The sequence below is a fragment of the Streptomyces sp. NPDC055962 genome, from assembly GCF_042270185.1.
Classification (GTDB): Bacteria; Actinomycetota; Actinomycetes; order Streptomycetales; family Streptomycetaceae; genus Streptomyces.
This window is the reverse complement of record NZ_JBHJYN010000001.1, coordinates 1-57,671: the sequence shown is the minus strand read 5'-3', so window position 1 is coordinate 57,671 and position 57,671 is coordinate 1. Positions and strand designations below refer to the sequence as shown.

The window sequence follows — 57,671 nt, the reverse complement described above, 5'->3', positions numbered from 1 at the left end:
CGTCGGCTTCCGTGAGACGGGCACGTTCATGAGCGTGCTGTTCTGACCCGGCGGTACGGCCAGTAGGGTTCCCCGCATGGCAGCAGCAACCCCCACGTCCCCCCGGGACTCCGGGACCCCCGACATCGTGGTCGGACCGCTCGACCTCGCCGCCCGTGTCGACGAGGCCCTCGCCGTGCAGGCCCTCGCCTTCGGCCTCACCCAGGACGAGATCGACGTACGCCGCCATATCGTGCTGCGGCACCTCGACCACCCGCAGGCACGCGCCCTCGGCGCCACCACCGCCGACGGGCGGCTCGTCGGGTTCGTCTACGGGCTGCCGAACGACCGGGTGCACTGGTGGTCCACCGTCGTCGAGCCCTACCTGCGCGCCACCGGCTCCGAGGGCTGGCTCGACGACTCGTTCGTGATCACCGAACTCCACGTCCACCCGGAGTTCCAGCAGCGCGGCGTCGGCCGCGGTCTGATCACCACCATCACGGACGCCGTCGACCTGCCCCGCTCCATCCTCTCGGCGATCGACACCGAGAGCCCCGCCCGCGGTCTCTACCGTGCCCTGGGCTACCAGGACCTGGCCCGGCAGGTGCTCTTCCCGAGCGCGCCCAAGCCCTACGCGGTCATGGGTGCGCCCCTCCCGCTGCGCCGCGGCTGACAATGGATTTCCGCCCGCGCGGGCCCCCCGGCTAACCTCGGGCTCACCACCCTTCCGAGCAGGAGTTCATCATGGCCCAGGTCCAGCGCATGTCCCGATTGATGATCAAGACACTGCGCGACGACCCGGCGGACGCCGAGACGCTCAACCACAAGCTCCTCGTCCGCGCCGGTTACGTACGCCGCACCGCGGCCGGCATCTGGTCGTGGCTGCCGCTCGGCAAGAAGGTCCTGGAGAACATCACCCGCGTCGTCCGCGAGGAGATGGACGCCATCGGCGGCCAGGAGGTCCTCCTCCCCGCGCTCCTGCCCAAGGAGGCGTACGAGGCGAGCGGCCGGTACGACGAGTACGGCGACCTGCTGTTCCGCCTCAAGGACCGCAAGGGTGCCGACTATCTTCTCGGTCCCACCCACGAGGAGATCTTCACCCAGGTCGTCAAGGACATGTGCTCGTCCTACAAGGACCTGCCCGTGATCCTCTATCAGATCCAGACCAAGTACCGCGACGAGGCCCGTCCCCGCGCCGGTGTGCTGCGCGGCCGCGAGTTCCAGATGAAGGACTCGTACTCCTTCGACACCACCGACGAGGGTCTGGCCGAGGCCTACCAGCTGCACCGCGCGGCGTACATCCGGATCTTCGACCGCCTCGGCCTCGACCACCGCGTGGTCTCCGCGGTCTCCGGTGCCATGGGCGGTTCCGCCTCGGAGGAGTTCCTCGCCCCGGCTCCCGCCGGTGAGGACACCTTCGTCGACTGCCCCAACTGCGACTACGCGGCCAACACCGAGGCCGTGACGTACAAGGTCACGACGGTTGCCGACGCCTCCGGGACCGCCGCGGTCGAGGAGCTGGACACCCCCGACACCCCGACGATCGAGACCCTCGCCGCCCACCTCGGCGTCCCGGCCTCCGCCACCCTGAAGAACCTCCTGGTCAAGGTCGACGGCGAGATCGTGGCCGTGGGTGTGCCCGGCGACCGTGAGGTCGACCTCGGCAAGCTCGGCGAGCACCTCGCCCCGGCCGTCGTCGAGCTCGTCACCGCCGAGGACTTCGTGGGCCGCCCCGACCTGGTGCGCGGCTACGTCGGCCCGCAGGGCCTGGAGAAGGTCCGCTACATCGCCGACCCCCGCGTCGCCCCGGGCACCGCCTGGATCACCGGCGCCAACAAGGAGGGCAAGCACGCGAGGAACGTCGTCGCGGGCCGTGACTTCGAGGTCGACGACCAGCTCGACGTGGTCGTCGTCGAGGCGGGCGACCCCTGCCCCAAGTGCGGCACCGGCCTCCAGGTGGACCGCGCCATCGAGATCGGCCACATCTTCCAGCTCGGCCGCAAGTACGCCGACATCTTCTCGCTCGACGTCCTCGGCCAGCAGGGCAAGCCGGTCCGCGTCACGATGGGCTCGTACGGCATCGGCGTCTCCCGCGCGGTGGCCGCGCTCGCCGAGCAGACCGCCGACGACAAGGGGCTGTGCTGGCCCCGCGAGATCGCCCCGGCCGACGTGCACGTCGTCGCCGCCGGCAAGGCGCTCCAGACCGAGCTGGCGCTCGACGTCTCCGAGAAGCTCGGCGCCGCCGGCCTGCGCGTCCTGGTCGACGACCGCGCCGGTGTCTCGCCGGGCGTCAAGTTCACCGACTCCGAGCTCATCGGCGTCCCGAAGATCCTCGTCGCCGGCCGCCGTTCGGCCGAGGGCGTCCTGGAGCTGAAGGACCGCCGCACGGGCGAGCGCGAGGAGCTCACCGTCGACGAGGCGATCGCCCGCCTGACCGACCAGGGCTGAGCGGCCGGACAGCAGAGAGGGCCCCGCGCACCGCGCGGGGCCCTCTCCGTGCGTCCGGCTACAGCCAGCCCGCGAACTCCAGCGACAGCTCGCCGTCCTGCCGGCGTCCCGCGGTCAGCGCACGCGTGCCGGACTCGACGGCCCGGAACAGCGTCCAGCCGCGCAGCCGTGCCTGGTCGACCTCCAGCGACTCGGCGAGCTTCTTGACCCGGCGCCGTGCCGTCGCGGCGCCGCCGGGCGAGGCGATCAGGTCCTCCACCCGGTCCCGCACCAGCCGGGCGAGGTCGTAGGCACGCTCGCCGGTCAGCGGCTCCGGGCCGACCGCGAGCCACGGGGCACGCTCGCCCGAAAGCACCTTGCTCTGCCGGAAGTTGCCGTGCAGCAGGACGTCCTCGGGGGAGTCCTGGAGCAGTTCCTCACGGGCCGCCAGGGCCGCCGGGACGAGCGGTTCGAGCGCGGGATCCAGTGCGGCGGCGGCCCGCATCGGCTCCACCTGGCGGGCGGTGCGTTCCGCGACGCTCTCGAATGAGTGGCCGGCCGGGGGGTCGACCCACAGCCGTCGTACGATGCCGGCGGCCTCCAGCAGGGCCTTGGCCTCGGGCAGGGAGCGCAGGGACACCTCGTGGTGCAGCCGCTCCAGCAGCAGCGCCTCCCCCGGAGCGGGGGCGTCCGGAGCGTCGACGAGCTCGACCGCCCCCCAGCCGTTCCAGTGCGCGAGCGCCGCCCGCTCGGGCTCGGGCCCGGCTGCGGAAGGCGCGAGCTTCAGCGCGGCCGGTGTGCCGTCCGCGCGGCGCACCAGGAGGACGAGGCTCGTCCGCCCGCCGGGGGCGCAGACCCGGTCAAGGGAGACCGAGTGCGCGGACAGCGCGTCGTCGGCGAGCGCGGGGAGCTGCCCGAGCCACTCGGCGGCGGCCGCGTCCCCGCACGTCTCACCGAGCGCTCGCACCAGACGCTGCGGCGGTTCGAAACCCATACCTGCCTTGTTCCCTTTCAGAGCGTGCTCAGCGCGTGACACCCGTGGCGCCGGCCTCCGCCGTGTTGTCGGCGGGGGTGGCCTTCTCGGCGAGCCCAGGAAAGGCTACGCCGGTGCCGCGCCAGCGCGCCGCGCGCACCGCGGCCTCCCGGAGCGCGCCCGCCGCGTCCTGGCGCAGCGGCCCGAGGGCGGCCCGTACGAGGTCGGAGTAGACGCCGGCGACCCGGTCCTCCAGCACGGCGGCGAGCCGCATCGCGGCTGCCGGGTCCCGTGCGGCGAAGGGCAGAGCGTACGCCGCGTGCGCGGCCACGGGCGCACCGCCCAGGTCGCGCACCGTGCGGGTCAGGGCATCGCGCCGGGACCGGTGCGCGTCGCAGGCCGCCGTGGCGTCGCTCCGGCGGCCGCCCTCCAGCCGGCCGCCGAGCACCCCGTATCCGTACACCGCGGCGTGCTCGGCGGCGAGCGCGGCCTGGGCGGCCCGCAGGGCCTCCTCGGTGTCGTCCGTGCCGTCCGTTCCGGCCGTCCGTGTCATGACGAGGTCTCCTTGGCCAGTTCGGTGAGCAGATAGGCGTGGGCCGCACCGGCCGCGGCGACCGAGGCCAGCAGTCTGGCCAGTTCCGGTTCGGCCGTCAGCAGGGCGGCTGCGCGGGCGTCGGACACCCGGCGCTCCTCCGCCGCCAGCTCCCTGAGCGCCGCGCGCGGGTCCGTGGGGGCGGCGTCCGGAGGGGCGGGGGCGGGTGAGCCGCCCGGGGCCTTCGCGGGCCCGCCCAGGGCGCCCAGGTGCTCGCGTACGGCGGCCTGGAGCGGCGCGAGACCCGCTTCCGTCACCGGGTGGGCGGCCGCGACCAGGTCGTAGCGGGAGAGCAGCGAGACACTGTCACGGGCGGCGGCCGCCCGGAGCGCCTTCGCCGCGCGGAGCGAGGCGGTTCGCGCGGCGGCCCCCGCGGGTGACCCCGGTGCCTCCTGGCCGCCCCCGCAGCCTGCCAGTACCGCACCCAGGGCGAAGGCTCCCGTAGCGGTGAGCGCACCCCTGCGCGTCGTCCCCGTGCGGTGCACTTGTCTCCTTCAGCCTGGTTTTTGACAGTTTCTGACGTGAAGTGATCACCGGAAGTGAGCGTACCCGCGGCAGGGCAGGAGGCGGACGGCAACACCCCTGCGGACCGGATACCCTTTGACCTGACACGCAACGATCCCCACAACAGCACACGCGGCCGAGGAGTCACCCGGATGAGCACCACCCAGAGCGACAGGCTGCGCGAACTGCTGGAGCCGCTCGTCAGCGCCAAGGAGCTGGATCTCGAGGAGATCGAGGTCTCCCGGGCCGGCCGCCGACGGGTGCTGAGGGTCATCGTGGATTCCGAGGACGGCGTGGAGCTCGACACCTGTGCGGAACTCAGCCGCGTCATCTCAGGGACGCTGGACGAGACCGACGCCATGGGTGAGGGCGAGTACGTCCTCGAGGTGAGCTCTCCGGGCGCCGACCGCCCGTTGACCGAGCACCGCCACTACGTACGCGCCACCGGCCGGCTGGTCGCACTCACCCTGGGCGAGGGCGGCGAGCTCGTGGCCCGCATCCTCGGGGTGGACGACGAGGGGCTCGATCTGGAAGTGCCGGGCGTCAAGGGCCGCAAGCCCACGGCGCGCCGTGTCGCCTTCGACGAGATCACCAGGGCGCGCGTGGAGATCGAATTCAACCGCAAGGACAAGAAGGAAGAGGAGGCGTAGCCGTGGACATCGATGTGAAGCTTCTGAAGGGCTTGGCGCAGGACAAGGAGATCCCCTTCGACGTGCTCGTCGGGGCGATCGAGTCGGCCCTCCTCATCGCCTACCACCGCACCGACGGCAGCCACCGCCGTGCGCGCGTCGAGCTGGACGCCGGCGGCCACGTCACGGTGTGGGCCAAGGACGACCCGGCCGAGCTCGAGGAGGGCCAGGAGCCCAAGGAGTTCGACGACACGCCGTCCGGTTTCGGCCGTATCGCCGCCACCACCGCCAAGCAGGTCATCCTGCAGCGGCTGCGCGACGCCGAGGACGACCGGACGTTCGGCGAGTACGCGGGCCACGAGGGCGATGTGGTCACCGGCCTCGTCCAGCAGGGCAAGGACCCGAAGAACGTCCTGGTCGACATCGGCAAGCTGGAAGCCATCCTGCCCGTGCAGGAGCAGGTGCCGGGCGAGGAGTACACCCACGGCCTGCGGCTGCGCACCTACGTGGTGCGGGTGGCCAAGGGTGTGCGCGGTCCGTCCGTGACGCTCTCGCGCACCCACCCGAACCTCGTGAAGAAGCTCTTCGCGCTGGAGGTCCCGGAGATCGCGGACGGCTCGGTCGTCATCGAGGCCATCGCCCGCGAGGCCGGCCACCGCACCAAGATCGCCGTACGCTCCACCCGGGCCGGACTCAACCCCAAGGGCGCCTGCATCGGCCCGATGGGCAGCCGGGTGCGCAACGTCATGGCGGAGCTGCACGGCGAGAAGATCGACATCGTGGACTGGTCGGACGACCCCGCGGAGATGGTCGCCAACGCGCTGTCACCCGCACGGGTGAGCAAGGTCGAGGTCGTGGACCTCGGGACGCGCTCCGCCCGGGTGACCGTGCCCGACTACCAGCTGTCGCTCGCGATCGGCAAGGAGGGGCAGAACGCCCGCCTGGCCGCCCGCCTCACCGGCTGGCGCATCGACATCCGCCCGGACACCGAGACCGACGCCGAGCGCGACATCGCCGACCGCGAGCGCGCCGAGCGGGCCCGGGAGCGTTCCGAGCGCGGCTGAACGCGGACGGCGTCCGGCCCGCGCGTCGGGTCGTGGCCGCCTCCGATGGAATAGATCACAGCGCTCCGGCGCTGAGATCACGACAACATCCGTTCGATTTTTGCCCCAAAGGGGTGAGGTCGGTGCGGGGAGGTAGACTTAGTCGTGTCTGGCCGGACGCACGCCCGCGCTTGCCCCGAGCGAACCTGTGTGGGATGCCGGGAGCGAGCGGCCAAGAGCGAGCTGCTGCGCATCGTGGTGGACAAGGGTGAAGTTGTCCCTGATCCACGCGGTACGCTGCCCGGCCGGGGTGCGTATGTGCACCCCGCCTCTGTCTGTCTCGACCTGGCGGTCCGCCGCCGGGCATTCCTCCGGGCCTTCAAGGCCAAGGGGCCGTTCGATTCCGCGGCACTGCAGCGGTTCGTCGAGCGGGTGACACCGTAAGAAAGTGAACGGCACGGGTCCCCGTGCGGTCAGGTACCTCGCGAGTTGGAAGTAGGTCGAGATTGCGATGAGCACTCGATGAGTACGCGATGAGTACGCCCATGAAGTAGCGACGGTCCGGCGGTAACCCGGACCTAAAAGGAGCGAAGTGGCTAAGGTCCGGGTATACGAACTCGCCAAGGAGTTCGGCGTCGAGAGCAAGGTCGTCATGGCCAAGCTCCAAGAACTCGGTGAATTCGTCCGTTCGGCGTCCTCGACGATCGAGGCGCCGGTTGTACGCAAATTGACTGACGCACTGCAGGGGCCCGGCGGCAACGCCGGCAAGTCCGCTGCGAAGCCTGGCGCGCCTCGCAAGGCCGCCCCCGCAAAGCCCGCGGCGCCGTCTCCGGCCGCCGCGGCACGTCCTGCTGCCCCGAAGCCCGGCGCCCCGGCCCCCAAGCCGGCCGCCGCGGAGACCCCGGCGAGCAGCACCCCCGCGGCGCCCTCCGCGCCGGCGCAGTCCGGCGGACCCCGTCCGGGTCCCAAGCCCGCGCCGAAGCCCGCACCGGTCACCCCGGTGCCCGCCGCGGAGTTCTCGGCTCCGGCTCCGGCCCAGCAGCCGGCCGCGCCCCAGCAGGCCCCGCGTCCCACCGGCGCCACCCCCGGCCCCCGTCCCGCCCGTCCGGCTCCGGCCGGCGGTCAGCGTGACGGCGGTCAGCGTGACGGCGGCCAGCGCGGTGCCGAGCGCGGCGGAGACCGCCCCGCACGTCCCGCCGGCCAGGGCGCACCGCGCCCCGGCGGCGCACGTCCGGCCGGTCCCCGTCCGGGCAACAACCCCTTCACCTCCGGCGGTTCCACCGGCATGGCGCGCCCCCAGGCGCCCCGTCCCGGCGGCGCCCCGCGCCCCGGTGGCGGTCAGGAGCGCCCCGGCGCTCCGCGCCCGCAGGGTGGTCCCGGCGGCGCCCCGCGCCCGCAGGGTCAGGGTGGCGCACGTCCTTCCCCGGGCGGCATGCCCCGTCCGCAGGCTCCCCGTCCCGGCGGTGCCCCCTCGGGTAACCGTCCGAACCCGGGCATGATGCCGCAGCGTCCCGCTGCGGGCCCGCGTCCCGGCGGTGGTCCCGGTGGCGGTGGCCGTGGTCCCGGTGGCGGCGGTGCCCGTCCCGGTGGCGGCGGTCGTCCCGGTGGCGGCGGCTTCGCAGGCCGTCCGGCCGGTCCCGGCGGTGGCGGCGGCGGCTTCGCCGGCCGTCCCGGTGGTCCCGGCGGCGGTGGCGGCGCAGGCCGTCCCGGTGGTGGCGGCGGCTTCGGCGGTCGTCCCGGCTTCGGTGGACGTCCCGGCGGCCCGGGTGCCCGTGGTGGCACACAGGGTGCGTTCGGCCGTCCCGGTGGTCCCGCGCGCCGTGGCCGCAAGTCGAAGCGTCAGAGGCGCCAGGAGTACGAGGCCATGCAGGCCCCGTCGGTGGGCGGCGTCATGCTGCCCCGCGGCAACGGACAGGCCGTCCGCCTGTCGCGCGGTGCGTCCCTGACCGACTTCGCGGAGAAGATCAACGCCAACCCGGCGTCGCTCGTCGCCGTGATGATGAACCTCGGCGAGATGGTCACCGCCACGCAGTCCGTCTCCGACGAGACGCTGAAGCTCCTCGCGGACGAGATGAACTACGTCCTCGAGATCGTCAGCCCGGAGGAGGAGGACCGCGAGCTGCTCGAGTCCTTCGACATCGAGTTCGGCGAGGACGAGGGCGGCGAAGAGGCCCTGGTCTCCCGCCCCCCGGTCGTGACCGTCATGGGTCACGTCGACCACGGTAAGACCCGGCTTCTCGACGCGATCCGCAAGACGAACGTCGTCGCGGGCGAGGCCGGCGGCATCACGCAGCACATCGGTGCCTACCAGGTCTCCTCCGAGGTCAACGGCGAGGACCGGAAGATCACCTTCATCGACACCCCGGGTCACGAGGCGTTCACCGCCATGCGTGCACGTGGTGCGAAGTCCACCGACATCGCGATCCTCGTGGTGGCGGCGAACGACGGTGTGATGCCCCAGACGATCGAGGCGCTGAACCACGCCAAGGCGGCCGAGGTGCCGATCGTGGTCGCGGTCAACAAGATCGACGTCGAGGGTGCCGACCCGACCAAGGTGCGCGGTCAGCTCACCGAGTTCGGTCTGGTGGCCGAGGAGTACGGCGGCGACACGATGTTCGTCGACATCTCCGCCAAGCAGGGTCTCAACATCGAGTCCCTCCTGGAGGCCGTCGTCCTCACCGCCGACGCCTCGCTCGACCTGCGGGCCAACCCGGAGCAGGACGCGCAGGGTATTGCGATCGAGTCCCACCTCGACCGCGGCCGCGGTGCCGTCTCGACCGTCCTGGTCCAGCGCGGAACGCTGCGCATCGGCGACACGGTGGTCGTCGGCGACGCGTACGGCCGTGTGCGGGCCATGCTCGACGACAGTGGTCAGAACGTCCAGGAAGCGGGTCCCTCGACCCCCGTCCTGGTGCTCGGTCTCACCAACGTCCCGGGCGCCGGCGACAACCTCCTGGTGGTCGACGAGGACCGTACGGCCCGTCAGATCGCCGAGAAGCGTGCCGCCCGTGAGCGCAACGCCAACTTCGCCCGCAAGGGTGTCAGGTTCTCCCTGGAGAACCTGGACGAGGCGCTCAAGGCCGGTCTGGTCCAGGAGCTCAACCTCATCATCAAGGGCGACGCGTCCGGTTCGGTGGAGGCTCTCGAGTCCTCGCTGCTCCAGCTCGACGTCGGTGAAGAGGTCGACATCCGGATCCTGCACCGCGGTGTGGGTGCGGTCACCGAGTCGGACATCAACCTGGCGACCGGCTCCGACGCCATCGTGATCGGCTTCAACGTGCGCGCCGCAGGGCGTGCCGAGCAGATGGCCGAGCGCGAAGGCGTGGACGTCCGGTACTACTCGGTCATCTACCAGGCGATCGAAGAGATCGAAGCGGCTCTCAAGGGTCTGCTCAAGCCGGAGTACGAAGAGGTCGAGCTCGGCACGGCGGAGATCCGCGAGATCTTCCGCTCGTCCAAGCTGGGCAACATCGCCGGTGTGCTGGTCCGCTCCGGCGAGGTCAAGCGCAACACCAAGGCGCGCCTGCTGCGCGATGGCAAGGTCATCGCGGAGAACCTCAACATCTCCGGTCTGCGCCGCTTCAAGGACGACGTCACCGAGATCCGCGAAGGCTTCGAGGGCGGTATCAACCTCGGAAACTTCAACGACATCAAGATCGACGACGTCATCGCGACGTACGAGATGCGCGAGAAGCCGCGAGGCTGATCAAAGGGATTCCCGGGGGGAGACCCCCGGGCTCTCCTGCACGGTCGGGGCCGGTCGACGGGTCGTATTTCCGTCGATCGGCTCCGGCCGTTCCGGTACGGTTCGGATGTTCCCGCCGAGTGACGGCGGGGCGTGGCTGTGCCACCCCGGGGGGCGACCCCCGAGCCTCCGAACCCGAACCGGCGGGACATCCGGACATACATGTATGTGGGGACGCTGTCCTTCGATCTGCTCCTCGGCGACGTACGGTCGTTGAAGGAGAAACGCTCCATCGTCCGCCCGATCGTCGCCGAACTCCACCGCAAGTTCGCGGTGAGCGTCGCGGAGACGGGCGACCAGGACCTCTACCGCAGGGCCGAGATCGGTCTTGCCGTGGTCTCCGGGGACACCGGGCACCTCACAGACGTACTCGACCGGTGCGAACGCATGATCGCGGGCCGGCCGGAGGTGGAGCTGCTGTCCGTACGGCGGCGGCTGCACAACGACGAAGAAGATTGAGCACGTTCAAGAAGGAGACGGACCAGTGGCCGACAACGCGCGGGCGAAGAAGCTGGCAGACCTCATCCAGGTGGTGGTCGCCGAGAAACTGCAGCGCGGTATCAAGGACCCGCGTCTGGGCACGCACGTGACCATCACGGACACCCGTGTCACCGGAGACCTGCGGGAGGCCACGGTCTTCTACACGGTCTACGGCGACGACGAGGAGCGGGCCAGCGCGGCCGCCGGCCTGGAGAGCGCCAAGGGCATCCTGCGCTCGGCGGTCGGTGCTGCGGCGGGGACCAAGTTCACCCCCACCCTGGCCTTCGTGGCGGACGCCCTGCCGGACAACGCCAAGGCGATCGAGGACCTGCTCGACCGGGCACGCGCCTCGGACGCCAAGGTCCGCGAGGCGTCCTCGGGCGCCACGTACGCCGGCGGAGCGGACCCGTACCGCAAGCCGGAGGACGAGGACGAGAACGGCGAGGGCTCACCTTCCGCATGACGCAGAACAAAACGCCGGACGGCCTTGTCATCGTCGACAAGCCGTCCGGCTTCACTTCGCACGACGTCGTGGCCAAGATGCGCGGCATCGCCCGTACCCGGCGGGTCGGCCATGCCGGCACGCTGGACCCGATGGCGACGGGCGTCCTCGTCCTCGGCGTCGAGCGGGCGACCAAGCTGCTCGGCCATCTCGCACTGACCGAGAAGGAGTACCTGGGGACGATCCGGCTCGGCCAGGACACCGTCACCGACGACGCGGAGGGCGAGATCACCTCGTCCACCGACGCCTCGGGAGTGACCAGGGAGGGCATCGACGCCGGGGTCGCCGCCCTGACCGGCGCGATCATGCAGGTGCCGTCCAAGGTCAGTGCCATCAAGATCGACGGCAAGCGGTCCTACGCCCGGGTGCGTGGCGGCGAGGAGTTCGAGATCCCGGCCCGCCCGGTGACCATCTCGTCCTTCCGCGTCTACGACGTCCGCGAGGCGGTCGCCGAGGACGGCACCCCGGTCGTCGACCTCGTCGTCTCGGTCGTGTGCTCCTCGGGCACGTACATCCGCGCCCTGGCCCGCGACCTCGGTGCCGGCCTCGGTGTGGGCGGACACCTGACGGCTCTGCGGCGCACCCGCGTCGGTCCGTACGGCCTGGACGCGGCGCGCACGCTCGACCAGCACCAGCAGGAGCTGACCGTGATGCCGGTCGCCGAGGCTGCCGCGTCGGCCTTCCCCCGCTGGGACGTGGACGAGAAGCGCGCCAAGCTGCTGCTCAACGGCGTGCGGCTGGACATGCCGGCGTATCCGCCGGGGCCGGTCGGTGTCTTCGGACCCGACGGGGCCTTCCTGGTGCTCGTCGAGGAGCAGAAGGGCAAGGCCAGGAGCCTCGCCGTCTTCGCCTGACGAGGGTCTCAAGGGATCCACGAGGGCTGGGCCCATCGTGGAGCGGGCAGTCCCCCCGGTGCGTGCCCGCTCCACGATCCCCCTCCCGCGATCATTCCTGTCCACGGGGACCCGGCGATTCACCCCAATGGACGGGCGCTCGGAGTGACCGGGGGGTGTGAGGGGGGCGCTCACGCCCCTCGGGTTTCGTGTGCCGATCACCCTGGACCTACGGTCGGACCATGGGCAGCGGGGACCGGTCGACACTGGTGAGAATCTGCGATCAGGCCGGCCGGCCGCGGGGGACCGGATTCGTGGCGGACGACCGGGGCACGGTCGTCACCGGCCACCAGGCCGTCGCACGGTCCGAGCTCCTGACGCTGCACGGCGCGGACGGCCGGAGCTGCGCCGTCGGCCCCGACGACATCGTCGCCATGCCCGCCCTGGGGCTCGCCCTGCTGCGCACCGGCGGCCCCGGAACCCTGGGCGCGGAGCCGCTCCCCATCGCCGTACGCGAGGAGTTCGTGCCCGGCACCTACGTGCGGATCGCCGCCCACGGCTGGCGCGAGGCGCGGGTGCTCGGGACGACCCCGGCGACGTACACCGAGGGAGGGCGCGACCACCCGGTGGGCGACGCGCTGGAGCTCGCCCTCGGCACGGACGGACGCGACGCGCTGCGCTCCGGCGGGGCCGCCGTCGGAGGGCCCGTCACCGACCCGTGCACCGGAGCCGTCCTCGGGGTGCTCTCGACCGCGCTGAGCGCCGGACGGGAGACCGCCGGGCTGGCCCTCCCGCTGACCCCCGAGGACGCCCCGGAGCCGCTGGCAGAGGTGCTGCGGCGCAACGCGAACGGCGTACCGGGGTACGGCCGCGACCTCAACCTCGCGGGCGCGCTGCAGCTGACCGCCACCTCGCTCGGCCATGCCGACGGCCGCCCCGGTGGCACGGAGACCGCCGAACGCCCGCACATCAGTGCCGAGTTCACCGCCTTCGAGACCGGCACGGGGCCCGTCCTCGGCCTGGTCGGCGCGCCAGGGACCGGCCGCACCACGGAGCTCGCCGCGCTGGCCGCCCGCCGCACGCGCGGACCCGTGCCCGCCCTCACGCTCTGGCTGCGCGGAGCGGACCTGCTGGCCGACGACACCTCGGTCGCCGACGCGATGACCCGGGCGCTGCGGCGCTCCGGGAGGATCATCAGCGCCGCCGGGGCCCTGGGGGACATGGAGGCGGCCGGCGCGGAGCGCGTGGCCGCCCTCGCCGCCGGCACCGGGAACCCGCTGCTCGTCGTCGTCGACGGCCCGGAGGAGATGCCGCCCCTGCTGGCCCACCGGTTCGCCGCCTGGGCGGGCGCGACGGCCGAATGGCTCCTCGCCCACGAGGTCCGCATGGTCGTCGCCTGCCGACCCGAGCACTGGGAGACCGCCGGCGCGCTCTACCCGCCGGGCGCCCTGCACCGGCCGGAACGGTCCGCCGGAGGGCTGCCCCCCGCCGTCAGGCTCGGCGACCTCACGCCGGAGCAGGCCGAGCGGGCACGGGACCGGTACGGCATCCCACCCGGCATGCTCGCGCCGGGCGACGACCGGCATCCCCTCACCCTGCGGCTGCTCGCCGAGGTGCGGGAGGCACTGCCTCCCGACGTCCCGGGCAGGCCCGGCACGGAGGAGGTCTTCGCGGCCCGTCTGGACCTCGCCTGTCTCCGCATCGCCGTCCGTATCGGCGCCGAGGCCGAACCCCGGCTGCGGGGTGCGGCGGTCCGCAGACTGGCGGCGAAGGTGGCGGGCCAGGTCCACGAGGCCGCCAGACGCTGCCTCGGCCCGGGGCAGGGCGAGCTCGACCGGGTGGCGTTCGAGGAGATCTTCCCCTGGCGCACGGGCTGGGCGTCGGCGGTCCTCACCGAGGGGCTGCTGGTCCCGGCGGGCGCGGGATACCGCTTCGCCCACGAGGAGCTGGGCGACTGGGTGCAGGGCGCCCACCTCGACCTGGACTCCGCCCTGTACGCGCTGGTCCACCGCTGGCACACGGACGGGGCGGCTCCCGCGCCGCCCCCGCAGGGCGCCGGGGAACCCCGCAACCTCCCGGTGCCGCGCCACCGCATCGGCCCGGTGCTCCAGGCGATGCTCCTGCTGGAGCGGCGCCAGGGGCACGCCGCGCTCGCCCACCGCATGGCCGACCTGATCGAGGCCATGGACCGCCTGGCGCCCGCTCCCGCGCCCGGCACGCGGGAGCGGCTCCCCGACGCCGCCTGGTGGGCGGCCCACCTGCTCCGGGAGAGCCTGCTCAGGGTGCCCGACGCCCGGCCCTGCCTCGGGGTGCTGCGGGTGCTCGCCGGCCGAATCGCCCGGCGCTCCCTGTCCGGCGGCCGGGCCGCGCTCGGTCCGTACGCCGAGTTCGGGCCGTGGTTCTGGCGCCGCATCCGGCTCCCCGAGGACGCCCGGATCGACCTCCTGCGCCGTCTCCTGCCCGCCGACGGAACTCCTCGCACGGACGGTGGCGAACGGTATCTGGACGCCGTGGCCCGGCGGCTGGCAGCCCACCCCACGACCGTCCAGCCGCTGCTGTGCCGCTGGTTCGACGACGAGAGCCCGCTGTCGGCCGGGGACGGGCTGCCGATGCGGCTCACCGTGGCCTCCGCCGCGCAAGCCCTCCTCTACGCCCGCAGGGACCTCGCCGTCGACGACCTGACCGAGGCGCTCGTCGACACCGACCACCCGCGTGCCGCGGAACTCCTCGCCACCCTCGCCGAGGACGAACCGACCGCGCTGTGCCGGGCCGTCGACCGGTGGGCGCGCGACGAGGACCGGCCCGCCCGGCGAGCCGCCGCCGCGTTCCACGCCACGCTGGCCGCCGGTCCCGCCCGGACCGAGGCCGACCGGGCCCTGCTGCGCGGCGCGGCGCTCACCCTGCTGGCCAGGCCGGACGACACCGCCCTGCACGCCCAGGCGCTCACCGTCCTCGTCCGGGATCCGAGGACCGGGGGCCGCCACCTTCCGCAGGCCCTCCGGTTCTTTGCCGCGGGTGACCCCCGGCTGCCGCTCCCGCTGCTGACGGAGGTGTTCCCGAAGTACCCGGAGCCGGTCCTCGCCGCGCTCCGCGCCCGTCTGTCGCTGCCCGGGCAGGCCGCGGACGACGTCCTGCGGGAACTGGCCTCCCTGGACACCCCCGCCCTGGCGCTGCACGCCCCCGGGCTCGTACGCTGCTACATCGACAGCCGGTCCGCCGAGGAGGCCGCGGCGCAGGCCGCCGTCTACGTGGACCTCCGGCTGGAGCACAGCCCGGCGGCCCGGGCCCTGCTCCTGCCCATGATGACCGCGCTGCTGAGGGACCGGCCCGCCCCACCGCCTGTGCGTGCTGCGCTGGCCCGGGTGCTCGCCTCCCCCGGGACCGCCGACTCCCGGCCGCTGCGGGCCGAGCTGCTGGAGGTGCTGCTGGAGTTCGAGCAGGACACAGGGAGGGACCCCGAGGTCCTCGACGCCCTGCTCCGGGCGGCCGCGGCGGGTTCCGGCCGCCGCCCCGAGGCCCGCACCCGGGCCCTGGTGCACCGCACCGGGATGCTCCTCGTCCGCACACCCGAGGGCGCGGCCCGCTTCGACCGCGGGCTGGTCGAGATCGCCCGCGACGTACCCGGATTCGCGGCGCTCGTCGTCCGGTGGCTGACCGACGCCCCGCAGGAGTGGGCCGCCGTCGTGGGCCCCGGGGCCCGGCGGACGATGGAGTCGCTGGAGGGGGCGCGGTCCGGCATCCCGATGCCGATGCAGGCCGCGGGACGTGAGCATGGCAGTCTTAGACCTGCGTAATGGACATACACACGTACACGGGTTCGGGCGAGGAGCGGTCACAGTGCACTGCTGGCGTGGCTTGGAGGACATCCCTGAGGGCTGGGGACGCAGCGTCGTCACCATCGGCTCCTACGACGGGGTGCACCGCGGACACCAGCTGATCATCGGCCGTGCCGTGGAGCGGGCGCGGGAGCTGGGCATTCCCTCCGTCGTCGTCACCTTCGACCCTCACCCCAGCGAGGTCGTCCGCCCCGGCACGCACCCGCCGCTGCTCGCACCGCACCACCGGCGTGCCGAGCTCATGGCCGGACTGGGTGTGGACGCGGTGCTGATCCTGCCCTTCACCACCGAGTTCTCGCAGCTCTCACCGGCCGACTTCATCGTGAAGGTGCTCGTCGACAAGCTGCACGCCGAACTGGTCATCGAAGGTCCCAACTTCCGCTTCGGCCACCGGGCCGCGGGCAACGTCGCCTACCTCGCGGAGCTCGGTCCCACCCACGGCTACGGCGTCGAGGTCATCGACCTCTACGTGAGCGGTGACGCCGGCGGCGGCGAGCCGTTCTCCTCCACGCTCACCCGCCGTCTGGTCGCGGAGGGCGACATGGCGGGGGCCGCCGAGATCCTCGGCCGCCCGCACCGGGTCGAGGGCGTCGTCGTACGCGGGGCCCAGCGCGGCCGCGAGCTCGGCTTCCCCACCGCGAACGTGGAGACCCTGCCGCACACGGCGATCCCCGCCGACGGCGTCTACGCGGGCTGGCTGACGGTGGCCGGCGAGGCGATGCCCGCCGCGATCTCCGTGGGCACCAACCCGCAGTTCGACGGCACGGAGCGGACCGTCGAGGCGTACGCGATCGACCGCGTCGGCCTCGACCTGTACGGGCTGCACGTCGCGGTGGACTTCCTCGCCTACGTGCGCGGCATGCTGAAGTTCGACTCGATCGAGGACCTGCTCGTGGCGATGGCCGCCGACGTGAAGCGGTCGAGCGAACTGGTCGCGGCGTACGAGCGCGCCTGACCCCTTCCGCGCCTGACCCGTTCCTGTGGTGCGGACGCCGGGACCGGGGCATCGTCGGGGGCAGGAGCCGTCGATCCGGAAGGGCGTCCGCCCGTGCGTGAACTGCTGTCGGAACTGCGTGCCTGGCAGGCCGCCGGTACGCCCTTCGCGCTGGCCACCGTCGTCGCGGTCCGGGGCAGCGCGCCGCGGGCCCCCGGCGCCGCGATGGCGGTGACCGCCGCCGGCACGGTGGCGGGCAGTGTCTCCGGCGGCTGTGTCGAGAGCGACGTGTACGAGGTCGCCACCGAGACGCTCACCACGGGTGAGACACGGCTGATGACGTACGGCATCAGCGACGAGGAGGCCTTCGGGGCCGGTCTGACCTGCGGCGGGACCATCGAGGTCCTGATCCGTCCCTGCGTCACCGCGGCCGACCGGGAACAGCTGCGGGAGCTGGCCGACCTCGTCGCCGCGGGTGAGCCCGTCGCGCTCGCCACCGTCGTGTCCGGAGCCGCCCCGCCGGGCGCCCGCCGTCTGGTTCTCGGCGGCCGCACCAGCGGCTCGCTCGGCGACGCGGGGCTCGACGCCGCCGTCACCGACGACGCGCGCGGGCTGCTCGCCCAGGGAGCGACCGGCACCGGCCGGTACGGCCCGCACGGTGAGCGCCGGATGCAGGACGTCACCGTCTTCGTCCAGACGTACGCCCCCGCGCCACGGATGCTCGTCTTCGGCGCCATCGACCACGCGGCCGCCACCGCGCGGATCGGGTCCTTCCTCGGCTACCGGGTGACCGTCTGCGACGCCCGCCCTGCCTTCGCCACCCGGGAGCGCTTCCCCACGGCCGACGAGGTCGTCTGCGCCTGGCCGCACACCTACCTGGAGTCGACCGAGGTGGACGCGCGCACGGTGGTCTGTGTCCTGACCCACGATCCGAAGTTCGACGTCCCCCTGCTCGCCGCGGTGCTCCGCACACCCGCCGCGTACATCGGTGTGATGGGCAGCCGGCGTACCCACGACGACCGGATCGCCCGGCTGCGGGAGACCGGGGTGGACGAAGCGGGCCTCGCCCGTCTCGCCTCACCCGTGGGCCTCGACCTCGGTGCCCGTACGCCGGAGGAGACGGCCGTCTCCATCGCCGCCGAGATCATCCAGCACCGCTGGGGCGGCACGGGCCGTCCACTGGGGGAGCTGACCGGCGCGATCCACCACGCCCCCGGGGCCACGGGGGCGGCCACCGGGTGACGGCGGCTCCCGGGTGACCGCGGCTCCCGCGGTCACCCGGGCGACGGTCTACGGGACCGCCTCCACCTCCGCCGCGGCCCAGTGGCAGGCGACCTGCGTCCGGCCGTCCCCCTCCAGCACCGGCAGATCCTTCGTGCGGCACGCGTCGGCGACGCCCGCGCGCTCCGCCTCGCCCGAGGCGAGGACCTGGCACCGGACGTGGAAGCGGCAGCCGGACGGGACCTTCGACGGGTCCGGCGGCTCGCCCGAGAGGATCACCGGCTCGCCGTCCGCCTCCGGCAGCACGGACAGCAGCGCCTGGGTGTAGGGGTGCCGGGGAGCCGTGAGGATCTGCTCGACGTCACCCATCTCCACGATCCGGCCGAGATACATCACGGCGACGCGGTCCGCGATGTTCCAGGCCAGCCCCAGATCGTGCGTCACCACCAGTGCCGACAGGCCCAGTTCGTCACGCAGACGCAGCAGCAGCGCGAGGATCTCGCCGCGCACGGACGCGTCGAGCGAGGCCACGGGCTCGTCCGCCACGATGAGCTCCGGCTCCAGGACCAGCGCGCCCGCGATCACGACGCGCTGGCGCTGGCCGCCCGACAGCTCGTGCGGATAGCGCAGGAAGAAGCGCTCCGGGGGCCGCAGCCCCGCCCGCGCCAGCGCCCCGGACACCGCTGCGTGCTCGTCGCCCGCGTAGCCGTGGATGCGCAGGCCCTCGGCGACCGCGTCGTACACGGTGTGACGGGGGTTGAGGGAGCCGCTCGGGTCCTGGAGCACCAGCTGCACCCGCTTGCGGTACGCCTTGAGCGCCCGGCCCGCGTAGTCGAGGGGCTCGCCGCCGAAGGTGACCCGGCCGGCCGTCGGCTCGACCAGACCCATCAGCGACCGGGCCAGCGTCGTCTTGCCGCAGCCCGACTCCCCGACCAGGGCGACGATCTCGCCGGGACGGATGTCCAGGTCGACCCCGTCGACCGCACGCGCGGTCGCCGCCCCGCGACGGCCCGGGAAGGCGACCTCCAGCGCCTGGGCGCTCAGCAGGGGGGACGGGGGAGTGGTGGTCATGAGGTGCTCCTTGCTTCCTCGGCGCCGCCGGCCGGACCGCCCGGCGCGCCGGCGCCCGGCTCCACCAGCACACACGCCGCCCGCCTCGACGGGCCGGCGGCTCTCAGCTCCTGGTCCTCGGTGGCGCAGGAGTCCAGCGCCACCGGGCACCGCGGATGGAACGTACAGCCCGGGGGCAGTGCCGACGGGTCCGGCGGATCGCCCGGCAGGCCGCGCGGCGCGTGCCGGGACGCGAGGTCCCCGATCCGCGGGAACGCGGCCGACAGGGCGGCGCCGTACGGGTGCCTGGCGCTCTCGTGGACCTGCTTGGCGGGTCCCTCCTCGACGACCCGGCCGGCGTACATCACCGACAGCCGGTCGCAGGTGTCGGAGAGCACCGCCAGGTCGTGGCTGATCATGATCAGCCCGAGGTCCTGGTCGCTGACGAGCTGTTCGATCAGCCGCAGGATCTGGGCCTGGATCATCACGTCGAGGGCGGTGGTGGGTTCGTCGGCGATGATCAGCCGCGGGTCGCAGGCCAGCGCCATGGCGATCATCACGCGCTGGCGCTGACCGCCCGACAGCTCGTGCGGGTAGGCGTCCGCGCGTGCCGCCGGAAGGCCCACCTGCTCCAGCAGCTCACCGGCGCGCCTGCGCGCCTCCGCCGGGGTGGCCCTGCGGTGCAGCAGGATCGGCTCGGCGATCTGGTCCCCGATGCGGTGCACGGCGTTCAGCGAGTGCATCGCGCCCTGGAAGACGATCGAGGCCCCGGCCCAGCGCACGGCCCGGAGCCGCCCCCACTTCATGGTGAGGACGTCCTCGCCGTCCAGCAGGATCTCGCCGCTCAGGGTCGCGGACGGGGGCAGCAGCCGCAGCAGGGCGAGCGCCAGCGTCGACTTCCCGCAGCCGGACTCCCCGGCGATGCCGAGCTTCTGGCCCGCCTCGACCCGCAGGTCGACCCCCCGGACGGCGGGGACGGCCGAGGCCCCCGAGCCGTAGGTGACATGCAGGTTCCGGACGTCGAGCAACGGCTGCCCGGTCTCCGGTTTCGGAACGCTCTCGGTCTTCACGGCGGTCAACGGGACACCCCCAGCTTGGGGTTGAGCACGGTCTCGATGGTGCGGCCGCACAGCGTGAACGCGAGGGCGACGACCGCGATGGCGAGTCCGGGCGGAGCGAGGTACCACCAGTTCCCGGAGCTGACCGCTCCGGCCTCACGGGCGTCCTGGAGCAGACCGCCCCAGGAGACGATCGTGGGATCGCCGAGGCCGAGGAAGGCCAGGGTCGCCTCGGTGAGGATGGCGGTGGAGATCACCAGCGTGGTCTGCGCGAGCACCAGGGGCATCACGTTGGGCAGCACGTGGCGGGACATGATGTGGCCGTGCCCGCCGCCGAGCGCCTTGGAGCGCTCGATGTACGGACGGGACTCCACGGACAGCGTCTGCGCGCGGACGAGCCGCGCGGTCGTCGGCCAGGTCGTCACCCCGATGGCGAGGACCGTCGTCCACAGGGACCGCGAGAGCACGGTGGCCAGCGCGATGGCGAGCACCAGCGTCGGCATGACCAGGAACCAGTCGGTGATCCGCATGACGACGTTGCCGTACCACCCCTTGAAGTGACCGGCCGTGATGCCCACCAGGGTCCCGATGGCCACGGAGAGGAACGCGGCGAGCAGCCCGACGGTCAGGGACACCCGCGTCCCCCACACGAGCAGGGCGAGCAGACTGCGGCCGAACTGGTCGGTACCGAGCGGGAACTCCGCGCTCGGGGACTCCAGAGGGCCTCCCGGCGCGCCGGTGACGCTCTGGGAGTCCGCGCCCACCAGCAGCGGGGCGGCCAGCGCGGCCAGCGCGATCAGCGCGAGCACGGTGAGGCCCGCCAGGCCGGCCCTGTGGGTGCGGTACTGCTGCCAGAAGCGGGCCGCCGCGTGGCGCCTGCGGGTCCAGGTCAGCGCACGCGGGCTCAGCGCACGCGTGGCGTCGGTCGTGGTCGTCATCGGCCCACCCGGGGATCGAGGAGCGGATAGATCACATCGGCGAGCGTGTTCATCAGGATCACCGCGGCGGCGAAGATGAAGAACAGCGCCTGCACGAGTGGCAGATCGGGCACGCTCAGCGCCTGGTAGAAGAGCCCGCCCAGGCCGGGCCAGGAGAACACCGTCTCGACCAGGATGGCGCCCGCCACCGTGTTGCCCAGGTTGACGAAGAGCAGCGTCACCGTCGGCAGCATCGCGTTCGGGACGGCGTGGCGGCGGCGTACGAGGTCGTCACGGAGGCCCTTCGCACGGGCCGTCGTCAGGTAGTCGCTGCCCATCTCGTCGAGCAGCGAGGACCGCATGACCAGCAGGGTGCGCGCGTACTCGACGGCGACGAGCGTGACGACCGGCAGGACCAGGTGGTGCGCGACGTCGAGGACGTATCCGAAGCCGCTGGAGTTGCCGGACTCCATGCCGCCGGTCGGGAACAGGCCCGGGATCGGTCCGATGCCCACCGACAGGGTGACGATCAGGAGCAGGCCGAGCCAGAACGAGGGCACCGAGTACAGCGTCAGGGCGAACGCGGTGTGGAAGCGGTCCCCGGCCGAGCCGTTGCGCCAGGCGGACCTGGCGCCGAGCCAGATACCGATGGCCGTGTAGATCACGAACGCGGTGCCGGTGAGCAGCAGCGTCGCGGGCAGCGCCTCGGAGATCTTGTCCATGACCGGGGCGTGGAACTGGTACGACGTCCCGAAGTCGCCGGTCAGGGCCTTGCCGCAGTACTCGGTGAACTGCTGCCACAGCGGCAGGTCCAGGCCGAATTCCTTGCGCATCGCGGCGATCTGTTCGGTCGACACCTGCCGGCCGCCGGTCATCTGCTTGACCGGGTCACCGGGGATCAGGCGGAACAGGAAGAAGCTGGTGACGAGCACGGCGAACAGCGAGACGGCCGCACCGGCCAGCTTGCCCGCCGCGTAGCGGAGATAAGCGGTCGTGCTGCGGGCGCGTGGACTGCGGGCCGACGGCCCGGCCGGAGCCGGGCCGTCGGTCTGCACAGCGTCCACGCCCGCCGCGCCCTTCAGGAGCGCGGGAGTGCTTTCTGTGCTCATGGACTATTCACGGTCTTCCGCGGTGGAACGACGACGCATGGCGAACAGCAGCCCGCCACCGGCGAGGATTACTACGGCGACACCGACCCCGATGAGGACCCCGGTCGAGCTGCCGCTGTCGCCGGACGAACCGTCCGACGCACCGGAGGCCGGGACCGCCGACCACCAGCTCCAGTAACCGTCCTGACCGTAGATGTTGCCCGCGTCCGACGGCATCGTCGTGATGGACTCGATCTGGTCGGTGCGGTAGGCCTCGACGGCATTCGGGTACGCCATGACGTTCATGTACCCCGTGTCGTACAGCCGCGACTCCATCTGCTTCACGAGGTCGGCCCGTTTGGCGGGGTCGTACTCCGCCGTCTGCTTCGCGTAGAGCTCGTCGTACTGCTTGTCGCAGATGAAGTTGTCGGTCTGCGCGGTCTCCTTCGGCTTGACCGGCAGCGCGGCGCAGGTGTGGATCGACATCACGAAGTCGGGGTCCGGATTGACGGACCAGCCGTCGAAGGCGAGGTCGTACTCACCCGCGTACCAGGGGTCGGAGACGTTGTCGCGGCAGTCCACCTTCAGACCGACGCCGAGGTCGCCCCACCACTCCTGGAGGTACTTGCCGATCGCCTTGTCGTTGGGGTCCGTGGCGTGGCACAGGATGCGGAAGTCGAGCGGCTTGCCGTCCTTGCCGGCCCGCTTGCCGGCGCTGTTCTTCTTGTACCCCGCCTCGTCGAGGAGGGCGCCGGCCTTCGCCGGGTCGTAGGCGAGCTTCTGAGCGCCCTCGGGCTTCCAGAAGTACGAGCCGTAGCGGGGCGGGATGTAACCCTCGCCCTCTATGGCGTAGCCCTGGAAGACCTTGTCGATGATCGTCGTACGGTCCACGGCCATGAACAGTGCCTGGCGGACCTTCTGGTCCTGCAGCGCCGCGTGCCCGTCGCCGAACTTCTTGCCGTCCTTGGTCTGCGCGCCCGGGTTGGTGGCCAGTGCGTAGAAGCGGCGTCCGGGGGCGTCGTTCACCTTGATGTTGTCGGCGGTCTTCAGCGAAGCGGCCTGAGCCGGGGTCAGGCTCGGGCTGCCGGCGACGAAGGAAACTTCACCCTTTCGGAGGGCGGCGACGGCTGCGTCCTGGTCCTTGTAGTACCGGAAGACGAGCTCGTCGAACTTGGGCGCTCCGCGCCAGAAGTCCTTGTTGGCCTTGAGCTTCACATAGCTGTCGACCTTGTAGTCCGTCAGGATGAACGGCCCGTTCCCCACGATCGGGAACTTCGTGTCGTTGTTGAACTTGGAGAAGTCGCCGACCTTCTCCCAGACGTGCTTGGGCACGATGGGCACGTCCAGCGCCGTCATCGTCGCCTGGGGCTGCTTCAGCTCGATGACGAGCTTGTCCGGGCTGGGCGCCGTCACCTTCTTGAAGTTGGCGACGAAGCTGCCGTTGGAGGTCGCGGCGCCCTCGTCGGTCATCATCGTGTTGAAGGTCCACGCCGCGTCCTCGGCGGTGGCCTTCTCGCCGTCCGACCACTTCGAGTCGGACCGGATGGTGTACGTCCACGTCAGCTTGTCCGGCGACGGCTCCCACTTGGTGGCGAGGCCGGGGATCGTGTGGCTGTCCTTGGCGTCGTAGTTGGTCAGGAAGTCGTACATCAGGCGGCTGATGCTCGTGGAGAGCAGCCGCTGCGCGAGGAAGGGGCTGAGGGAGTCGACGCTCTGCGCGACCGCGACCGTGAGGGTCGACGTACTGTCAGCCGCCTGCGCCTCCTGCGGGGCTGGGCCGATCGGGTTTCCGGGGACGACCGATCCGGCGGCCAGCGCCAGGGCGGCGGCTCCGGAGGCGAGAAGGATGCGCAGGCGGCCGCGTGGGCGGGCCTGGCGTGGAGGGAATCTTGTGACCATGGACGTGGACCTCGCGTCATGACTCGCATGGTGAAGGCGGGCAGATCTCTGGTTCGCCAGCTGGTGAAGCGAAGGTTTATCAGCGCCGGTCGAGTTGCGTCAACGGTCGGCCAAACCGCGTGTGGTCTGCGGGAATGCAATGAGGGCTCGCACCGTGTGAACGGTGCGAGCCCTCATTGGTTTAGACCTCTACTGCCTTACTGCTGAGGCGCCGGCGGCGGCTGCGGAGGGTGCTGCTGCCAGCCCGCGGGCGGAACGGGGCCTTGCAGTTCGGGCTGTCCGGACTGATGTGCCTGGCCATCGTGTTGTGCGGGCGGCGCCGCCGGTGCCGCAGGTGCCCCGCCGGCCTGTCCCTGGGCGGGTGGCTGCTGCTGCCAGCCGTTGTCCTGTGCGCCCTGGCCGGGGTGCGGCGGGTACGGCTGCTGCGGCGCGGCCGCCTGCTGGGCCGGGGGCTGCTGTCCCCCGTACGGCTGCTGCCCGCCGTAGGGCTGCTGGGGTGGATACGGCTGCTGCGGCTGCCCCGGGTAGGGCTGACCGGGGTACGGCCGGCCCGGCATCGGCTGCTGCTGTCCGGGGTACGGCTGCCCCGGCTGCTGCTGCGGCGCGTACTGCTGCCCGCCGGGCATCTGCTGACCCGGCATCTGCTGTCCCGGCATCGGCGGCGCGAACTGCGGGGGCGGGTTGCTGCCGTCCGCCGTCCACAGCCCCTGCTGCTGCTGGGCCCGCTGGAAGTCCTCCGCGACGAGCGCGGAGAGGTTGAAGTAGGCCTCACGCGTCTTCGGCCGCATCATGTCGAGGTCGACCTCGGCGCCCGCCGCGAGGTGTTCGTCGAAGGGCACGACCACCACGCCGCGGCACCGCGTCTCGAAGTGCTGCACGATGTCGTCGACCTTGATCATCTTTCCGGTCTCGCGGACCCCGGAGATGACGGTCAGGGACCGCTGCACCAGTTCCGCGTAACCGTGGGCCGACAGCCAGTCCAGCGTGGTGGACGCGCTGGAGGCGCCGTCGACGGACGGCGTCGAGATGATGATCAGCTGGTCGGCGAGGTCCAGCACGCCACGCATCGCGCTGTAGAGCAGGCCGGTGCCCGAGTCCGTGAGGATGATCGGGTACTGCTTGCCGAGGACGTCGATGGCCCGCCGGTAGTCCTCGTCGTTGAAGGCCGTGGAGACCGCGGGGTCCACGTCGTTGGCGAGGATCTCCAGGCCGGAGGGCGCCTGCGAGGTGAAGCGGCGGATGTCCATGTAGGAGTTGAGGTACGGGATCGCGCCCACCAGGTCGCGGATCGTCGCCCCGGTCTCGCGGCGCACCCGGCGGCCGAGCGTGCCGGCGTCCGGGTTGGCGTCGATCGCCAGGATCTTGTCCTGCCGCTCGGTGGCCAGCGTCGATCCGAGCGCCGTGGTCGTCGTGGTCTTGCCCACGCCGCCCTTGAGGCTGATGACCGCGATCCTGTAGCACGACAGCACCGGCGTACGGATCAGGTCCAGCTTGCGCTGCCGCTCGATCTCCTCCTTCTTGCCGCCCAGCCTGAAGCGGGACGCGGCGGAGGGGGTGCGGCTGCTCTTGGCCTTCTGCTTGCCCCGGACCAAACGGTCCGACGACAGCTCCACCGCGGCCGTGTAGCCGAGCGGGGCGCCGGGGACGGAACGCTCGCGCTGGTCATGGGTGACCGGCGTCGGCCAGGCGGATCCGGTGCGCGGGTCGACGGGCGGCGCCTGGGGTGCGGGAGGCTGGGGCTGGTACGCCTCGGGCTGCTGCTGCTGCTGCTGCTGCTGCGGAGCGGGCAGGTTCGCTGCGCCCTGGGCCGGCTGCTGAGGGATCTGCGGGGGGAGCGGTGCTCCCTGCGCGGGGAACTGCGGCGGCTGGGCTGCCTGGGGAGCCGGGAAGCCGTACCCGCCCTGAGGCATTGTGCCCGGGGGCAGCTGGGGCGCTCCCTGCTGCTGGGGCTGCTGGGGCTGCTGTGGGAAGCCGTAGCCGCCCTGCTGTGGTGCCTGGGGGAAACCGTAACCACCCTGCGGAGCCTGCGCGTCGGGCCGCACCGGCTGCTGGGGTGCCTGCGGGGACGGCTGCGCGGGCGGCGTGGACGCCTGGGGGAAGCCGTGTCCCGCCTGCGGCGCCTGCGGGAACCCGTAGCCGCCCTGCGGCGCCCCGGTGGCCGGAGCGGCGGGCTGCTGCGCGGGCCACTGAGGCGCGGACCGGGGCGCGCTCGGCTGCTGCGCCGCCGGCTGGAAGGCCGGAGGAAGCGGTGGAAGGGCGCCCTGCGCGGGCGGCGCGGGGGACCACGCTGCGGGTGCGTCGGACGGCGCGGCGCCGGCTGGCGCCTCGTCCGGTGACCCCCCGGCGGCGGGTGCGACCACCGGCGGAGTGTCCTGGGGCGTCGCGCCGGACGCGGTGTCCATGAGCGCGTCGGCGCGCGAGGTCCGTGCGTCGACCGGCCAGTCGTCCGCCTCGGGGGCGTCGGCGGCGGCATCGTTGGAGTCCTGCGCCGTGCCGGTCACGGGGACGTCGGTCCCGGCCGACCCTGATGCCTCGTCCGCCGCGTCCGTCTGCGAGGCCTCGGCAGAATCATCCGTGGGGGCCTGTGCGTCGGCCGCACCGGCCTGCTCCTCGCCGTCGACCTCGGACGGCGCACCCGACGGCGCGGGCTCGGTGGAATCGCCGGAACCGGATGCCTCAGCCCCGGCCTTGTCCGCCTCGCGCTCGGCGATCTCCCGCTTCAGCGCGGCGGGGGAGAAGCGCATGGTCGCGCCGCTCTCAACGTCTCCGCCACCGAACGGGCCGGACGTGCCGCTCACCGCCGCCGGCGCCTCGGAAGGAGCCGGCGGCGCCGGAGGCGAAGCGGGAGCGGGCGCCGGGGAGGCCGGCGCGGGTGCCGGAGGCGCGGGTTCGAAGGAGGGCGAGGGCTGCTCGGACGACGCGGCCGGCGCGGCTTGCGGTGTCGGCCGCCAGCCGGGCTCGAATCCGCCGGAGGCCGGAATCCCCGGCACGGGCAGCGGTGCCCCCTGCGGCGGCGGAGGCGGTGCCAGGTGCGAGCCGGCCCCACCCGACGAGTCACCCGGCGCGTTCTGCGTGTACCAGGCGGGAGGGGTGTAGTCGATGGTGAACTCACCCGTCATCTCGGCGGGATCCGCGTCGGACGACTCGTCGACGGGCGTGTTCCATCCCCCGCTGATCTCGTCCCGATCGCCGTTCACTTTGCCTCCTGGTGTGGTCGAGCACCCTTGTGCCGTGGTGGGTGGGGGCGACCGTTCCCGTTGTCCGGTCCGCCCGGCTCTCCCCCTTGCGACGCGCAGTGCCTGTCCGCAGGTTCCTCTGCCGCGCCCCCACCCACCCTAATCGCCATGGGGCGCACAGCGGCAGGCCGTATCGCTCAGCAACTGTCCCGTAGGTCACGTTCGACCCCCGGGCGGAGCGAGTACGTCGGATCGTGCGGGAACGGGCCTTACGTCACGCCCGGGGACGGCCGGACACACAGGCCGGCCGGACACGGCTGAGAGGTGTCACAGCCGCGACCGCCCACAGCGAGGGGGCGGCCGTCCACGACAGCCGCCCCCTCACCGTGCGTTCCTCTACTTGAGGTCGAACTCGCCGTCCCGCGCGCCCAGCACGAACGCGCGCCACTCGGCCTCCGTGTAGCGCAGCACGGTCCCCGGGTCCAGCGACGAGCGCATGGCGACCGCGCCGTCCGGGAGATGGGCGATCTCGACCCGTTCCTCGACGTCCTCGGTACCGGGTGCGCTGAGCCACTCCACACCCGAGATGTCGAGAGCGTAGAGCTCGTCCTTTTCCTGCTGGGTGCCCACGGCACGCCCCTTCCGTCGAACTGAGTCGTCCACCCGCCATGATCCTGAAAATCGGTGCGCCAGGGGCACGAACGGGACAGGAATCAGTCCATCCGGCGAGCCGCGCCCAGCAATCCCGTCTCGACGTCCGTCGCGCTGGTCATCACCCAGTGCCGGTCGCGGCCGGCCACCCAGAGCGTGACACCGTCCGCCAGGGTCGGCAGCGCCTCGATCTCCGTCCGGGCGAGCTTCAGGATCCGCCCGATCTGCTCAGCCTCGGCGGGAGACACCCGCTGGACGCCCACGAGCGTCGCCGAGCGCATCAACCGGGGCGCCACAGGGCTCAGATAGGGCAGCAGCGTCAGGACCGACTGCCACGGCGAGGACACCACCCGGCCGCGCGGAGGACGCATGCCGCAGTCGCGTACCACCACCACCGGGCTGCTGACGGTGGCACCGGTCGGCGGAACCCTGCCCACGTCATGCAGGGAGATGCACTCGAGGCCGGCGCCCGCAGCCTGCGCCAGCGTCGTCCATGCCTGCGTGCGCCCCGTCTCGACCGCCACCCGCGCACCGGTGGCCGCCGCGCGCAGCGCCAGCACCTGCGCGGTCCACAGCCCGCCGATCAGCAGGATGTCGTACGGCGCCGGCCGGTGGAACCCGATCATCTGCGGGCGGCCCTCGGAGTCGTCGCCGATGATCACGCCGTCGTCCCCGACGGGCAGCGACAACGCGCCCAGGTGGTCCGCCGCCAGGGTGTGGCCCGCGTGACGGGGACCGAGCAGTCCCCGCCTCGGGACGAGTCGCTGTGTCACTGCGCGCCTCCCAGCGGGAGCGTGGCGAGGACGCCCGGCAGCTGCTCGCGGTCCAGCCGTACGAGGCCGACCTCCGCATGCCGTGCGGCTTGCTCCAATGTCCGTCGTACACCGACCAGTTCGGTGTCCGAACCGCCGGTGATCCGTACGTGGCCGCGCACGGACACGTGGCCCTGGTGCGTACCTCGGCGCACCGTCAGGCTGAACGTCGTCGCGTACGCCGGCACCGAGGTCAGCAGGGCGACGAGCCGCGGAAGCGGAGTCGCCCCCCTGCCCAGCTCGGGCCAGCGGTCCACCGCGTACGTCGTGTGCCAGCGGTCGTCGCAGCGCCAGACCCGGGCGGTCTCGGCGGTCCGCCGCTGGGGAGCGGCGTCGGCGCGACCCGCGCGGGCCGAGAGGATCGGGTTGGCGCACGCGGACGTCGCCACCGCGGAGTTCAGTTCGTCCTGGTCCAGGACCGAGGCCCGGAAGCCCGCACCGGTGATCCGGCTCGCCACATGGTCCGCGGCCCGCACCAGGCAGCGCTGAGCCCCGCCCGTACCGCCGCCGCGCGCATCCACGGCCTCCCGGCACAGCTCCGGATCCAGCTTCACCGCCACCCAGGTCATCCGCAGCGCGGGCGCTCCGGTCCTGTCCTGGAGGGGCCCGTACGAGAGCCGGGCGACCGACCGCTCCGGCAGGTGCGGCGCCGGAGCGGGACGCACCTGCTGCACCAGCTGTGCGGACTCCAGCACGATGTCGTCCACCGCGAGCGCGTCACCCAGGAGGGACAGCGGAAGCGCCCGGGCGCCCATGGCCTGGCGCAGCGACTCACCGCTCGCCTCGACCCGCACCACCGCGGTCAGGAACGTGCCGTCGCCGACCATCCCCACCGTGCGGCGTGCGCCGTCCACGTAGATGTAAGGGGCGAATCCCGGCACGCTCTCCGCGACGGGCGCCAGCTGAGGTTCCGTCTCCGGGGGAGGTGCCGCGGCGGTGTTCCTGCGGCTGCGCAGGGAGGACACGGTCGACAGCCAGTCCTGCACGGCCCGGCCCCGGCGGCGTACCACCGCGAGGAGAACCAACAGACAGGCGACGACACCGGCGGGGATCACCCAGGCACCACCCGCGGCGGCACCCACCACGGCGACGGCCAGAGCCGCCTCGACCAGCACCAGCCGGCGCAGCGCGGGACCGACGCGGCCGGTCCTGGAGATCGAGTGGAGCGTGGTCGCCGCAGGGGCGTCGGCAGACGGGCGGGGGGCTGCGCCGTCCGGCCCGTTGCTGCGTTGCCGTCGGGAAGGGCCGGGCGTTCGGTGGGCAGACCGCCTCGTGCGCTCCCCCGTCGCTGCACCCATCGCCGCGTTGCCCCCTCGTGTCCGTATTCACCGTTTTTTGCACGGGCGTTGATCGGGCGATCACCCTACCTGAGCGGTGAGAGCCAAGTGCCAACAGGCATAGTAGGGGTCCCGGTCGGAGGCGCCGGTCCACGGCGGGTGTGGGAACCTGGTCGCCCACTGGGGAGAAGGGGCAGCGCGCACATGGCATCACGGCGGGACGAACTCAATGCCTACACCTTCGCGAAGCGGAGGTTGGTCGCACAGTTCCTGCAGCCCCACCCGTCCGGCTCGGAAGAGGGCGCGCCGCGCCCTCTTCGCGCGGTGGTGCCCGGAGTCGTCGTCGGCGCGGTCGTCCTGGCGGTGTTCGGGGCCTGGGGGATGTTCAAGCCCGTGGCCCCGCAGAAGTGGGACACCCCGTACGAGAACGTCATCATCGCCAGCAAGTCCACCACCCGGTACGTGGTGTTGAAGACCGACGGCAAGACGCAGCTCCACCCGGTGCTCAACATGTCCAGCGCCAAGCTCCTCCTCGCCCCCGACAAGGGCACGGTCGTCAACGTCGACGAGTCGGTCCTCGACAGCGGCAAGATCCCCCACGGGGCGACTCTCGGCATCCCGTACGCCCCGGACCGCCTGCCCGACAAGAGCGAAGCCGGTTCCACGAAGCGCTGGGCGGTCTGCGAACGGCCCGGTGAGGGCGGCAGGGCCATCCAGAAGGCGGCGTTCGTCTTCGCGGAGCGCGAGCAGAAGAAGACCGACGGCGCCGCCAAGCTGCGGGGCGGCGAGGTCATGTACGTCGAGGGCCCCGGGCCGGAGAGGACCCGTTACCTCGTCGACGCCACGGGCAAGGCCTACCCGGTGAAGAACGACGAACTGCTCCTGCGCACCCTGGTCGACGAGGGCCGCGCCCAGCGGGTGTCCGCCGACTGGCTCGCCACCCTGCACATGGGGGACGCCGTCTCCTTCCCCTCCATCGACGGAACTCCCGGCAGCGACGCCGGTGTTCCGGGCCGGCTTCAGCCCGGCGACAACAAGGTGGGGATGGTCCTCGCGGCGACCGCCGGCACCAGGACCCAGCAGTACGTGGTCCTGCCGGGCCGGGTCGCCCCGGTCTCCGACTTCGTCGCCAAACTCCTGCTCAACAGCCGCGCCCTGGTCAACCTGAACCCCGACGGCAAGGTGAAGCACGTCAGCGCCGGAGCGTTCCGGCCCGGCGAGGCGTTCGGGCAGCAGTGGGACTGGCCCACGAGCGAGCCGAAGCCCGTCAACTCCGCGGCCACGACGAGCGGAAGCCGCAACACCGTGTGCAACGTCCTGCGCGACGTCGCGGACAAGGACGGTGCCACGACGCTCAGCACCTGGGCGGGCGCGGGCTTCCCCGCCACCCTGCCCACCGGCTCCAGCAGCGCCTACGTCACTCCCGGATCCGGCCAGCTCTTCCGGCAGTTCAAGGGATCCAGCCCGGAGTCCGGTCCTCTCTTCCTGGTGACCGACACCGGTCTGCGCTACGCCATGCAGTCCAACGGCGACAGCGTCCAGGGCGACTCCGGAATCGGTGAGTCCGGCACGAAGGAGGAGAGGGAGCAGAGGCAGCAGGAGGCACAGCAGGCGCAGAACCAGCTCGGGTACAAGGACGTCACCCCCGCGGCCGTCCCCGCCGCCTGGTCCGCCTTCCTGCCGACCGGGCCACGCCTGTCGACCGGTGCCGCACGCCAGCCGCAGGGTTCGTGAGGAGCGACCACGTGACCACGCACCCCTCCTCCCGCCGACGCCTCCTGACGGCCGGTGCCGCCACGGCCGTCATCCTCGTCACCCTCCCGGCGCTGCCCGCGGCCGCCGAGGACTCCACCCAGTGCACCTTCCCCTCGAAGAAGTACGTGGGCCGCCCCTGGGCGCTGCAACGCGTGCTGATGGACGAACTGTGGGAGGAGTCCACGGGCAAGGGCGTACGCGTGGCGGTCATCGACACCGGTGTCGACGTCAAGAACCCGCAGCTCACCAAGGCGGTGGACACCGGGAGCGGCCGCAACTTCCTCGACAGGGACCTCAAGGACGAGAACGGCAACAAGCTGGAGCGCGGCAAGGAGAACGGCACCACCGACCTGGTCGGCCACGGGACCAAGGTCGCCGGCATCATCGCCGCGCGCGAGGCGAAGGGCACCGGCTTCACCGGCCTGGCCCCCGACGCGACGATCATCCCGATCCAGCAGAACGACGCCGAGGGCCACGGCACGGCGGAGTCGCTCGCCACCGCCATCAGGTACGCCGTGGAACAGGCGGACGCGGACGTCATCAACATCTCCCAGGACACGGCCAACGCGGTGGAGCCCACGGCACTTCTGCAGCAGGCGGTGAACGCCGCCCTGGCCGAGGACGTCGTGGTCGTCGCCTCGGCCGGCAACGACGGCCTGGGCGGAAACGTCAAGAAGACCTACCCCGCCTCGTACGACGGTGTCCTCGCTGTGGCCGCGTCGGACCGGAACAACGAACGGGCGGCCTTCTCCCAGTCCGGGGACTTCGTGGGTGTCGCCGCCCCCGGCGTCGACATGATCTCCACGGTTCCCGGCGGGGGACACTGCTCCGACAACGGCACCAGCTTCTCGGCCCCGTACGTCGCGGGAGTCGCGGCCCTCATCAAGGCCAAGCACACGGACTGGACGCAGGAGCAAATCGTCGCGCAGATCGAGCAGACGGCGGAACGCTCGGTCGCGGGCCATGACCACCTGGTCGGCTGGGGCGTCGTCGACCCGGTGCGCGCTCTGACCGAGGACGACAAGCCCATCGAGAAGCCGGTGGCGCACGAGGGCGTGAGCAAGGGCGAAGCACCGATGCCCGCCGCGTTCCACCTGGGTGAGACCGCCGACGAACGCAACGCGCGACTCGCGACCTATGTCGTGGTGGGCGGTGGAGTCCTGGTCGCCGCCATAGCGGGCGCGGCCGTGGCCATGCGCGACAGACGCCGGCGGCAGGGGCGACCGGGCGGTGCGTGACCCCGGACGACAGGGTGCGTCGGGGAAGTCACGTGATGGACAAGACAGTTGGTCCTGTCAGTGCCATTGGCTAGAGTGATGCGATGGTGCCAGTGGTGTTCACGTGGGTGCGATAGCAACGCGAAACGGACTGTGCAAACGGGGAAACGGGGAAGGGCAGCGACGTGACCAGAGGCAAAGGGGATCTCCGTAAGGGCGTAGGCGCCCTGGAGAAGTTCCAGAAGAGCGTGAACGCGCTGCTGGCGGAACTCGAGAGCTCGCCGGCCGGCAAGTCGAAGGTCGCGGCACAAGCGGTGTCGCGTTCCTCCTTGAGCGGCCAGAACGCATGCTTCGCGGAAGCCGATGGGCTTTACACCCAGTACAACCGCGTCCACGAGTCGCTCGTCACCCTCTCCAAGTCCCTGGGCGACCAGATCGAATACCTGAGCCTCGGCGTGCACGCGGCGGCGGTCGGCTTCGACAACGTGGACGACGACACGCGGCGCCGGTTCTACGAGATCCAGGCGGATCTGGACGAGCAGCGGGAGAAGGCACAGGCGGAGAAGAAGCCTGCGCCGGAGCAGAACGCCGACAAGCAGAGTGACGCGGGGTGGGCAGCCGAATGAGTGAAGCGAACAAGCCGGAACAGGGTTCCGAGGCTCCCCCGCAGCTGACCCCCAAGGAGCAGCAGGAGCAGGACCAGGAGCGCGTCCAGGGACAGTTGGTCGTCACGGACGTCACCCGCCAGATGCAGGGCGTGATGGAGGTGTTCGGCTTCGGGGGCTCAGGCTCCTCGGGCCGGACGTCCTTCGAGGGGCACGAGCTCAACGCGATGATCGACCTGATCGAGAACTCCAATCCGGAGCACCTCGAAGAGGCGGGCCAGGCTCTTCTGAAGGCCAGAACCTCGCTCAACGAAGCGGCGAAGGAACTGGGCGGCTTCATCGAGGGCGTCGACTGGGAAGGCGAGTCCGGAACGGCATTCCGTGACTGGGGCAGCGGTCTGGTCGCGCACGCCTACAAGCTGGGCGAGTTCGCGCAGACGGCCGGCACCCAGATCACGGTCGCGGGCACGGGCCTCGCCTCGGTCCGCAGTTCCCTGCCGCCGCGCGACACCCGTCTGATCCGCAAGTCCCCGGACGACATCGAGTCGCCGGCGCGCATCGACGGCAACCCGGAGTACGCCGCGGCGGTGAAGGTCGAGAAGGACCGCCAGGAGGCCATCAACCAGGCCAACCGGCTGGCGTCCTACTACGCGGTCTCGGAGGAGACGCTGGCGGCCCAGGAGCCGCCTCGGTTCGAGAAGAAGCTCGATGTGGCGATGCCGCGGCCGCAGGGTGGCGGTCGCCGACCGGTCGAGCCTGGCGCATCGTCGGAAGGCTCCGAGTCGCCCAGCAACGTTGACTCCGGCAGCATCGCAGGGAATGTGGTGACCGGCAGGCCCGGGTCTTCAGAGAGTGGCCAAGGCTTTGGAACACCCGCCGCAGTGGCACCTGTTCCGGAAAGGGGCGTCTCGACAGAGATCGACAGCGTCGCCACGCCGCCGGCACCGGTGACCACTCCAGCTACGACACCTCCTGCGCCGACCACGAGCCCTGCGGGCCCAGGGGGCGGCCAGAATCTGCCCCTTGCGAATGGCTTCGTGAACCCATTGACGAACAGTTCGCGGGGGCCCCAGACACCCACGGGTACTCCCCGAGCCTTCGGCCGGGCCGGTGGTGATACCCGGACAGGTAGCGGCCCGGCGTCCAACAGCCACACCACCGGACCTCAGGTGGGGCGCCCCTCTCCCATGAACGGAGGCACGCCGCCCGCACGTGGGGTCGCCGGTCCGCAGTCCCCGACCGTTGGTCGGTCCGGTGTCACGGGTGGCAGGCCGACATCAATGGGTCACGCGGGCACGTCCGGCACTTCCGCCCCGCGTGCAGGCCGAAGCGGCATCGTCGGGGGTACACCCCAGCGCTCCGCCCCCGGGACGGCCGGAGGTACGCGCGGTGCCCTGCGCGGCACGGTCATCGGAGCCGGCGGTGCGGCACGGCCGGGAGGACCGGTCGGCGGGGTCGGACAGAGTGGCGTCGTCGGCACCAAGAGCGGCAACGCACCTCGTCCTGCAGGGCGGGGTACCCCCAGTACCAACGGAGTCGTCGGTACGCCCCGTGGTGGTCCAGCACGCCCCGGGGCAGGTGCGAAGGGCTTCACCGCAGGCGGTGCGGGTCTCGTGCGTGGCCCGGCAGGCCGGAAGGATTCCCGGGGCGAGGAAGAGGATGACGGCCTGCCGCGCCCGGACTACCTGACGGAAGACAGGGAAACGTGGGAAGCCGGCCGACGCGGGGTCGCGCCGCCGGTGATCGAGTAGGTACACGGAAGGTTCAGAAGTCGGGATGACAGCAGGAATGAGCCAGACTCGGAAGCGCCGTATGCCTCTTGGAATGAGAGGACGCCTGCTCGGCACGATGGCTGTGGCCACTGCCTGGAGTGTGGGTTTCGTGGGAGTTGTTCCCTCCGCGCTAGCTGCAGACGTGCAGTCCAAGCAGTGGTATCTCAGTGCCATGCAGGCCGAGGACATGTGGAAGACGACCACGGGCGAGGGCATCAAGGTCGCTGTCATCGACACCGGAGTCAATTCGTCCACGTCGTCCCTGGAAGGGCAGGTCCTCAAGGGGTTTGACGCTACGGGCGTCGAGGGCGACGAGACCGACGACTACGAGGGTCATGGCACCACAATGGCCGAGTTGATCGCAGGCACAGGCAAGGGCGGAGGCTTGAAGGGGCTGGCTCCAGGGGTGAAGATTATCCCGATGCGAGTTGCGAGTTCCGACTGGCACCCGAAGGGCTCCGTGAATTCCCTCGATACCACGGACGCGATTCGGGCTGCCGCCGACACCGACGCTAAGATTATTAGTATGTCGTTCGGTAACGACTTCGCTTTGGATGAAGAACTCGAAGCGGTTAAATATGCTCAGAGTAAAGGGAAGCTCTTCTTTGCGGCCGTAGGGAACGAGGCAAAGAAGGGTAACCCGGTCAGTTATCCCGCAGCGTATCCCGAGGTTGTAGGCGTCTCTTCGGCAGATCGCGAGGGAAAGGTGGCCGAGTACTCGCAGAACGGGAGCACGGTTGATATCGCATCTCCCGGTAACGATATTCCCTACTGGTGTGACGAGACCTTCCAAACTTACTGTGATGGCGACGGAGGAACGAGTGCAGCCACCGCCATCGCCTCCGCCTCCGCCGCCCTCGTATGGTCCGCTCACCCGGACTGGACCGCGAACCAAGTCCTCAACGTCCTCTTCGACACTGCCAGCCGGGACTGGAAAGACGACACGCTCAGCAAGTATCTCGGCCACGGTCTGATTCGCCCTTCCATGAACATCCTGAAGGGCAAGGGCGAACCCGGCGACCCGGACATCAGCCCTCTCACCAAGGAGAAGACGTCCGGCTCCGCAGGCTCAGCCGCCCCATCTGCATCAGCCTCGTCACAGCCTGGGAAGAACGAGAAGGCTGAGGACGCAGCCATGGCAGGCTCCAGCGCGGAGAGGGACGACAACAGCCAACTCGGCCTGATCATCGGCGGAGTGGCAGTCGTGCTCGTGCTCGGCGGCGCCGCTTTCGCGCTCGCCCGCAAGCGCCGCGCAGCCTGATCGACCGTAGTTCCTCATATATGCCCCCGGCGGTCACGCCGGATCGGAAAAGAGCACCAGGAAGGACGCCAGCACCATGGCAGATCAGAAGCTTTCAGATGAAATGCTGCTCAAGCTCGAGGGCGAGCTCACCAAGCGCTTCGAGTCCGTGAAGGGCCAGCTGAAGACGCTCCAGGCCACGATCGACAGCCTGGAAGGCGCATGGAAGGGCGTCGGCGCCAACGCCTTCAACGCCAAGCAGGACGACATCAACCGGAGGATGGGCAACATCGCCACCCGCCTGGTCAACTTCCAGGAAGCGATCAAGGCGGCCCGGACCATCTCGGGCAACACCGAGGACGAGATCAGGCAGGCCCTCCAGGGCGTCGACGTCGTCGGCGGTTACTCGACGGGCTCCGAGGCCAAGACGTCGGCCATCAACGCGCTCTGACCTCATCCGTTCTCGTACGACGTACGAGAACCGTCTCACCGAACTAGATCGAACTGGAGGACCACATGCCCAGCAACGACGGCACGATGGTTGTCACTTATTCAAGCCTGGACCAGGCCGCCGGGGACATCGACCGGCAGAGCAGGCAGCTCCAGGAGGACCTGGCAGCGATCAAGCGCATGGTCGCCAATGTCTCCGAGCTCTGGGTGGGCGAGGCCAAGACGGCGTACGACGCCGCTCAGGCCGGCTGGGACCGCGACGCCACGGGTATCCACACCGCCCTGTCGGAGATCTCCCGCAAGGTGCGCGACGCCGGCACGGCCTACCAGGCCGGTGACAAGCGGGCGCGGGCCAACTTCGAGTAGGCACAGCTCAAGAACGGACCAGGTCAGGGTGGGCACGCACGGGAGGTGCCCACCCTGACCCGTGTCGTGAGGCCGCGCTGCATTTCCCTGTCCGGTTGTCGCGTGTACGGCCGTGCCTCCGCGGCAGGCACCGGATCGCTAGGCTCCGGCCATGACTGCTCAGTGGTACGTCCTCATCGAGGAGGACACCCGTGTGAGTCGACGAGCCGACGGCGTCGACCTGAAACTCCACCGCTGGACCCTGGCGGCCAGTCACCCCGTCCGTGGCACGGAGGAACAAGCGCTCGCGGCGGCCGAGGACGCGGCCCTGCACTACCTGCCGGCCGTCCTGGCACGCCATGCCCGACCGGGTGACACCCCCGCCCGCCGCGCTTTCCTCACCTCCGACGGCGCCTGGCTGGTCCGGCTCCAACAGCACCACCGGGATTGCCACATACGTGTGACGACGGCGCGCCTGATGCACACGCAGGAGGAGACGCTGGCTCCGCCCAAGTCCTTCAAGCAGAAGGTCAAGCACGTTCTGGACGGGCCCGAGCCTTCAGAGGCCCCGTGGGCGCCCAAAGACTAAAGGGTGTCCCGTAACTGGTGGCACGCTTGGTGGGTTGGTCGGGCACAGGTGGGGTGATCTCAGCGGGTGATCCCAAGTGGATCGAGCCCTTCTGTCCCTGGATTGCGTCGGCAGGAGCGGCTCGTGTCGCCCTCGACAGTCAGGGCTCAAGCACCCTGCTGCGGGACGGAGGCCACAACCACCGACCCCTGCTGCCCCGGAGGCTGGGGCGGTCCGGCCACCATCGCCTGCACGAGTGCCGACAGCACCTCGCCGCGTTGCTCCTGGGACAGATCGCCATCAGCAATCAAACGCTCGGCAGCAAGGTAGCGCGACAATTCCAGCGGCTGGTCGAAGTAGGACCGCAGGTGCGTCGCCGCCGCCTCCTGCGACCGTACGAACGTCTTGCTCACGAACGCGGCCAGCGCAGCGGACACCGCCCCTAGACCTCCAACAACAATGGCGCCGGCCGTCGTGCTGGCGACCAACGCCAGAATGGTAAACAGCACCAGGAGAACGAAGCCGGTCCACATCGCCCGCTGCGCGCTCTTGAAGGACTTTTTCGCCTGACCGGTGGCAATCTCGTGATACAGGCTCAGACGCGCGTGCGTAGTCGTCCACAACTCCGGCAATCCCAAGGCGCCGTGCCGGGGCTCCTCCGACGTATCCTCTTCGACCTGGTCCGACGGCTGCGGCTGGCCTTCCTGAGGCCGCCGCTGGGGGGAGACATGAAGATCGCGCCCAGCTGGGGCGACGCCGACGGAACCTACCCCACGCAGCGCAGACTCCAGCGCAACCTCCGCAGCGTTCAATCGAGCTCGACTCTCGCCGATCCTCTCTCGGTCATGATCCTTGAGCACGATTGGTATGACCGCTAATGTCGCTGCACTCGTCACCCCTAGGATGAGTCCGAGGACGAGAGAGCCGAAGAGGCCAATATCTACATCCTTGTCAGTCATCAAAGCGTCAATCCACCCGAGACGATCTGCCGTGTAAGCGATCGCAGTCGAGCAGATGACCAGAAGTACCGTCCCCCCAAGTCGCGTCCGAAACCAGCGTCCCGATCCCATGTTGCGCATGGGGATGACGATGCCGTGTCCGCGTAGAGGCGTCCACCGCTTCCAGGTTTTCTCGCTGGGCACACACGAATCGCGCATCCCCCCAAGGGCTGTCTCGTAAATAGCGGGCGCATCGGTGTTCGGCGTTGTCCTCCTCTCGGCCTCTCGGCCGCGCAGGAGTGGGCGTCCGGCTCTTCTGCGGTGCGGGACGATCAGGCCGGTTTCCAGGTAGGCGCCGTCTGCGATGACTGTTGTCCCGGCCGCGACGGCGGGCAGGTCCGGTTCTCGCCAGGGTGGGCGTCGGCCTTGTTCCCGGGGACGGGGTGGGCTGAGGCGATCACCAGGCGGCTGTCCGCATCGATGATGACCTGCGCGTTCGCCGAGAACCGATAGGTGCGGGAGGACGCGGCGACCTTGCGGTCGCGGACCGGGACCGGGGTTCCGTCCACGATGCACAACCGTTCGACGTCCGCGACGGGCCGCGGTGCCGGCTCGATCGCGAGGAGCGGCCGCAGGCGATGGATGACCCGGCAGACGGTGGCCGGGGAGATCCCGAAGAGCGAGGCGAGCCGGCGGCGCATCGTGAGGTTGGACCGGTGGTAGCCGGCCACCAGGAGGACCCGGTCCGCCAGCGGCAGGCACCACGGGCGCCCTCCACCGGGACCGTTTCCTCCCCGCTCCCGTACTACCTTCACCGACTTCTCGAACCGGCCCATGCGCAAGCCGGTGAACGTCTCCACCCACAACGGCTCGGCCCGCAACACCCCACCGATACACGAGGAATGCCTTGTCCCAGGCGTTCTGCAACAACCTTCAGGGGAAGCGTCCGAGCTGGGGCATTCAGCACTTCAGCTGTTCAACAGGGACCACCACCAAGCGATGCTGGCGATGGGCAGGGGCTGGTCGGCCCCCCGTTCCTCGAAGGGCGCGGCCGCGCTGCCGGCTGGGAGGTCGGCAGGGTTCTCCGGATTGACGTAGCGATTCGTGGTGAGCGACCAGTCGTAGTCGGCACGGATCCAGGAGTCGCAGTCCGTGATCCACCGACGGAGTTCGGGGCCCGCGTCGCTGAGGATCTGGTCGCGGAGTCGGAGGTACAGGGCCATGGCGCGGGTGTGCATCATGGCGGTCTCGTTCACCGCTTCTTCGAGGGAGCACCCCCGTTCGTGCGCGATCAGGTCGACGATGTTCCCGTATCCGTCCTGGCTGCGCTGGCGTTCCTTGTGGTACGAGACGAGGTCGTTGGACCACCCGATGATCGAAGCGAAGACCTCGACGAACCCGCGGACCTCGTGGCGCTCGTAATCGGCTGCCGGGAGGTCGTACCCGTGGATGATCTCGCTCAGCGTCGAGAAGATCTTGACGCCCGACGAGTCGAGACGGACCGCCAGATGGTCGGAGAGGCTGGGGATCCGCCCGTGGGCGCCGTTGGCCGCCATCCAGATCTGGCCCTGGAGGTAGGCACGGAAACTGGCTGCCCAACGAGCTGTCTGCACCGGAGTCGTCAGCTCGTCGAGCCGCAGGCGTAACTCCAGGAGGGCGGCGCTGTAGGTGTCGTCGGCAGGGGCGGCCCAGGGGACTTCGACGACGCGCTGCAGCTTGGTGATGATGAGCAGTGTGGCGTCCGGGGAGGAGGCCGACGGCCCTTCGTCGCAGAACTCGTCGTCGAACGCGAAGAGCCACATGAGGAAGTCCGACGTCCACTGCAGGGCGGCAAGGCGCCCGGTGGGTGCGCCACGGCTGGTGATCTCGCCCACGGCGATACGCGTGAGCCGTTCACGCTGAGCCCCGTCGGAGTAGAGGCCGTAGCGATCGAGCCAGGCGGCCGATGCCTGGTCGATCTGACGCCAACTCGGGTGGATCCCCGACGGAAGCGGAACCCACAGCTGAGGAATCTTCGGCGCTGGAGCTGGGGAGGTCATGTACCGCCCTTTCACATGTGCTTTTCAATGCCTCTGAGCCCCGGAAGTTAGCAAGGTGCATGAGGAACGGGTACGGCCTTTTCAGGCCTGGTTGGCTGGCGAGCAGCTGTGCTTTCCAGCCGTGCATCGCATGTCGAGCTGCCTGTCCGGCGTCCATGAGACGTGCGAAAGTGGTGGATCACGCCACGTTCGCCGGTGCGCGATCCGGGCGTGTCGTTGGCCCGAAAGTGCCTCTTGTCAGTTCAGCTTTCACAGACCCAGCGGTGGAGCACCAGATTCCGTCCATACCCTGCGCGCTGCGACCGAGTGCTGCGGCTGACGTGGCACCGTACGCACAGGCCGTCCCCCGGAGGCGACCGGGCGTGACCGCCGTTCGACTGCCGCCTCCTCCGAGCCGCAGAGCTGCTCTCGGTCGAGTCGCAGAGCTGCTCTCGGTCTGCAAGAGGACCCGAAGGGCACCTGGGCAGCGTGACCGGGTCGAGCTGTCGGCCGCACCCCGTCGGCTGCTCCCACGCGGTCCCTGCCGTGTGCGGGACCCGTTCGGCCGGTACATGGAAGAAGTGGACGTCCGGAATCGCTGTGTCGCGCTGTCACCGCCCGGACACGGCAGCGGGCGGTGACACCGGCGAGTCACCGCCTGCTGTCACCGCCCGCTCCGTCACCGCCGGCGCTCCGCCGACGCCACGGGGCCTACCGCTCGACGTCCATCAGCCCGGACTGCACCAGCGGGTTCCCGCGGCGCCGGGTGACGAAGACGCCTCGCCCCGGGGGCATCGGGCGCGGCCGTACGTTGCCGAGGATGTCGCCCTCGATGGGGTCGCCGGAGAGCATCAGGCCCTGGGCCCCCAGCTCCAGCATCCGCTGCATGAAGGGCTCATACAGGGAGCGTCCGGCGCCGGCCGTGCTGCGGGCGATGATGAACCGGACGCCGACGTCCCGGGAGAACGGCAGCATCTCGGCGAGCTTGCCCAGCGGGTTCCCGCTGGACGTGGAGACCAGGTCGTAGTCGTCGACGACGACGTAGACCGTCGGGCCGCTCCACCAGCTGCGCTCACGCAGCTCCTGGGCCGTGACGTCGGGGGACGGCGTACGACGCTTCATCAGGTCGTACAGCGCGTCCGTGTGGTGCTCCATGTTGTTGGACATGGGCACGTACTCCGCGAGGTGCGTCGCGGGGGTCACGTCGAGCAGTGCCCGCCGGTTGTCGATGACGAAGAACTTGGCGGCGTTCCCCTCGTACCGCTCGGTCAGCTGCTTGATGAGCAGGCGCAACAGGTTGGACTTGCCGGACTCGCTCTCGCCGAACACCAGGAAGAACGGGTCCCGCTCGAAGTCGAGGAAGACCGGCTCCAGGTTGTTCTCGTCGATGCCGAACGCGATGCCCCGCTCCGGCTGCGCGTACCCCGCGGGCAGCTCGCGCGCAGGGAGTTCGCGCGGGAGCAGCCGGACCGCCGGGGCGGGAGCCGCCGTCCAGTGACGGGCGACCTCCTGGTTCATGGCCGCCGTGGCCTCGGAGAGGTCGCTGTCGGAGTTGATGCCGTCGATCCGCGGCACCGCGGCCATGAAGTGCAGCTTCTCGGGGGTCAGGCCGCGGCCGGGCACACCGGAGGGCACGTTGACCGCGGCCTTGCGGTCGAGTTCGGAGTCCATGACGTCACCGAGCCGCAGTTCGAGCCGGTTCATCAGGTGGTCCTTCAGGTTGGCCCGGACCTCCATGGAACGCGACGCCGTGACGATCAGGTGGATGCCGTAGCCGAGGCCGCGCTGCGCGATGTCGATGGCTGCGGCTTCGAGGGCCTCGTAGTCCGTGCGGAAGTTGCCCCAGCCGTCGATGAGGAGGAAGACGTCGCCCCACGGCTGGTCCGTCACCGAGATCTCACCGCGCGCCCGCAGCCTGCGGAAGGTGGCGATGGAGTCGATGCCCGCGCTGCGGAAGTACTCCTCGCGGCGCGCCATGATCCCGTACACCTCGGCGACCGTACGGCGCACGCGCTCCGGGTCGAGCCGCGACGCGATCCCGCCCACGTGGGGCAGCCCGGAGACGGAGGCCATGCCGCCGCCACCGAAGTCGAGACCGTAGAACTGCACCTCGTGAGGCGTGTGCGTGAGGGCGAAGCCCGCGATGAGCGTGCGGAGCAGAGTGGACTTGCCCGACTGCGGACCACCGGTGATCTGCATGTGGCCGGCCGCGCCGGAGAAGTCCCGGTAGAGCGTGTCGCGGCGCTGCTCGTACGGCTTGTCGACCACGCCGAGCGGCACGACCAGGCGCCCCGAGCCCTCGAACCCGGGCTGGGTGAGCCCTCGGCCCTCGACCGCGGAGAGTCCCGGCAGGAGCTCGTCCAGCGACGGCGGATTGTCCAGCGGGGGCAGCCACACCTGGTGCGCCGAGGCGCCCCGGCCCTCCAGCCGGCGCACGATCACGTCGAGCACGGTGTCGGCCAGCGCGTCGTCCTCGGCCTTGCGCGCCTCGGGCACCCCGGGCTGAGCCGTCGGCTGCACGTAACGCACCGGCACCGGGGCGGCGGTGAAGAGCACGGGCCTGCGGTCCACCGGCAGCGGACCGGAGGACGCCGCCGGCTCGGAGCCCGAGCGGTACACGCCGGAGACGTACGCAGCCTTGAAGCGCACCATCTCGTCCGTGCCGTACTTCAGATAGCCCGAACCGGGGACATTGGGCAGGTGGTAGGCGTCGGGGACGCCCAGCGCGGCCCGGGACTCGCCCGCGGAGAACGTCCGCAGCCCGATCCGGTACGACAGGTAGGTCTCCAGGCCGCGGAGCCGCCCCTCCTCGAGGCGCTGCGAGGCCAGCAGGAGGTGGACGCCCAGCGAACGGCCGATGCGCCCGATCTGCACGAACATCTCGATGAAGTCCGGCTTGGCCGTCAGCAGCTCGCTGAACTCGTCGATGACCAGGACGAGGGAGGGGATGGGCTGCAGCGGCGCACCCGCGGCCCGCGCCTTCTCGTAGTCGTGGATGTTGGCGTAGTTGCCGGCGTCGCGCAGCATCTCCTGGCGGCGGTTGAGCTCGCCGCTGATGGAGTCGCCCATGCGGTCCACCAGCGTCAGGTCGTCCGCCAGGTTGGTGATCACCGCTGCGACATGGGGCATCTGCGCCATACCGGCGAAGGTGGCACCGCCCTTGAAGTCCGCGAGGACGAAGTTGAGCGTCTCCGAGGTGTGGGTGACGGCCAGGCCCAGGACGAGCGTACGGAGCAGCTCGGACTTGCCGGAGCCGGTGGCGCCGACGCAGAGGCCGTGCGGCCCCATGCCCTCCTGCGCGGCCTCCTTGAGGTCCAGCATCACCGGGGCGCCGTCCTCGCCGACGCCGATCGGCACCCTGAGGCGCTCCGCCTGCGAGCGGGGGCGCCAGGTCCGGCTCACGTCGACCGAGGCGGCGTCACCGAGATTCAGCAGATCGGTGAACTCCAGGTTGGCGAGCAGGGGTTCGTCGTCGTCGCCGCCCGAGGCCACGTGCAGGGGGGCGAGCTGACGGGCCAGCGCCTCGGCGGCCTCCTGGCTCAGCAGATCGGGGACGCCGTCGTACACCAGGCCGTGCCCCGACTCCAGCTGGAGCGCGTGGGGATCCACCACGATCGAGAGCCCGCCGCGCGCTCCGTTGACCTGGCCCGTGACGATCTCGACGACCGTCACGCCCTGGAGGCCCTCGGCGGACGCGAGCGCGGACGTCGCGGGCACGGACTCGCCGTCGAGCACGACGACGACGTGCGGCTGGTCCATGAGCGGCTGACCGCCCGGCTGGAAGCGGGGCCGGCCGTCGAGGCGGCCCGCGAGCATCTCCTCGAGCTCCGCGACGCTGGTGCTGATCAGACGGCGGCTGCCGGCACCGTCGATGGCGCCCCGCACCTGGACGTGCGGAAGCCACTTCGTCCAGTCCCAGCGTGGAGCGGCCTCGCGGCCGGCCGCGACGGCGATGATCAGGTCCTCGGGGGAGTGGAGCGAGGCGAGCGCCCCTACCATCGCGCGGGCCGTGCCACGCGCGGACTCGGCCTCGCCGCTGATCGTCAGGTGGTAGAAGGCGCGCAGGGAGACGGCCATCGGCAGGCCGTCCAGCGTGCTGTGCGTCGTCAGGAACTGCTGCATCGCCCCGGCGGTCAGCGGCTCCAGCTCGTCGACCGGTGCCGTGTCGGGTGCGATCAGCGGGGTGGCGAGTTCCTGGCTGCCCAGGCCGATGCGTACGTGTGCGAAGTCCCCGTCCCCGACGCGGCGCTCCCACACCCGGCTGCCCTCGGCGACGAGCGCCCACAGCTGCTCGGGGGAGGGATGCAGGTAGAACTGTGCGTCGCGCTGCTCCCGGGCGGTCCTGAGCACGGCGCGACGGGTCTGCGTCAGATACTTCAGATAGTCGCGCCGCATGTCGGCGAGCTGGCCCTGGGTGCCCCGCCGGAAGCGGACGATCATGGCGACGGCCATCGCGACGGTCGACGCAATCATGATCATGCCCATGATCCGCATGATCGGGTTCGGCGTCATGAAGAAGAAGACGACGGAACCACCCATACCGAGCATCGGCAGCAGCTGCATCATCACCCCCTCCTGCTGCCCACGAGGCAACTCCGGCGGAGGTTGCAACTGCACCTGCTCGCCCGGAACTTCGGAGGGGAGGGCCCGCGGTGGGCGCTTGACGACGATCTGGCTCACAGCTCACCAATTCCCTTGCCGGACGGAACTGTTCCTATCGGCGCCCCCGTGGCGACGGGTTCCGTCCGCGGGAGGATCCTACTGGCGTACCCGGTGACCCGAGGGCGGTAGGGTGTCGCGACGCGTGTACGCATCCGCTAACTACCGCAAAAAAATGGGTCATTCGGGACGGACTCGGAAACCGTGATCCAGGGGTGCGCCGCAGGAGATCCAGGAGAGGCATGAGGGGGAGCAGCACGTGACTACGACGGCGCAAACGGCGGCCACCGGATCCGGTCGGCCCGGTCCCGGAGTTCCGTCCGGCAACGGAACCGGCTTCTGCCGGGTCACGGTCGTCGCGCCCGACAGCCGCGTCGACGTGGCGCTGCCCGAGGACGTCGCCGTCGCCGACCTCTACCCGGAGATCCTCCGGCTGTCGGGGCAGAGCCCCACCCAGGGCGCCCCGGTCGGCTACCACCTGGTGCGGCGTGACGGCACCGTCCTCGACGGCGGGCGCACGCTGGCCGGCCAGCGCATCCTCGACGGCGAGCTGCTGTCCCTGCGGCCCTTCTCGGAATCGCTGCCCCCGGCGGTCTTCGACGACGTCTCCGACGCCGTGGCCACCGCGGTGGCCCGGGACCGGACGCTCTGGGGTGACGCCCTCATGCGCACCGCCGGGCTCTTCGGCGGCTCCGTCCTGCTGGTCCTGCTCGGCTTCGTCCTGTGGACCTCCGACATCCGGCACGACATGCACGGCCTGCCGGGCATCCTGGCCGCCGTCACCGCCGTACTCCTGCTCGCGCTGGCCTGCGTGCGCGCGCGTGTCTACGCGGACCGCGGCTCGTCCATCGCCCTGGGCATCGGTGTGCTCGCCAATGCCGCGGTCGCCGGTGCCGGGCTCCTGCCGCTCAGCGCGGGCCAGGGTGTCGGAAGGCTCCAGTTCCTGCTCGCCTGCGCCGCCGTGCTCGTGGCGTCGGTGATCCTCATGATCGCCGCCCCCGAGGGCGACGGGACCTTCGTCGCGTTCGTCTTCGCCTCCGCGATCGGGGCGCTGGTGACCTTCGTCGCGATCATGACCGGCATGACGCCGGCCGAGACCGCGGCCGTCTGCTCCCCCCTGTCCGTCGGGCTCCTCGCGTTCCTTCCCGGGCTCTCGACCCGCTTCGCCCGCCTCCCGATCGGCTTCGAACCGCCCCGGACCACCGTCGGCGACTACGGCACGGCCGACCCCGCACCGCAGGGCCCGGTCGACGCCGGCCGGATCGCCGCCCAGGCGCGGCGCGGCCACGAGCTGCTCGTCGGCCTGGTCGGGGGATGCGCGCTCGTGGCCGTCGGCGCCGCCGCGGTGCTCGGCTTCTCGGACGGCGTCTGGGGCCAGCTGCTGGCGCTCGCCACGGGCGTGGCCATGCTGATGCGCGCCCATCTGTTCCGTTACACCGCCCAGGTCGGCTGCGCCCTGGGGGCCGGCCTCGCCGCCCTCGTGCTCCTCGGCCTCGGGCTGTCGCTCAACCCGCCGGTCGAACTGACCGCCGAGGCCCTCCGCGGGGACGGCGCCGGTCTCGACATCCGTACGATCTGGCTCACCGCCGCCGTCGCCGGTGTCGCGGCCCTGATCACCGCCATCGGGCTGATCGTGCCGCGCAAGGGGGTCACCCCGTTCTGGGGGCGCTTCCTGGAGGTCGCCGAGGCGTGCGTACTCCTGACGCTGCTGCCCCTGTGCCTCGCCGTCTTCGACGTCTACCACTCGATCCGGGCGCTCACCAGCTGACCCTCCTGCCGCGCACCGGCGGCAGGGACGGCCGGGTCCACGGCGGCTGGTACGCTGTGTGACGGCCGTTTGTGTACGCGCCTCCGGGATCATCCTGAGGGCTGCGCTCATCGGACCTCCGCCTCCGAGTCATGGAAGCTCCCCTGAGATCAAGACCAGGGGCACTCGTGGGCGCATCGAACACCAAGAGGAGTACGCGTGCCGCTCGACGCCGCTACGAAGAAGCAGATCATGTCCGAGTTCGCGCAGAAGGAGGGCGACACGGGATCCCCCGAGGTCCAGGTCGCCATGCTCTCGCGCCGCATCTCGGACCTGACGGAGCACCTCAAGACGCACAAGCACGACCACCACTCCCGTCGTGGTCTGCTGATCCTGGTCGGCCAGCGTCGCCGCCTCCTGCAGTACCTGGCCAAGAAGGACATCCAGCGCTTCCGTGCGCTCGTCGACCGCCTCGGCATCCGCCGTGGCGCGGCCGGCGGCGCCAAGTAAGGACGCTGTGAAAGGGAGCGGTTCCCACTTCTAGGGGGCCGCTCCCTTTGCCGTACGTGCGGTACCGGGGGGAACCTCAGTAACCTGGACGTACGACTAAGGACGAGGAGAGGCGCGCCACGGCCGCCGCCGGTCCTCGGTAGTGGCCCCCGGGACAACGCCCGGGAGCTTCGATCGAAGACCGGCCCCGCACACACGGTGCGCTTCTCCGCACCGTCCTGAGCCACACGGGCGTCAGGACGAAAGACGACGAGTATGGAGAAATCACTAGTGGAGAACGAGACCCACTACGCCGAGGCCGTTATCGACAACGGAACCTTCGGCACCCGCACCATCCGCTTCGAGACGGGCCGCCTGGCCAAGCAGGCCGCAGGCTCCGCCGTCGCGTACCTGGACGACGACACCATGGTGCTGTCGGCCACCACCGCTTCCAAGCGGCCCAAGGACCAGCTCGACTTCTTCCCCCTCACGGTGGACGTCGAGGAGCGGCAGTACGCGGCCGGCAAGATCCCCGGCTCCTTCTTCCGCCGTGAGGGCAGGCCCTCCGAGGACGCGATCCTCACCTGCCGCCTGATCGACCGCCCGCTGCGCCCCTCCTTCAAGAAGGGCCTGCGCAACGAGATCCAGATCGTCGAGACGATCATGGCGCTCAACCCCGACCACCTGTACGACGTGGTCGCGATCAACGCCGCCTCCGCCTCGACGATCCTGGCGGGCCTGCCCTTCTCCGGCCCGATCGGCGCCACCCGCGTCGCCCTGATCAAGGGCCAGTGGGTCGCGTTCCCGACGCACACCGAGCTCGAGGACGCCGTCTTCGACATGGTCGTCGCCGGTCGCGTCCTCGAGGACGGCGACGTCGCGATCATGATGGTCGAGGCCGAGGCCACCGAGAAGACCATCCAGCTCGTGAAGGACGGCGCCGAGGCCCCGACCGAAGAGGTCGTCGCCGCGGGCCTCGAGGCCGCGAAGCCCTTCATCAAGACGCTCTGCAAGGCCCAGTCGGACCTCGCCTCCAAGGCTGCCAAGCCCACCGGCGAGTTCCCGGTCTTCCTCGACTACCAGGACGACGTCCTGGAGGCGCTCAGCAAGGCCGTCAGCACCGAGCTCGCCAAGGCGCTCACCATCGCCGGCAAGCAGGAGCGCGAGGCCGAGCTGGACCGCATCAAGGAGATCGCGGGCGAGAAGCTCCTCCCGGCCTTCGAGGGCCGCGAGAAGGAGATCTCCGGTGCCTACCGCGCGCTGACCAAGAAGCTGGTCCGCGAGCGCGTCATCAAGGACAAGGTCCGCATCGACGGCCGCGGCGTCACGGACATCCGTACGCTCGCCGCCGAGGTCGAGGCCATCCCGCGCGTGCACGGCTCGGCGCTGTTCGAGCGTGGCGAGACCCAGATCCTGGGCGTCACCACCCTCAACATGCTCCGCATGGAGCAGCAGCTGGACACCCTCTCCCCGGTGACCCGCAAGCGCTACATGCACAACTACAACTTCCCGCCGTACTCCGTCGGTGAGACCGGCCGCGTGGGCTCGCCCAAGCGCCGCGAGATCGGCCACGGCGCGCTCGCCGAGCGCGCCATCGTGCCGGTGCTGCCGTCGCGCGAGGAGTTCCCCTACGCGATCCGCCAGGTCTCCGAGGCGCTGGGCTCCAACGGCTCGACGTCCATGGGCTCGGTCTGCGCCTCCACCATGTCCCTGCTGAACGCCGGTGTGCCCCTCAAGGCCGCCGTCGCCGGTATCGCCATGGGGCTGATCTCGCAGGAGATCGACGGCAAGACCCACTACGTCGCCCTCACCGACATCCTCGGTGCGGAGGACGCCTTCGGTGACATGGACTTCAAGGTCGCCGGTACGAAGCAGTTCGTGACCGCGCTCCAGCTCGACACCAAGCTCGACGGCATCCCCGCCTCGGTCCTGGCCGCCGCGCTGAAGCAGGCCCGTGACGCGCGTCTGCACATCCTGGACGTCATGAACGAGGCCATCGACGTCCCGGACGAGATGTCCCCGAACGCCCCGCGGATCATCACCGTCAAGATCCCGGTGGACAAGATCGGTGAGGTCATCGGCCCCAAGGGCAAGATGATCAACCAGATCCAGGAGGACACCGGCGCCGACATCACGATCGAGGACGACGGCACCATCTACATCGGTGCCCAGCAGGGCTCGCAGGCCGAGGCCGCCCGCGCCACGATCAACGCCATCGCCAACCCGACCATGCCGGAGGTCGGCGAGCGCTACCTGGGTACGGTCGTCAAGACCACCACCTTCGGTGCCTTCGTCTCCCTGATGCCCGGCAAGGACGGTCTGCTGCACATCTCGCAGATCCGCAAGCTCGCCGGTGGCAAGCGCGTGGAGAACGTCGAGGACGTGCTCGGCGTCGGCGCCAAGGTCCAGGTCGAGATCGCGGAGATCGACTCCCGCGGCAAGCTCTCCCTCATCCCCGTCATCGAGGGCGAAGAGGACGAGAAGAAGGACGACACCGACAAGTGACGTCCCGTAGTTCCGTGACGACGGCCCGCCCCTCCTCGGAGGGGCGGGCCGTCGCCCGTACCCAAACCCTTCTCAAGGGCAGCAACGGCATCGGTACCGTCCGCCGCACCGTCCTCCCGGGCGGTCTCCGGGTCGTCACCGAGACGCTGCCCTCCGTCCGCTCCGCCACCTTCGGCATCTGGGCCAACGTCGGTTCGCGCGACGAGACGCCCACCCTGAACGGCGCGACGCACTACCTCGAACACCTCCTCTTCAAGGGCACGGCCAAGCGCAGCGCCCTCGACATCTCGTCCGCGATCGACGCGGTCGGCGGCGAGATGAACGCCTTCACGGCGAAGGAGTACACCTGCTACTACGCGCGGGTCCTGGACACCGATCTCCCGCTGGCCATCGATGTCGTCTGCGACATGCTGACCGGCTCCCTGATCGACCCCGAGGACGTCGACGCCGAGCGCGGCGTCATCCTCGAGGAGATCGCGATGACGGAGGACGACCCGGGCGACTGCGTGCACGACCTGTTCGCGCACACCATGCTCGGCGACACCCCGCTCGGCCGCCCCGTGCTGGGGACCGTGGACACGATCAACGCGCTGAACCGCGGCCAGATCGCCCGCTTCTACAAGAAGCACTACGACCCCACGCACCTGGTCGTCGCCGCCGCGGGCAACGTCGACCACGCCACGGTCGTACGCCAGGTCCGCAAGGCGTTCGAGCGCGCGGGCGCCCTGACCCGCACCGACGCCGTCCCCACGGCGCCGCGCCAGGGCTCCCGCACCCTGCGCGCCACAGGGCGTGTCGAGCTGCTCAACCGCAAGACCGAGCAGGCCCACGTCGTCCTCGGCATGCCGGGCCTGGCCAGGACCGACGAGCGCCGCTGGGCGCTCGGCGTCCTGAACACCGCGCTCGGCGGCGGGATGAGCTCCCGCCTCTTCCAGGAGGTCCGGGAGAAGCGCGGCCTCGCCTACAGCGTGTACTCGTACACCTCGGGCTTCGCCGACTGCGGGCTCTTCGGCGTCTACGCCGGCTGCCGTCCCAGCCAGGTGCACGACGTCCTCAGGATCTGCCGCGACGAGCTCGACCGCGTCGCGGCGGACGGCCTCGGCGACGAGGAGATCAGCCGCGCCGTCGGCCAGCTCGCCGGTTCCACCGTCCTCGGCCTGGAGGACACGGGCGCGCTCATGAACCGCATCGGCAAGAGCGAGCTCTGCTGGGGCGAACAGATGTCCGTCGATGACATGCTGGCCAAGATCGCGGCGGTCACCCCCGACGAGGTCCGGGCCGTGGCGGCCGACGTCCTCGGACAGCGGCCCTCGCTCTCGGTCATCGGCCCTCTGAAGGACAAGCAGGCGGACCGTCTCCACGAAGCGGTCTCCTAATCACTCCGTAAGGAAAGAGCACATGAGCAAGTTGCGCGTGGCCGTTCTCGGCGCCAAGGGACGCATCGGTTCCGAGGCGGTACGAGCCGTGGAGGCCGCCGACGACATGGAGCTCGTCGCCGCGCTCGGCCGCGGCGACGGGCTGGAGGCCCTCACGGACAGCGGGGCCCAGGCGGTCGTCGAGCTGACCACACCCTCGTCGGTGATGGACAACCTCGACTTCTGCGTCCGGCACGGGATCCACGCCGTCGTCGGCACCACCGGCTGGACCGACGAACGGCTCGCGCAGCTGAACACCTGGCTCGCCGGCTCCCCGGAGACCGGTGTGCTCATCGCGCCGAACTTCTCCATCGGCGCCGTCCTCACGATGAAGTTCGCGGAGCAGGCCGCCCGCTACTTCGAGTCCGTCGAGGTCATCGAGCTCCACCACCCGAACAAGGCGGACGCCCCCTCCGGCACGGCCACCCACACCGCACAGCTCATCGCGGCGGCACGCGACAAGGCCGGAGTGGGGCCGCAGCCCGACGCCACCGCCACGGCGCTCGACGGGGCCCGCGGCGCGGACGTCGACGGGGTCCCGGTCCACTCGGTCCGGCTCCGCGGCCTCCTCGCCCACCAGGAGGTCCTGCTCGGCGGCGAGGGCGAGACACTCACCCTGCGGCACGACTCGCTGCACCACAGCAGCTTCATGCCGGGCATCCTGCTCGGCACCCGCCGCGTGGTGACCACTCCCGGCCTCACCTTCGGCCTGGAACACTTCCTCGACCTGAACTGACTGGGCCCACCCCCATGCGCGCAAAGCTCACCTACGCCGTCACCGCTGCCGTCCTGGTCTTCTACTTCGTCCTGGCCGGCAGCCGGGGCGTGCTGCTCATCCGGCACGGCACACTTCTCACGGTCACCTTCGGGGTGGCCGTGCTGATCCTGCCGGTGATCGGCATCTGGTTCCTCTGGAAGAACACCCAGTTCGTCCGCAGGGCCAACGCCCTGGCCGCCGTACTCGACGCGGAGGGCGGCCTGCCCGTCGACGAGCTGGTGCGCACGCCTTCGGGCCGCATCGACCGCGACTCCGCCGACGCCGTCTTCGCGCGGCGGCGTGAGGAGGCCGAGGACAGCCCGGACGACTGGCGCTGCTGGTTCCGGCTGGCGGTCGCCTACCAGGACGCCAGGGACACCCCACGGGCACGTAAGGCGATGCAGCGCGCCATCGCCCTGCACATGGACAAGCCGGTACGCGCCTGATCGGCGCCGTACCGGCCTGTGCGGGTCCCTGCGGCCTGGGGCCCCGGCGGGTCAGCCGGTGCGGTACTCGTCGCCCCAGGCCTCGATGGAGTCCGTGGCACGCTCGAAGGCCTCCGCGCGGGCCAGGAAGTCCGCGTTGTGGTCGGTGACCAGCGGAGCCAGCGGCTGGCCCCCCTTGCGCACCACGACCAGAGCCTGTCCCTGGACCGTGCGCGGGAATCCGAGCCACTTCACCGGCTGCTGCACCGTGCGGACCGCAGCGGCGTCCCGCCACTGCACGGTCGTCGTGCGGAAGAAGCCCACCCGGCGCACGCCGTGGCGGCTCACCCAGGCGCCGACCCGCAGGAGCCGCAGGGCGCAGACGATCACCACGGCGGCGAGGGAGAAGCAGAGGCCGGCGCTGGCCACCGATCCGGCGAACGCGATGATCATCGCGGCGAGCAGGACGAAGGACGCCAGCAGCAGCAGGGTGGCCGCCGCCGCGACCCGCCACGGGCCGGGACGGTAGGGACGCCGCCAGCTGTCGTGGTCGTCGAACGGCAGCGCGATGTCCTCTGCGTCCGCGTCGAATACGCGGTCGGCCGTCAGGAAGGGCAGGGGCACGACTGATCCTCACTCACAAGCACGCTCGATTGCTGTGCCCGGTGAGGCTACCGAGCGGCCCCCCGGCCGACCACTCCAGGGGGCCCGTACGGGTCAGCGGTGCTGGGAGGCCTCGGAGGTCTGACCGTGGGACGGCGTCGGGGCGGTGTCGAGAGCGGGCAGACCGAAGAGCAGCGACCCGGCGAAACCGGCGATCAGTGTGAGCCCTACGAGGGATCGAGCGGCCAGCTGGGAGCGACTGGCTCGCCGGCGGGGAGGCGGAGTGACATTACTGCGGAACCGGTCGGCCTCGGCAACGAACGAGAACGGGACGGATTCACGCCGGCGGAACATGAGGAAACTCTCCTTGAACGCTGTGAAGGGTGCTGCTAATGAGTCAGACGTACGAGAGGCCCGATCGGTGCCCCGAATCGCCGAAGCATCCAGAATTTCCCGCTGACGGATCGCCTCTCCACGGCCCGTAGAGTGGACGCCGCCCGAGCGAAGCAATTGGAAGGACCCCCGCCGGTGAGCGACACCCCCGAGCCCACGAAGGCCCACTTCCGCAGCGATGTCACCGTTGACCTGGTGAAATCGGCGGCCAGCGACTCCGACGTGCTGTTCGCAGCCCGTGTCTCCACGGCCGGGGAGCAGTCCCTGGAAGAGGTCACGAAGGACCCCGAGCGCTCCAAGGGACTCATCAACTACCTGATGCGGGACCGGCACGGCAGCCCGTTCGAGCACAACTCGATGACCTTCTTCATCAGCGCCCCGATCTTCGTGTTCCGTGAGTTCATGCGGCACCGCGTGGGGTGGTCGTACAACGAGGAATCGGGCCGCTACAGGGAGCTCGAGCCGGTCTTCTACGTCCCGGGGGAGTCCCGCAAGCTCATCCAGCAGGGCCGCCCCGGCAAGTACGAATTCGTCGAGGGGACCCCGGAGCAGCACGAGCTCACCAGCCGGGCCATGGAGGAGTCGTACCGGCAGGCGTACGACGCCTACCAGGAGATGCTCGCCGCCGGAGTCGCCCGTGAGGTCGCCCGCGCCGTGCTCCCCGTCGGACTCTTCTCCACGATGTACGCCACCTGCAACGCCCGGTCGCTCATGCACTTCCTCGGTCTGCGCACGCAGCACGAGCTGGCCAAGGTGCCGTCCTTCCCGCAGCGCGAGATCGAGATGGTCGGGGAGCAGATGGAACAGCACTGGCAGACCCTAATGCCGCTCACTCATGCCGCCTTCAACAAAAACGGACGGGTCGCCCCGTAGGCGGTGTCCGTATTGCGGCGTTTCGAGAAGTTCATCTAGGCTGATCAAACGGACCCGGCACTGCTTGAACCCCCGAGCAGGCAGTGCCGGGCTCCTCTTCCTCGTCCCCCCGAGGGGGCACGACGCTCCGAGCAACGAGTAGCGTGTTACCCATGGCTCCGATCTCCACTCCGCAGACCCCCTTCGGGAGGGTCCTCACCGCTATGGTCACGCCCTTCACGGCGGACGGCGCAATCGACCTCGACGGCGCCCAGCGGCTCGCCGCCCATCTGGTGGACGCAGGCAACGACGGCCTCGTCGTCAACGGCACCACGGGCGAGTCCCCGACCACCAGCGACGCGGAGAAAGACCAGCTCGTGAGGGCTGTGCTGGAAGCGGTAGGAGACCGCGCCCACGTCGTCGCAGGCGTCGGCACCAACGACACACGGCACAGCATCGAGCTGGCACGCACCGCCGAGCGCACCGGCGCCCACGGCCTCCTCGCGGTCACGCCGTACTACAACAAGCCGCCGCAGGAGGGCCTCCTCCGCCACTTCGGCGCCATCGCGGACTCGACCGAGCTCCCGGTGATGCTGTACGACATTCCCGGCCGCAGCGGTGTGCCGATCGACACAGAGACGCTCGTACGCCTCGCCGAGCACCCCAGGATCGTCGCCAACAAGGACGCCAAGGGAGACCTGGGCCGTGCCAGCTGGGCCATCGCCCAGTCCGGCCTCGCCTGGTACTCCGGCGACGACATGCTCAACCTTCCCCTGCTCTCGGTCGGCGCCATCGGTTTCGTCTCCGTCGTCGGCCACGTCGTCACCCCGGAGCTCCGCGCACTCATCGAGGCGCACCTCGGCGGCGACGTGCAGAAGGCCACGGAGATCCACCAGAAGCTCCTCCCGGTCTTCACCGGGATGTTCCGCACCCAGGGCGTGATCACCACCAAGGCCGCGCTCACCCTGCAGGGCCTGCCCGCCGGCCCGCTGCGCCTCCCTCTGGTGGAACTCACCGCACAGGAGACGGCCCAGCTCAAGATCGATCTGGCTGCCGGTGGGGTACAGCTCTAACCACGGACTTCACAACTGAATACGCGAGGACACTCGCGGCGGAAACACCACCTGACAACAGCAAGTGCACGAATGACATGCGCGCCACGTGCCCTCAGCGGTACGTGGCGCGCGTGGTAAGGAGAGTCTTTTGAGTCATCCGCATCCTGAACTCGGTACGCCGCCGAAGCTCCCCAAGGGCGGCCTGCGGGTCACCCCGCTGGGCGGCCTGGGCGAGATCGGCCGCAACATGACGGTCTTCGAGTACGGCGGCCGCCTGCTCATCGTCGACTGCGGCGTGCTCTTCCCCGAGGAGGAGCAGCCCGGCATCGACCTGATCCTGCCGGACTTCACCACCATCAGGGACCGCCTGGACGACATCGAGGGCATCGTCCTCACGCACGGCCACGAGGACCACATCGGTGCCGTCCCGTACCTGCTCCGGCTGAAGCCGGACATCCCGCTCATCGGCTCCAAGCTGACCCTCGCACTCATCGAGGCCAAGCTCCAGGAACACCGCATCCGTCCCTACACCCTCGAGGTGTCCGAGGGACAGCGTGAGCGCATCGGGATCTTCGACTGCGAGTTCGTCGCGGTCAACCACTCCATCCCGGACGCCCTCGCGGTCGCCATCCGCACCCCTGCGGGCATGGCCGTCGTGACCGGTGACTTCAAGATGGACCAGCTCCCGCTGGACGGCCGTCTCACCGACCTGCACGCCTTCGCGAGGCTGAGTGAGGAAGGCATCGACCTTCTCCTCTCCGACTCGACGAACGCGGAGGTCCCCGGATTCGTTCCGCCGGAGCGGGACATCTCCAACGTCCTGCGCACGGTGTTCGCCAACGCGCAGAAGCGCATCATCGTGGCCAGCTTCGCAAGCCACGTGCACCGCATCCAGCAGATCCTGGACGCCGCCCACGAGTACGGCCGCAGGGTCGCCTTCGTCGGACGTTCCATGGTCCGCAACATGGGCATCGCCCGTGACCTGGGCTATCTCAAGGTGCCCGCCGGCCTGGTCGTGGACGTCAAGAGCCTCGACGACCTGCCCGACGACGAGGTCGTGCTCGTCTGCACGGGGTCGCAGGGCGAGCCCATGGCCGCGCTCTCCCGCATGGCCAACCGCGACCACCAGATCCGGATCGTCCCGGGCGACACCGTGATCCTGGCGTCCTCGCTGATCCCGGGCAACGAGAACGCGGTCTACCGCGTGATCAACGGCCTCACCCGCTGGGGCGCGAACGTCGTCCACAAGGGCAACGCCAAGGTCCACGTCTCGGGCCACGCCTCGGCCGGCGAGCTGCTGTACTTCTACAACATCTGCAAGCCGAAGAACCTGATGCCGGTGCACGGTGAATGGCGCCACCTCCGGGCCAATGCCGAGCTGGGTGCGCTGACCGGCGTTCCCAAGGACCACATCGTCATCGCGGAGGACGGCGTCGTCGTCGACCTCGTCGACGGCAAGGCGAAGATCGTCGGCAAGGTCCAGGCGGGCTACGTCTACGTCGACGGCCTTTCGGTCGGCGACGTCACGGAGACGTCCCTCAAGGACCGCCGCATCCTCGGCGACGAGGGGATCATCTCGGTCTTCATCGTGGTCGACAGCTCGTCCGGCAAGATCGTGGGCGGTCCCCACATCCAGGCCCGCGGTTCCGGCATCGAAGACTCCGCGTTCAGTGCCGTGGTGCCGAAGGTCGAGGACGCCCTCAACAAGTCGGCCCAGGACGGCGTGATGGAGCCCCACCAGCTCCAGCAGCTGGTCAGGCGCACGGTGGGCAAGTGGGTGTCGGACACCTACCGCCGGCGCCCGATGATCCTTCCGGTCGTCGTCGAGGTCTGACCCGACGGGGACCGGCAGGTCGCCAACCAGGAGCGGGGCACCCCGATTTGCATCGGGGTGCCCCGCTCCAGTACGTTTGCCATTCCGCCTGAACGGGAAGCACCCCGCGCACCTGTGCGCCGGGACAGACCCCGAAGGGGCGGGAAAACCGGCTCAGAATCTCTGATAAAGTCGGATCCGCCGAAAGGCAAAGGCCACTCCGCAGGCCGCTGGATTCAGATTCGGACCGGAAACGGAACGGAAAAGAGTCTGGTAAAGTCGGACTCGCCGGAAAGGGAAACGCGAAAGCGAAGAACTGGAAAGCGAAACAAGCAGTAACCCGCTTCGGCCGGGAATCGGACACGAAAGAGTCTGATAGAGTCGGAAACGCAAGAACGAAGGGAAGCGCCCGGAGGGCCCCGGT

At 70.7% G+C, this 57,671-nt stretch carries 47 protein-coding genes and 1 pseudogene (1 of these 48 running past the window's edge); 30 read left to right on the top strand and 18 right to left on the bottom strand.

Features of this window, described 5'->3' with window-relative positions:
* The 3 genes from ACFC51_RS00240 to ACFC51_RS00230 form a co-directional block, all read left to right on the top strand.
* A protein-coding gene (locus ACFC51_RS00240; RefSeq protein ID WP_376379710.1) for a GNAT family N-acetyltransferase crosses the window boundary here: on the top strand, positions 1 to 46 show its end. 800 nt of this gene lie to the left of the window's left edge; the window shows 46 of its 846 coding nt (coding positions 801-846); its start codon lies off the left edge, out of view; it ends in the stop codon at positions 44 to 46.
* A gap of 30 nt (positions 47 to 76) precedes the next feature.
* Complete coding sequence (locus ACFC51_RS00235; RefSeq protein WP_376379707.1) at positions 77 to 652, top strand: GNAT family N-acetyltransferase; 576 nt, start codon at positions 77 to 79, stop codon at positions 650 to 652.
* 71 nt (positions 653 to 723) lie between these two features.
* Complete coding sequence (locus ACFC51_RS00230; protein ID WP_376526241.1) at positions 724 to 2,427, top strand: proline--tRNA ligase; 1,704 nt, start codon at positions 724 to 726, stop codon at positions 2,425 to 2,427.
* Between the two features lie 58 nt (positions 2,428 to 2,485).
* Here ACFC51_RS00230 and ACFC51_RS00225 read toward each other — a convergent pair whose 3' ends face one another.
* The 3 genes from ACFC51_RS00225 to ACFC51_RS00215 are packed head-to-tail and all read right to left on the bottom strand — an operon-like array spanning position 2,486 to position 4,456.
* On the bottom strand, positions 2,486 to 3,400 hold the full coding sequence (locus ACFC51_RS00225; RefSeq protein WP_376376555.1) for an aminoglycoside phosphotransferase family protein: 915 nt from the start codon (positions 3,398 to 3,400) through the stop codon (positions 2,486 to 2,488).
* 28 nt (positions 3,401 to 3,428) lie between these two features.
* Positions 3,429 to 3,932 carry a ferritin-like domain-containing protein gene (locus ACFC51_RS00220; RefSeq protein WP_376376553.1) on the bottom strand — a complete coding sequence of 168 codons (504 nt, stop codon included), beginning with the start codon at positions 3,930 to 3,932 and terminating at the stop codon, positions 3,429 to 3,431.
* Positions 3,929 to 4,456, bottom strand: a complete 528-nt coding sequence (locus tag ACFC51_RS00215; RefSeq protein ID WP_376376551.1) for a hypothetical protein — start codon at positions 4,454 to 4,456, stop codon at positions 3,929 to 3,931. The genes ACFC51_RS00220 and ACFC51_RS00215 overlap by 4 nt, the downstream gene beginning before the upstream one ends.
* A gap of 171 nt (positions 4,457 to 4,627) precedes the next feature.
* Between ACFC51_RS00215 and rimP the strand changes: the two genes are divergently transcribed.
* From rimP to ACFC51_RS00165, 10 genes are all read left to right on the top strand, one after another.
* A complete protein-coding gene (gene rimP / locus ACFC51_RS00210) occupies positions 4,628 to 5,125 on the top strand; it encodes a ribosome maturation factor RimP (RefSeq protein WP_376376549.1) in 498 nt (165 codons plus the stop codon).
* Between the two features lie 2 nt (positions 5,126 to 5,127).
* On the top strand, positions 5,128 to 6,168 hold the full coding sequence (gene nusA / locus ACFC51_RS00205; RefSeq protein ID WP_329233450.1) for a transcription termination factor NusA: 1,041 nt from the start codon (positions 5,128 to 5,130) through the stop codon (positions 6,166 to 6,168).
* Between the two features lie 144 nt (positions 6,169 to 6,312).
* Positions 6,313 to 6,591, top strand: a complete 279-nt coding sequence (locus tag ACFC51_RS00200; protein ID WP_376376547.1) for a YlxR family protein — start codon at positions 6,313 to 6,315, stop codon at positions 6,589 to 6,591.
* Positions 6,592 to 6,739: 148 nt separating this feature from the next.
* Positions 6,740 to 9,853 (top strand): translation initiation factor IF-2, encoded by a 3,114-nt coding sequence (gene infB / locus ACFC51_RS00195; protein ID WP_376376545.1) that lies wholly within the window; start codon positions 6,740 to 6,742, stop codon positions 9,851 to 9,853.
* A gap of 201 nt (positions 9,854 to 10,054) precedes the next feature.
* Positions 10,055 to 10,351, top strand: coding sequence for a DUF503 domain-containing protein (locus tag ACFC51_RS00190; protein ID WP_376376543.1), 297 nt, complete (start codon positions 10,055 to 10,057; stop codon positions 10,349 to 10,351).
* Positions 10,352 to 10,376: 25 nt separating this feature from the next.
* Entirely contained in the window at positions 10,377 to 10,835 is a 459-nt protein-coding gene (gene rbfA, locus ACFC51_RS00185) for a 30S ribosome-binding factor RbfA (RefSeq protein WP_056792836.1), read from the top strand.
* A complete protein-coding gene (gene truB, locus ACFC51_RS00180) occupies positions 10,832 to 11,728 on the top strand; it encodes a tRNA pseudouridine(55) synthase TruB (RefSeq protein WP_376526238.1) in 897 nt (298 codons plus the stop codon). The genes rbfA and truB overlap by 4 nt, the downstream gene beginning before the upstream one ends.
* Before the next feature lie 221 nt (positions 11,729 to 11,949).
* Complete coding sequence (locus ACFC51_RS00175) at positions 11,950 to 15,501, top strand: trypsin-like peptidase domain-containing protein (protein WP_376526236.1); 3,552 nt, start codon at positions 11,950 to 11,952, stop codon at positions 15,499 to 15,501.
* A 43-nt stretch (positions 15,502 to 15,544) separates the two neighbouring features.
* Positions 15,545 to 16,498 carry a bifunctional riboflavin kinase/FAD synthetase gene (locus ACFC51_RS00170; protein WP_376376537.1) on the top strand — a complete coding sequence of 318 codons (954 nt, stop codon included), beginning with the start codon at positions 15,545 to 15,547 and terminating at the stop codon, positions 16,496 to 16,498.
* Between the two features lie 93 nt (positions 16,499 to 16,591).
* Positions 16,592 to 17,719, top strand: coding sequence for an XdhC family protein (locus tag ACFC51_RS00165; RefSeq protein ID WP_376376535.1), 1,128 nt, complete (start codon positions 16,592 to 16,594; stop codon positions 17,717 to 17,719).
* A 48-nt stretch (positions 17,720 to 17,767) separates the two neighbouring features.
* Here ACFC51_RS00165 and ACFC51_RS00160 read toward each other — a convergent pair whose 3' ends face one another.
* The 9 genes from ACFC51_RS00160 to eccE form a co-directional block, all read right to left on the bottom strand.
* Positions 17,768 to 18,769 carry an oligopeptide/dipeptide ABC transporter ATP-binding protein gene (locus tag ACFC51_RS00160; protein ID WP_376526233.1) on the bottom strand — a complete coding sequence of 334 codons (1,002 nt, stop codon included), beginning with the start codon at positions 18,767 to 18,769 and terminating at the stop codon, positions 17,768 to 17,770.
* Complete coding sequence (locus tag ACFC51_RS00155; RefSeq protein WP_376376531.1) at positions 18,766 to 19,827, bottom strand: ABC transporter ATP-binding protein; 1,062 nt, start codon at positions 19,825 to 19,827, stop codon at positions 18,766 to 18,768. Before ACFC51_RS00155 ends, ACFC51_RS00160 begins: the two co-directional genes overlap by 4 nt.
* A complete protein-coding gene (locus ACFC51_RS00150; protein ID WP_376376529.1) occupies positions 19,824 to 20,744 on the bottom strand; it encodes an ABC transporter permease in 921 nt (306 codons plus the stop codon). Before ACFC51_RS00150 ends, ACFC51_RS00155 begins: the two co-directional genes overlap by 4 nt.
* Entirely contained in the window at positions 20,741 to 21,832 is a 1,092-nt protein-coding gene (locus tag ACFC51_RS00145; RefSeq protein ID WP_376376527.1) for an ABC transporter permease, read from the bottom strand. The genes ACFC51_RS00150 and ACFC51_RS00145 overlap by 4 nt, the downstream gene beginning before the upstream one ends.
* Before the next feature lie 3 nt (positions 21,833 to 21,835).
* The gene (locus tag ACFC51_RS00140; protein ID WP_376526231.1) at positions 21,836 to 23,710 is read right to left on the bottom strand and encodes an ABC transporter substrate-binding protein; all 1,875 of its coding nucleotides are present in this window, start codon (positions 23,708 to 23,710) and stop codon (positions 21,836 to 21,838) included.
* A 197-nt stretch (positions 23,711 to 23,907) separates the two neighbouring features.
* Positions 23,908 to 26,907 (bottom strand): SCO5717 family growth-regulating ATPase, encoded by a 3,000-nt coding sequence (locus tag ACFC51_RS00135; protein ID WP_376526229.1) that lies wholly within the window; start codon positions 26,905 to 26,907, stop codon positions 23,908 to 23,910.
* Between the two features lie 375 nt (positions 26,908 to 27,282).
* Positions 27,283 to 27,516 carry a DUF397 domain-containing protein gene (locus ACFC51_RS00130; protein ID WP_376376521.1) on the bottom strand — a complete coding sequence of 78 codons (234 nt, stop codon included), beginning with the start codon at positions 27,514 to 27,516 and terminating at the stop codon, positions 27,283 to 27,285.
* A gap of 83 nt (positions 27,517 to 27,599) precedes the next feature.
* Positions 27,600 to 28,310 carry a hypothetical protein gene (locus ACFC51_RS00125; protein WP_376376519.1) on the bottom strand — a complete coding sequence of 237 codons (711 nt, stop codon included), beginning with the start codon at positions 28,308 to 28,310 and terminating at the stop codon, positions 27,600 to 27,602.
* Complete coding sequence (eccE, locus tag ACFC51_RS00120) at positions 28,307 to 29,647, bottom strand: type VII secretion protein EccE (protein ID WP_376526227.1); 1,341 nt, start codon at positions 29,645 to 29,647, stop codon at positions 28,307 to 28,309. Before eccE ends, ACFC51_RS00125 begins: the two co-directional genes overlap by 4 nt.
* Before the next feature lie 183 nt (positions 29,648 to 29,830).
* Here eccE and eccB point away from each other — a divergent pair, with 183 nt between their 5' ends.
* The 8 genes from eccB (at position 29,831) to ACFC51_RS00080 (ending at position 37,599) form a co-directional block, all read left to right on the top strand.
* Positions 29,831 to 31,360, top strand: a complete 1,530-nt coding sequence (eccB, locus tag ACFC51_RS00115; RefSeq protein ID WP_376526225.1) for a type VII secretion protein EccB — start codon at positions 29,831 to 29,833, stop codon at positions 31,358 to 31,360.
* Between the two features lie 11 nt (positions 31,361 to 31,371).
* Positions 31,372 to 32,619, top strand: coding sequence for a type VII secretion-associated serine protease mycosin (gene mycP, locus ACFC51_RS00110; RefSeq protein WP_376376513.1), 1,248 nt, complete (start codon positions 31,372 to 31,374; stop codon positions 32,617 to 32,619).
* A gap of 164 nt (positions 32,620 to 32,783) precedes the next feature.
* Positions 32,784 to 33,224: a hypothetical protein gene (locus tag ACFC51_RS00105; RefSeq protein ID WP_376526223.1), complete on the top strand. Its 441-nt coding sequence runs from the start codon at positions 32,784 to 32,786 to the stop codon at positions 33,222 to 33,224.
* Positions 33,225 to 33,319: 95 nt separating this feature from the next.
* Positions 33,320 to 34,954 (top strand): hypothetical protein, encoded by a 1,635-nt coding sequence (locus tag ACFC51_RS00100; protein ID WP_376526220.1) that lies wholly within the window; start codon positions 33,320 to 33,322, stop codon positions 34,952 to 34,954.
* Between the two features lie 25 nt (positions 34,955 to 34,979).
* Positions 34,980 to 36,236, top strand: coding sequence for a S8 family serine peptidase (locus ACFC51_RS00095; protein ID WP_376526218.1), 1,257 nt, complete (start codon positions 34,980 to 34,982; stop codon positions 36,234 to 36,236).
* Between the two features lie 76 nt (positions 36,237 to 36,312).
* On the top strand, positions 36,313 to 36,666 hold the full coding sequence (locus tag ACFC51_RS00090) for a WXG100 family type VII secretion target (RefSeq protein ID WP_376376505.1): 354 nt from the start codon (positions 36,313 to 36,315) through the stop codon (positions 36,664 to 36,666).
* 65 nt (positions 36,667 to 36,731) lie between these two features.
* The gene (locus tag ACFC51_RS00085; protein ID WP_329233491.1) at positions 36,732 to 37,031 is read left to right on the top strand and encodes a WXG100 family type VII secretion target; all 300 of its coding nucleotides are present in this window, start codon (positions 36,732 to 36,734) and stop codon (positions 37,029 to 37,031) included.
* A gap of 151 nt (positions 37,032 to 37,182) precedes the next feature.
* Complete coding sequence (locus ACFC51_RS00080) at positions 37,183 to 37,599, top strand: hypothetical protein (protein WP_376376503.1); 417 nt, start codon at positions 37,183 to 37,185, stop codon at positions 37,597 to 37,599.
* 146 nt (positions 37,600 to 37,745) lie between these two features.
* On the opposite strand, the gene ACFC51_RS00075 is transcribed toward ACFC51_RS00080, so the two are convergent.
* The 4 genes and pseudogenes from ACFC51_RS00075 to eccCa form a co-directional block, all read right to left on the bottom strand.
* Positions 37,746 to 38,537, bottom strand: coding sequence for a hypothetical protein (locus ACFC51_RS00075; protein ID WP_376526216.1), 792 nt, complete (start codon positions 38,535 to 38,537; stop codon positions 37,746 to 37,748).
* 223 nt (positions 38,538 to 38,760) lie between these two features.
* Positions 38,761 to 39,409 (bottom strand): annotated as a pseudogene (locus tag ACFC51_RS00070) (transposase family protein); the annotation flags it as partial.
* Between the two features lie 75 nt (positions 39,410 to 39,484).
* Positions 39,485 to 40,555, bottom strand: coding sequence for a (+)-(1(10)E,4E,6S,7R)-germacradien-6-ol synthase (locus ACFC51_RS00065; protein ID WP_376526213.1), 1,071 nt, complete (start codon positions 40,553 to 40,555; stop codon positions 39,485 to 39,487).
* A 690-nt stretch (positions 40,556 to 41,245) separates the two neighbouring features.
* The gene (gene eccCa / locus ACFC51_RS00060) at positions 41,246 to 45,214 is read right to left on the bottom strand and encodes a type VII secretion protein EccCa (RefSeq protein WP_376526210.1); all 3,969 of its coding nucleotides are present in this window, start codon (positions 45,212 to 45,214) and stop codon (positions 41,246 to 41,248) included.
* Positions 45,215 to 45,452: 238 nt separating this feature from the next.
* Between eccCa and eccD the strand changes: the two genes are divergently transcribed.
* The 6 genes from eccD to ACFC51_RS00030 all read left to right on the top strand — a co-directional run bounded on the left by eccD (position 45,453) and on the right by ACFC51_RS00030 (position 52,552).
* A complete protein-coding gene (eccD, locus tag ACFC51_RS00055) occupies positions 45,453 to 46,961 on the top strand; it encodes a type VII secretion integral membrane protein EccD (protein ID WP_376526208.1) in 1,509 nt (502 codons plus the stop codon).
* 198 nt (positions 46,962 to 47,159) lie between these two features.
* Positions 47,160 to 47,450, top strand: a complete 291-nt coding sequence (rpsO, locus tag ACFC51_RS00050; RefSeq protein WP_003965855.1) for a 30S ribosomal protein S15 — start codon at positions 47,160 to 47,162, stop codon at positions 47,448 to 47,450.
* A 270-nt stretch (positions 47,451 to 47,720) separates the two neighbouring features.
* The gene (locus tag ACFC51_RS00045) at positions 47,721 to 49,934 is read left to right on the top strand and encodes a polyribonucleotide nucleotidyltransferase (RefSeq protein ID WP_376376557.1); all 2,214 of its coding nucleotides are present in this window, start codon (positions 47,721 to 47,723) and stop codon (positions 49,932 to 49,934) included.
* Entirely contained in the window at positions 49,931 to 51,310 is a 1,380-nt protein-coding gene (locus ACFC51_RS00040) for a M16 family metallopeptidase (RefSeq protein WP_376526205.1), read from the top strand. Before ACFC51_RS00045 ends, ACFC51_RS00040 begins: the two co-directional genes overlap by 4 nt.
* 22 nt (positions 51,311 to 51,332) lie before the next feature.
* Complete coding sequence (dapB, locus tag ACFC51_RS00035; protein ID WP_376526203.1) at positions 51,333 to 52,085, top strand: 4-hydroxy-tetrahydrodipicolinate reductase; 753 nt, start codon at positions 51,333 to 51,335, stop codon at positions 52,083 to 52,085.
* Between the two features lie 14 nt (positions 52,086 to 52,099).
* On the top strand, positions 52,100 to 52,552 hold the full coding sequence (locus ACFC51_RS00030; protein ID WP_376381100.1) for a hypothetical protein: 453 nt from the start codon (positions 52,100 to 52,102) through the stop codon (positions 52,550 to 52,552).
* A 51-nt stretch (positions 52,553 to 52,603) separates the two neighbouring features.
* On the opposite strand, the gene ACFC51_RS00025 is transcribed toward ACFC51_RS00030, so the two are convergent.
* Both ACFC51_RS00025 and ACFC51_RS00020 read right to left on the bottom strand, forming a co-directional pair.
* A complete protein-coding gene (locus ACFC51_RS00025) occupies positions 52,604 to 53,155 on the bottom strand; it encodes a hypothetical protein (protein WP_376381097.1) in 552 nt (183 codons plus the stop codon).
* Positions 53,156 to 53,248: 93 nt separating this feature from the next.
* Complete coding sequence (locus ACFC51_RS00020) at positions 53,249 to 53,488, bottom strand: hypothetical protein (protein ID WP_376381094.1); 240 nt, start codon at positions 53,486 to 53,488, stop codon at positions 53,249 to 53,251.
* Positions 53,489 to 53,662: 174 nt separating this feature from the next.
* On the opposite strand from ACFC51_RS00020, the gene thyX reads away from it, so the two are divergent.
* The 3 genes from thyX (at position 53,663) to ACFC51_RS00005 (ending at position 57,268) form a co-directional block, all read left to right on the top strand.
* Positions 53,663 to 54,400, top strand: a complete 738-nt coding sequence (gene thyX, locus ACFC51_RS00015; protein ID WP_376381091.1) for an FAD-dependent thymidylate synthase — start codon at positions 53,663 to 53,665, stop codon at positions 54,398 to 54,400.
* 152 nt (positions 54,401 to 54,552) lie between these two features.
* Positions 54,553 to 55,452, top strand: a complete 900-nt coding sequence (gene dapA, locus ACFC51_RS00010; RefSeq protein ID WP_376381089.1) for a 4-hydroxy-tetrahydrodipicolinate synthase — start codon at positions 54,553 to 54,555, stop codon at positions 55,450 to 55,452.
* A 130-nt stretch (positions 55,453 to 55,582) separates the two neighbouring features.
* Complete coding sequence (locus ACFC51_RS00005; protein ID WP_376381086.1) at positions 55,583 to 57,268, top strand: ribonuclease J; 1,686 nt, start codon at positions 55,583 to 55,585, stop codon at positions 57,266 to 57,268.
* The last annotated feature ends 403 nt before the right edge of the window (positions 57,269 to 57,671 follow it).

Bases quoted from the DNA above. Each gene is read 5' to 3' on its own strand.
- ACFC51_RS00235 (WP_376379707.1), top strand. From the start codon at position 77: ATGGCAGCAGCAACCCCCACGTCCCCCCGGGACTCCGGGACCCCCGAC.
- ACFC51_RS00230 (WP_376526241.1), top strand. From the start codon at position 724: ATGGCCCAGGTCCAGCGCATGTCCCGATTGATGATCAAGACACTGCGC.
- ACFC51_RS00225 (WP_376376555.1), bottom strand. From the start codon at position 3,400: ATGGGTTTCGAACCGCCGCAGCGTCTGGTGCGAGCGCTCGGTGAGACG.
- ACFC51_RS00220 (WP_376376553.1), bottom strand. From the start codon at position 3,932: ATGACACGGACGGCCGGAACGGACGGCACGGACGACACCGAGGAGGCC.
- rimP (WP_376376549.1), top strand. From the start codon at position 4,628: ATGAGCACCACCCAGAGCGACAGGCTGCGCGAACTGCTGGAGCCGCTC.
- ACFC51_RS00190 (WP_376376543.1), top strand. From the start codon at position 10,055: ATGTATGTGGGGACGCTGTCCTTCGATCTGCTCCTCGGCGACGTACGG.
- truB (WP_376526238.1), top strand. From the start codon at position 10,832: ATGACGCAGAACAAAACGCCGGACGGCCTTGTCATCGTCGACAAGCCG.
- ACFC51_RS00175 (WP_376526236.1), top strand. From the start codon at position 11,950: ATGGGCAGCGGGGACCGGTCGACACTGGTGAGAATCTGCGATCAGGCC.
- ACFC51_RS00160 (WP_376526233.1), bottom strand. From the start codon at position 18,769: ATGACCACCACTCCCCCGTCCCCCCTGCTGAGCGCCCAGGCGCTGGAG.
- ACFC51_RS00150 (WP_376376529.1), bottom strand. From the start codon at position 20,744: ATGACGACCACGACCGACGCCACGCGTGCGCTGAGCCCGCGTGCGCTG.
- ACFC51_RS00145 (WP_376376527.1), bottom strand. From the start codon at position 21,832: ATGAGCACAGAAAGCACTCCCGCGCTCCTGAAGGGCGCGGCGGGCGTG.
- ACFC51_RS00140 (WP_376526231.1), bottom strand. From the start codon at position 23,710: ATGGTCACAAGATTCCCTCCACGCCAGGCCCGCCCACGCGGCCGCCTG.
- eccE (WP_376526227.1), bottom strand. From the start codon at position 29,647: ATGGGTGCAGCGACGGGGGAGCGCACGAGGCGGTCTGCCCACCGAACG.
- eccB (WP_376526225.1), top strand. From the start codon at position 29,831: ATGGCATCACGGCGGGACGAACTCAATGCCTACACCTTCGCGAAGCGG.
- ACFC51_RS00095 (WP_376526218.1), top strand. From the start codon at position 34,980: ATGACAGCAGGAATGAGCCAGACTCGGAAGCGCCGTATGCCTCTTGGA.
- ACFC51_RS00090 (WP_376376505.1), top strand. From the start codon at position 36,313: ATGGCAGATCAGAAGCTTTCAGATGAAATGCTGCTCAAGCTCGAGGGC.
- ACFC51_RS00085 (WP_329233491.1), top strand. From the start codon at position 36,732: ATGCCCAGCAACGACGGCACGATGGTTGTCACTTATTCAAGCCTGGAC.
- ACFC51_RS00080 (WP_376376503.1), top strand. From the start codon at position 37,183: ATGACTGCTCAGTGGTACGTCCTCATCGAGGAGGACACCCGTGTGAGT.
- ACFC51_RS00075 (WP_376526216.1), bottom strand. From the start codon at position 38,537: ATGACTGACAAGGATGTAGATATTGGCCTCTTCGGCTCTCTCGTCCTC.
- ACFC51_RS00065 (WP_376526213.1), bottom strand. From the start codon at position 40,555: ATGACCTCCCCAGCTCCAGCGCCGAAGATTCCTCAGCTGTGGGTTCCG.
- dapB (WP_376526203.1), top strand. From the start codon at position 51,333: ATGAGCAAGTTGCGCGTGGCCGTTCTCGGCGCCAAGGGACGCATCGGT.
- ACFC51_RS00030 (WP_376381100.1), top strand. From the start codon at position 52,100: ATGCGCGCAAAGCTCACCTACGCCGTCACCGCTGCCGTCCTGGTCTTC.
- ACFC51_RS00020 (WP_376381094.1), bottom strand. From the start codon at position 53,488: ATGTTCCGCCGGCGTGAATCCGTCCCGTTCTCGTTCGTTGCCGAGGCC.
- dapA (WP_376381089.1), top strand. From the start codon at position 54,553: ATGGCTCCGATCTCCACTCCGCAGACCCCCTTCGGGAGGGTCCTCACC.